Source organism: Thalassotalea litorea (assembly GCF_005843925.1).
Taxonomy (GTDB): Bacteria; Pseudomonadota; Gammaproteobacteria; order Enterobacterales; family Alteromonadaceae; genus Thalassotalea_A; species Thalassotalea_A litorea_A.
On record NZ_VCBC01000014.1, the window covers coordinates 57672 to 112570 of the forward strand.

Genomic DNA, 54899 nt, shown 5'->3' on the forward strand with positions numbered 1-54899 from the left:
CAACAAACACACTCTGAGGCCTTATAAAATAAAGGGTATAGACGAAACCCGCTTAACTTTTCTCAGCCCAAGACAAACGGCATACTCACAACACATGATCGCTGCAGCCTCGTCTAAAACCAGATTGATGCCTACACAGATTCACTACCCTGGAGAAATGGGCATGAAAACATAACATTTTGACATTAAAGGCTTAATACCGTTGAAACGGCGGTTACTCGGGAGGTAAAACGCGAATAGGCTCAACCTTATTCAATGCCGGACATAGTAAAACCCGTTGAGTTTTCACTAGTTAAATTCCAGATATTAAAACAAGCTCGTGCGAGTTGGGTGTTTAACAACTGTGATTTCGTGTGTTGTGATCAAAAATGAGAACTGACCGTTTAATGGTATAGACCAGTTAGTTAATTGGAATGAATTAATGAGTATTGAATATGAAAAAGTTAAGCGGGACAAGCATATGTTCCAATTACCACCACTACCTTTACTGACCATTTATGATGATAATCTCTTTGTCCGAAACGATTACGATATCCTGTCATCGGGACAACGCCAGTACCTTATTCAATTTTTTAAAAAGCTGGGATTTCAACAAACAAGCGGTAGGTTACTGACGAAAGATGATGTGCGATTGCATTTTCCAAAACCTCAACACATACTCGCGCAGTCTGCGTTCGATCCACAATACTTAACCTTTGCAAAACGTGACTACTATTTTGTCACCCCCACAACATTTGCAGAAACCATTTTTCAACAAGGATTAAATGGTTTAAACGAAAACTTCCTTAGTGATATTCATGCGTTGATAGATACCTGCCCTTTCAACCTTGAATTACTTCGGGACATCAACATCAACAATGCACTCGGCCCTTTCATCAACCGTCATTACACGGAATTAGAACAATACCAAAGACAGGTCATCGTGGAAAAATTTAAAAACAAAAAGGCGCTTTAGTAATTGCTTTCGCGATAAACCTGATTCAAAGGAGTATTAAGAAATGAAATAACCGCATTAGATAGCGCATAATGTTTATCTTGCAATTGTTATTACAATTATCCTGTTCTCGATAGTTAGTGTGATTAAAGCTGCAAGCGAATAAAGAGCATTAACGCTCAACAGCCAAATAAAACTCACGTTGTTTTATTACACAAAAACTTTCAGAAAATTTGAATTTATAGCCGATAACTTCCGCGTCCAGTGCAAACGCGGCATTTAGTGCAATACCAACAATGTTTAAAGTTCGTGGTGCACGTGCAATTCAGGCATATGCATTTCAAAAACAATATTATTGTTCTTTACTTTAAACGGCCAACGCTCATGCATCGTCTTTTCACGACTATATCCATCGCAACCATAGTAAGTCGACCAAGTATAATCGACGGTCACTTCGCCATTATTGTGATCAAGCTTCACGTCCGAAATACTTAGGCTTTCCGTTTCTACTAAGGCTCTCAGGTCATATAATTGGCAGACACGGGACATAAATTCATGTAGTTGCTTTTTATGATGATGAAAATGCCCAAGAATGAGCTCTCTTATTGCATTGTTGCTTGTCAGATCGTGGCCATGGGCATCGATATTTAATAAAACCTTTTCAGTCACGGCGATTTTCTCCCAGTCGGTTTGCTACTCTAATTTTGTATCTGTACTAAAATCTGAAGGTTATAGAACACATTGAACATTATGTAAGTCTAACTGTAAACTTTCATTTTTAACACCATAAAGAGCAACTAAGCCAACGAATAATCGGCAAGAATAGTGAACGCACCTGTTGTTATTATCGCGTTGAGAGGGAATGCCTAGTGAAAACAACTTTAATCGTTAGCTCTATTCGATTTGTTCAAAGGGTTATTCTTGCCTTATTCAAGCCAATTCTTAGAAGCCCCCTTGCATAAGCACCTATAGTTACAGCCAATTCTTAGAAGCCCCTTGCACAAGCACCTTTAGTTACAGCCTAATGTGCTCCGAACTGTCCGCTATAACGTAATCGGGTAAGGGCATGAATCCTCTCACTTGTCGGGTAAATATGATGAATAAGCATGGTGCTGCCTAAAACCCATCAATTATGCATTACCAATCAAGATTTTTTGTTTTACATTGACATCATCATTGGTAAGGTAGACAAATCTCAGTTATTAGAAAAACAAATTATGAAACGATTCACACAACTGGTATTTTTTTCGTTAATCAGTCTATTCATTACGGGATGTAATTCATCTTCTGAACCGGAAAAACCCGTTGATAAAACACCGGTTGAGCAAACGCCTGTAGAAACGCAGGAAGTCATCTGCTCGCCATTGGCTCGTTTGCCGACGATTGCAGCAAGCGCAAGTGCAGAACTTGAATCGAATGCACCTAGTTTCGCGATTGATGGTCAATTTCTTGTAGAGTCACAATGGCGGGTAGCGACAGATAACCAAGAGATCGTGCTGACACTCGACAAGATGTCATTAGTCAAAGGTTTATCAATTCTCTGGGACAATCCAGATCAACGCAGTTATAGTTTTGAAGCCTATACCTCTCAAGACGAAGTGAACTGGGTTTCAGTTCTGGCGCCAAGCACCAGTGACCCGCAATCGAACCGAGCTCAATATACACAACTGAGCGAATCTACGGCAAAATACATCAAGTTGGTTGTTCTGGGTAACTCCATCGACACAGAGCACGGTTTAATTGAAATAGAGAGTTTTGGTTGCGTCAGTAGCAGCGCTTCACAAATTGAGCTAGCGGATTGGTATTTAAGCATTCCGGTAGATGAAAACCTTTATTCAAAGGCAAAAAGCATCAAAGAAGATGAGCTTAAAGATGGTTATTTTAACCATGAATTTTTCTTTGAAGATATTGAAGGTGGCCTAGTTTTTCGAGCACCCGTCAGTGGTGCTAAGACATCCTCGAATACCAAATATACGAGAACCGAGTTACGGGAAATGCTCCGTCGCGGTGACACATCGATTAGCACTCAAGGGGTAAACGAGAATAACTGGGTTTTCTCTTCTGCACCACAAGATGACCTTGACCAGGCCGGTGGTATTGACGGAGAGCTGTATGCAGAGCTGGAAGTCAATCATGTCACCACAACTGGCGAACAATGGCAGATCGGGCGAGTGATTATCGGCCAGATCCACGCCAATGATGATGAGCCAATTCGAGTGTATTATCGAAAACTACCCGACAACGAACGAGGTTCAATCTATCTTGCCCATGAAATTCTCGGTGGTGATGACATTTACTTCGAAGTGCTGGGTAATCGTTCGCAAAGTGCCGACAACCCAGTCAATGGCATTGGTTTAGAAGAACGTTTTGCTTATCGAATTAAGGTTATTGGTAATGAACTGACTTTCACTTTGATACGTGAAGGTCAAGATGACATCAGACAAATAATCGATATGACTGACAGTGGTTATGACCAAGGCGGACAATACATGTACTTTAAAGCCGGTGTATATAACCAAAATAATACTGGAGAAGCGCAAGATTATGTCGAGGCGACCTTCTATAAAATTGACAATAGCCACTAACCTAAAAACCCCTTACTCTCAGCAGCCGTCTGGCACTCAGACGCCTAAACAGTGCGCTTTATCACTCACGATTTAGCGCACACCATTCCTGAGTCCATATCCTCAAATACAATTCGTAAAATTAGCCTTGAGTAATTGGCCTTACCAAAAGCACCGAACAGGTTATAATTGATTGCTTATTGGCTTGACAGATTGGTGAGATGCTGAGACTATCAATATCAATCTTTTTTGGAAGATTAGCTTTCTACGTAACAAATAAAACCATTAATAAAAAAAAGTGGGAATAACCAAAATGAAAATAAAAGTGTTGATGGCGTCATCGGCCATGTTGGCGTTGACAGCCTGTAACGACAGTGTTGTATCGGATAGTAGTGGTAATTCACTCGGTACAGTAGCGTTATCTGGGGATGCATTAGTAGGCTCTGCATTATCTGCAACCGTTTCGGACGGTAATGGTGTTGATGAGGGTAGCATCAGCTATACCTGGATGGCTGGCGATATGGTAATTTCAGGCGCAGCATCTAGCTCTTATCTTTTAACCAGTGACGAAGCCGGTTCAAAAATTACCGTTTCTGTTGCTTATACCGATAACGACGGCTACGACGAAAGCTTCAAGTCAACGGCAAGTTCAACGGTTGAAGTTCCAGCGACAAATGTACCTGGGACTATCACAATTACAGGTACACTTGAGTCTGGTCAGGTTATTACCGCAAATTTGATGGACGACAACGGTGTTGATCCATCGAACGTTACTTATAGCTGGATGGCTGATGGTACAGAATCCATTGGTAGTGATTCCAGCACCTTCCAGTTAACGGATGATCAAGTGGGTAAAACCATTACTGTGACTGCCGATTACGTGGATAACGACGGCTTTGAAGAAATGATTACATCTGCGGCAACGGCTGCGATAGCACCCAAACCCGATGTGATCCCGCCACAACCAGGTACAATCGTACTGTCTGGTGATGCTCTTGTTGGTCAAACATTAAATGCTGATGTTTCCGATGTAAACGGCATCGACGGCGACATTACTTATGTATGGATGGCTGACGATATGGTTATTGCCGGCGCGGCAAGCGAAGACTATATGTTAACAGCTGCTGAGCTAGGTAAAGTTATCTCAGTAAAAGCCACGTATACCGATGGTGACGGTGCCGCTGAAGCGCTGATGACCGATACTGGCGATCGTGTTTATTCTGCAATCGTTAAGAACGAAGCTGAATTAATCGCCGCAGTGGAATCTGCAAGCGAAAATGACTGGATTGCCTTAGCAAGTGCTAGTGGCGGTGACTATGCTGATATGGCAGCATTAACCATCGATGTCGATGGTTTGGTACTGACTCGCACGATGAGCAGTACAGCTGAAATCAGCGGTAATACGTGTATCGAAGTTAAAGGTACGGGTACTACGCTTGATGGCCTAACGTTTAAAGATACCATTTCAATTCCAGAATCTACCTGTGATGGTTCAAGCACCAGTAACGCCATGATCAAACTTGATGGTGAAGCGGTTATCGTTCGTAACAACACATTTGATGGTTATGCCGGTACGGTTGGTTTTAACGTCATTGAAGTTAAAGGCGAAGATAATGTTATCGAGCGTAACTTATTTACGGGCTGGGACAGCAGTATTGATAAGAGTGGTGCTATCTCTGTTTACACCGACCAAAAAGAAGGTGAGAAGGTAAATACAACCATTCAGTATAACCTGTTCAAAGATATGCAAACCGATTCTGGCGATCGTAAAAGTGGCGCGTATGTCATTCAGGTAGGTCGTTCTACCGGTAACGATGCAACCTTAATGAACAATCACACCATTCAATATAACCGCTTTGACGGTGTTGAAATTGATGAGCGTCTAATCAAGGTTCAGTCAAGTGCAACGACCATTATGGGTAACACCATTGTTAATTCAACCGGTATGATTTCTGTTGAAAATGGTGGATTTAGCACCGTATCAAACAACGTGATTATCCCAACGGGTGATGATAGTGATGACGGTGGTATTGCATTTGTATCTATGGGTCATACCATCTCCAACAATTATGTATCCAATGTCAGAACAACCTCTGGTGGTCGTGGTGCTATCTTTATCCACACTGATAAAGCAGACGATACCTCGAACCAGACGATTATCGCGGATAATGCTGGTGACCCTAGCGTGTTGATTTCACAAGTAACCGGCAACACGGTATACAATGCTCGTGAAGGCGTTAACTTCGATGAAAAATCTTGTTCTGGTAACGAACGTCCAAGCTTAAACTTTACCGATAACCTTATTGCCAACATTACCGGAAACAGTAATGCTGAATCATCAAAAGGTACGCTTTCGGTGAAATTTGATAACTCGGGCTGTACTGTTGATGTCCTGACATTTGCCAACAATCATGTTTATGCAAAAGATGTGACCGATGGTGGTTCCATTGATATTTCGACAACGTCAGGTGCGCTTGATGACGCCGACCTTACTGCAGCGAATGCTGATGGTCTGGTAAGTGGCCAAGGCGTTGATGCGGGTATTGGTGCTGATACATCAAAACTCATGTTAATCGAAGAAAGTCAGGTTGGTCCTAACTCGACCTGGACTGCAGACGATTAATCAGTATTAAGTCAAAGTAGTCAGTGCTCCCCGTACACTGGCTACTTTCTTAACTTCTCTAAAAGCAACTACCCTTCCTGTACTAACCGTTAAAGAGGTCATTAGCCAATGTCTCGACCATTACATAAATTAAAACGAATCCAATTTTTTACTGCTTTGCTCAGTGCCATTGTATTTATTGGTAGCTCACACGCAGAACCAATGACCAATAGCCGTGGCGAAGTAATTACGTTAGATCCTAATAAAAAACCTTCACAAAATTTTGATTTAAGCGACTGGAGCATTAGTCTGCCAATCGATACTAACGAAGATGGTATTGCTGACAATGTGCCAGAAACCTATTTATCGAAAGGATTATCGGTAGAACCAATATTCTATACGGCTGCAGATGGCGGTATGGTATTTGCGGCGCCAGTAAAAGGCCCGAAAACATCGAAGAACACTAGTTACACCCGTGCCGAACTCAGAGAAATGCTACGCGCTGGTGACAACAGTATTGCCGTAAAAGGCATTACCAAAAATAACTGGGTATTTAGTTCGAACAAGCGACGAATTCGTAAAAAGGCGGGCGCCGTTGATGGCGTTCTCGAAGCGACGCTAGCGGTCAATCACGTGACCACTACCGGTGACGCTAAGCAAGTCGGCCGGGTTATTATCGGTCAGATTCACGCCAAAGATGACGAGCCGGTACGGTTATATTATCGCAAGCTTCCTAATAATACCCATGGTGCTATTTATATTGCGCATGAGCCATTAACCGGCGATGAACAATGGTATGACATGATCGGCTCACGCGCCAGCAACGCGAAAAATGATGAAGACGGCGTGTTACTCGATGAAGTATTCAGTTATCGCATTGATGCCAAAGGCGACTTATTGACCGTCACCATTATTCGTCCTGGAAAAGAGGATGTGGTTGAAGAAGTCGATATGAGCGATAGTGGTTACAATAAAAGTGACCAATACATGTATTTTAAAGCGGGTGTGTATAACCAAAATAACACCGGCGAAGACAATGACTTTGTACAGGCGACCTTCTACCAGTTAGATAACAGCCACGATTAGCTGGTTTTACCTGGCCATAACAATATTCCATTTATATAGAAAAGCACCTTAATACGGTGCTTTTTTTATATAAACGGAATAACAATAAAATAATCGACTTTTCTCAGTCTTCCTGAGATCAGGCCAATAAATTTTAATACCAAAATCGCTAACCTTGATGGCTCAACAACGGCAAAACACAGCGCGCCTGTGGTGAATATCCCCCTGGTTTCAGTTACTGGACTAATACTTACCGTTCGTAACAATTTCTCTAAAGTTACTAATCATCCAGAGTAATCGATATAAGGAATAAACCTCGATTGGTGATGCCCAAGTAGCAACTCAGCATTAACCTATATAACAACGACGCAGCAAGTTGTTGCCATTATATGGACGCTGCACGCCCTAACCTTCTGTCTTTATTATTTTTTTTATAAAGTTCGATGTTATTATCAATAGCAGAAAAATTTGCAACCGACTGTAACCTTTTTCCTACAGATATAGTCTATTAGGTTAAATCACAAAAATAATTTTGGGAGAATAAGTATTTCCGGTTTTAACCAGCTGATATCGCGAAGCGTGATCGAAAAAGCTCAGGCGAACGACCAACAGTCACGCGCGCAGATATATAAAACCTATGCTAATGCCTGTTATACATTGGCTTATCGCCTCTGTTACGAACAAATGTTAGCAGAGGACATTGTCTCGGAAGTATTTATAAAAGCCTTCTCGCAACTACATCAATTTCGTTTTCAAGGGCCATTTCCCGGTTGGCTGCGCCGCATTGTTGTGCACGAGAGTTTTAATAAGATCAAATCAGAGCGCAAATTCTACACAACCAATGATGAAGAAATATTAGAAATTGAAACGACAGATTTATTTTCCACTAATTGGTTATCGGCTTGTATTGATCTCGACTACTTGCTTAAACAGTTACCCCCAAAGCAACGAGCGGTTATGATTTTACATGAACTGGAAGGCTTCAAACATAAGGAGATCGCCGAGCTCTTTGGTAAATCAGAAAGCTTTTCAAAAACGACCCTCACCCGTGCCTATCAATCATTGAAAATGATGGTTACTGAACAGGAACAGCAACATGCACTTAAATGATCAACAATTATTATCAGCGAACCCATCCCATCAGGATCATTTAAACCAATGCCTTAAATGTCAACGAAAAGCGCAACAATTAAGAGGATTCAGGTCTAGACTTGCCGCATTGCCGGAACTAAACCTACCGCAGCAAAAACTGCATTTAGTCACTCCGCAACAGCAATGTCCGAAAAATAGGATTAAGCCAGGACAGCTGGAAAGTTCAAATACACTGTTTAGTCGTTGCAATGAAGTGTTTGGAACACTGGCGGTTGCTTCTGTGGTAATCGCGGTAATATTGTTCGCTCCAGTCTCAATAGCTCCTATCAATCAAAAAACAGATAATTTGACTCAATTGATCCAACAAAATTTTGAGTTACAAGAAGCACTCTTAGCACAACAACAAAATGAGCTCAGTCAGATCAACTATCAACTGTTGCTGCTGGATTCTGAAATACAGAATGCATACTTTCAATATCAACCAGTGGCTAACATTGAGAACTTGTGGATGCAGCGTAAAAAGCTAATAAAACAGCATTTAAACAAATCACATGAAGCAAATTTTGTTTTTAGAATATAACCAAGAGCATGTATGAGGACCTCCCTGTGAAATACAATAAAACTTCATTTAGCCTGATATTAACATTGATGATAATTAACATTTTCAGCAGTTTTCAAATATTGGCCTCTGACTCAGAGCTTTCACCAGAATCCACAAAACACATTGAAACGCTGCGATCCGAAATCATATCAACGTTGCTGGCAATTTCAGATATTGAAAACAAAGCAGGAAAGGACATGAGTGACTTTCACTATACCCTGAAAATACCTGCTCAGGAGCATATTAGCATTGGCCTTCTTGTTGACACTCAAGACCGCAAAGACGGATTTAACGTAATAGGAGTTATTCCTGGCAGCGTTGTTGAACAGGTGGGCATTAAAGCTAATGACAAAATAGTTTCGGTGAATAATATTCAAGTTTCTACTGTGGAAAACCTCGATCAAATGAAGAATCTTTGGCATTTTAAAGCAAATGAACAATTGACCCTGGGGGTTAGCTCTGAAGGTAATACAAGAGAAGTAACCTTTAAAGTGCCAGGCGTTTATTTGCCAGAGGTGAAACTTAGTATCGTTGCCCAGAGTCACGTGTCTGCAGCAATGTTAGCGCAAGCAAATGCGCAATTCCCCACCAGTAATTGTGGAATAATCTCGGTAACGAATACGTCGGATAAAAACGAAATCAGTACGGTAAAATTTTTAAAGATAGATACCACCAATATCGACGTTAGCCGCAGGTTCAGGCAAGTCGCTCCCGGTAAACACCAAATCCTTCTGGGCCTGGGTAACCGCTACAACGAAGCTCTTTATGACAGTGAATACCAAACCATAGAAATAGATGTACAGCCTGGTATCAAATATTCCCTTGGCGCTCTTGTGGAAAAAGATCCGAAACGTGCAAGAGGTGGACGACAATGGCAACCAATTATATGGAAAACAGAAGCGAAGGACTGTGTCGCTAGTCAATAGAATATAAGAATTGAGAAGGGGCGGTGATCAATCATGTTTCACTCGCATATACCGTACCGCCCTTTTCGCCTTGCCTTGATAACCTTCTTAGGAAAGCGTTAAGCCTCTTAACAATTAATAACCAGACATTGTTTCCAGATTCTTGTATAATCCGCCGTCTGAAAATCCTTCTATTTTTCTGGTTTTGAAAGGCACATAATGACCGTTGAACAATTTGACCCAAAGAATCCTACATCTACCGTTCAATCTGATATTAAGCAAACAACAACATTAGAAACTCCTGCAAAAGTTCTGGCAGAGCAAAATCAAACCGCCAAGCATATCGATAATGCTTCGCGTATCGGCTTTGTCAGTCTCGGTTGCCCTAAAAATCTGGTAGATTCTGAACGGATACTCACCCAGCTGCGCACCGAAGGTTATGACGTCGTGCCAAGCTACGATGATGCGGATTTGGTTATCGTAAATACCTGTGGCTTTATTGATTCCGCCGTTCAGGAATCCTTAGACACCATTGGTGAAGCGCTCAAAGAAAATGGTAAAGTTCTGGTTACCGGTTGTCTTGGCGCCAAAGAAGACGAAATTACTGAGATTCATCCCAATGTTTTAGGCGTTACCGGGCCTCATGCTTACGAAGAAGTATTGAATCAAGTCCATCAACACGTAGAAAAGCCCAAACATAATCCTTTTGTCGATTTGGTGCCAGAGCAAGGCGTTAAGCTGACCCCAAAACATTTCGCCTATTTAAAGATATCCGAAGGCTGTAACCATCGTTGTACCTTCTGCATTATTCCATCGATGCGCGGTGATTTAGATTCACGCCCTATCGGTGATGTCCTAAGTGAAGCGAAACGTCTGGCAAATGCTGGAGTAAAAGAATTACTGGTGATTTCCCAGGACACTTCAGCTTATGGTGTTGATGTCAAACATAAGACCGATTTCTGGGACGGCATGCCGGTAAAAACCAGTATGCTCAAGTTATGCGAAGAACTTGGTAAAATGGGCATTTGGGTGCGTTTACACTACGTCTACCCTTACCCGCATGTCGATGACGTCATTCCGTTAATGGCTGAAGGTAAAATTTTACCTTATCTGGATATTCCGTTTCAGCATGCCAGCAAGCGTATATTGAAACTAATGAAACGCCCGGGCAATGCCGACCGTACCTTAGAGCGCATTAAAAAATGGCGTGAAACGTGTCCAGAGTTGGTGATCCGTTCTACCTTTATTGTTGGTTTTCCAGGAGAAACTGAAGAAGAATTCAAAGAATTGTTGGAATTTTTACGAGAAGCTCAGCTGGATCGTGTCGGTGCCTTTGCCTATTCGCCGGTAGAGGGCGCTACGGCTAATGAGCTGCCAGATCAAATTGACGAAGAAACCAAGCAACAGCGATTACAACGTTTTATGGAAGTTCAGTCTGAAATAAGTGCGGCGAAACTGCAGCAACGCATTGGTAATGAGTATCAGGTACTAATTGATGAAGTTAACGCCGAAGGCGCTATCGGTCGAACCTATATGGATGCACCGGAAATCGATGGTCTGGTTTACTTGAGTGACGAATTTGACGTAAAACCGGGCGATAAAATATGGGCACAGGTGATCCACGCTGATGCACATGATGTCTGGGCGATTAAAGTCGAAGACTAAATAGCATCGCTATTTTTCGCCAACAATCCTTGTCAAAAGAGAGTCGCTACGTGAGAAAAGTCAGTATTGGATTAACAAACCCAAAAAGTCCGGCTAATGTTGGTGCGGTGCTTCGTGCCGCCGGTTGTTATCAAGCCGGGCAGATTTTCTATAGCGGCACACGTTACGACTATGCGGCGAAGTTTCATACCGATACCAAAAACGCCAGTCAGAACGTTCCTCTGCAACAATCCCCTTGCTTACTTCAGGCGAAGCCTGCGGGCGCTAAGCTAATTTGTGTCGATTTAGTCGAAGGTGCCGTTCCCTTGCCTGAATTTGAACACCCGGAACAAGCCTATTATGTGTTTGGTCCTGAAGATGGCACCATAGAACAAGGGATTATCGATGCGGCCGATGCCGTGGTTTACGTCCCGACCAAAGGCTGCATGAATTTAGCAGCCTCGGTCAATGTTCTGCTTTATGATCGGTTGGCGAAAGATCTCAATCGAAATCAGGGTGATGACCTTATTAAAGCCAGTCGTGATACCAACAATAAAGTCAAAGTTAGGTAAATACCGCGCTTTTTACGCTTCCGACAGCGCTAGACGGCCAAAACCATAGAATATTTTTACTCACCTAAACACATTGTTCAACACAACAAGATTTCAATTTAATCGCTTATTTTCAATGAGTTATTAATCGGATCACTATCAACACTTGAATTATATTGTTGCATACTTATGTTGTTACATCTGGAAGTAATCTGTTAACTCTTTTCATCCGTAAATTTCCTAGAATCGAAGATACCCCGAGTCGGGACAATGAGAGGAGATTCTCTGATGAAACGCACCAACCTTTTAGCACTAATCGCTACCTGTACCCTTCCAACAAGCGTGCTTGCCGCGGATATTGAATTTGTTGCCAAAGACAGTTCACTTGCAACGAAAACCTGCATAGCAGCAGCGAGTAACAATGTATCCGAGTTAAAAATGAACACTCGTAGGGGCTTCGACAACAATTACCGCTTGCTCAGTGAAACGCTATCCTGCAACGGACTGGACATCAACAGTTTTGCCCATGCATTTGGTGCCAGCAACACCAATGCATTATTGAATAACCGGGTAAGTCGCAAGTATCGCATCGACGACAATGTCGACATCATTGATATTTCTGGCAGCTACCCGCCGCTTACTGGCAAGGTGCAAGTTATTGTCAGCGGTAAGTAGGGCAAATGTAACGCTCGCAGCTGCGGATTCGTTATTGAGTTCCAAATAATCGGTCTCCGGCATCGCCTAAGCCGGGGACGATATAGCCATTCTGATCTAGGTGCTCGTCAATGGAAGCCGTAAACAGTTGGATATCCGGATGATGCTTTGCCAGGCGTTCCAGCCCTTCTGGAGATGCCACCAGCACTAACACGGCTATTTGCTTGGCGCCATGTTGTTTTAGCGTGTCTATCGTCGCAATTAACGTTCCCCCCGTCGCTAACATCGGATCAATCACATAGACCATCCGTTGCTCCAACGCTTTGACCAACTTCTCAAAGTAGATCACCGGCTCAAATGTCTTGTGATTACGATACATTCCAATCACTGAAATCCGCGCATTGGGCACTAAGGTTAATACACCATCCAGCATGCCCATACCTGCCCGAAGCACTGGTACTACGGTTGGCTTTTTACCGCAGATGGCTTCAATTTCTGTATCTCCACACCAGGTAGAGATGGACTGATATTCGGTCGGTAAATGGCGACTGGCTTCGTAGGTGAGCATAATTGACAGCTCTGTTACGAGCTGTCGGAATTTTTGAGTGGATATGTTTTTGTTGCGCAATAATCCAAGCTTATGGCGAACCAGAGGATGACTTAGTTGCGAGATCTGCATAACGATACTGAAAAAGCTTTAAACCTTAAGTATGGACAACAATTTCAATATTGCATGGGATGAAATTAACCCTGTAGAGAAATTCTGGCCTATAACTCTGGTGATTACTCTGGCAAAGCGCTCTGAGTAAAAGACTAGCGTACGCCCTCTCCTACAAAAGGATTTGTCGCACGCTCTTCGCCGAAGGTTCCCATTGGGCCATGGCCAGGAATAAATTGAACATCATCCCCTAACGGCCACAGTTTTGTTTTTATCGATGCAATCAATTGTTGCTGATCTCCCCTTGGAAAGTCGGTACGACCTATCGAACCTCTAAACAGCACGTCACCAACTTGGGCAAGTTTGCTTTGTCGATGGAAAAACACCACATGCCCTGGTGTATGCCCAGGGCAAAAATAGACTTCCAATGTCTCATTCCCTAACGTGACCGAGTCACCATCTTCTAACCAGCGGTTGGTCACAAAAGCATCGACCGGCTCAAAGCCAAACCTTTGCACTTGCTCAGGAAACAGATCAATCCAGAATTGGTCATCTTTATGAGGCCCTTCAATCTGCAGTTTTTCGCGTCTGGCAAGCTCTTCAGTGCCACCGGCATGATCAAGATGTGCATGGGTGAGAAAAATTTTGGTTAAATTAACCCCTTGCTTTTGCGCTGCATCGAGTAATCTGTCTACTTCACCGCCGGGATCGATAATCGCCCCTTCCATCGTGTCATCACACCAGATAAGCGTACAATTTTGTTGGAATGGTGTGACTGGAATAATTTGATACTGCAACATAGTTTTACATGCCCATAAATTAACAACGCATTAACGATACGTATAAATTAGCATAACCAATGAATTGCAATCCAGTTGGTTCTTTATGCTCTGCCATAAATTGGCAAGACAATAACGTTAGCCCAGTTAGCGTAAATTTGCTGATGAATCTCAGACTTTTCTCAATGGATTGCCATTAACACTTGCAATAGCCTTGGCAAAATCGTTAAGCTCACGGGTCTATAAAAATAATCTTTGAAGTTACTATGACCACCGTTCGCGATTCCTTTCATACCCGTATTGGATTTATTCTGGCAGCAGCCGGTTCTGCTATTGGCTTAGGCAATATCTGGGGCTTTCCCACACAAGCCGCCAACAATGGCGGTGGCGCATTTTTGTTTATTTATTTAATCGTAACCTTGTTGCTTGCCTTGCCAGCCCTTTATTCAGAAATGTATATCGGAAACCAGACCCAGAAAAATCCGGTCGGCGCATTGCAAGAAGCCTGTGCGTCTAAATCCGCCGGGCTTGGAAAATTTGCTGGATTATTTGGGTTAATGGGCGCGATTTTGATGCTCAGTTTCTACTCCATCGTTGCTGGCTGGATGTTATCTCACGCATTGGCACCAATTGCTGAATTCTTTGATTTTAGCAGCGCATCACAATGGCTGGAAACCAGCAGCCTTGGCCGCAATATTGTTTTCACGCCGATATTTATCGTGTTAACGGCATTGATTATTTTTCGGGGTATTCACAAAGGCATTGAACGTTGGTCATCCCGATTGATGCCCGCATTATTTGTCATGCTTATTGGTTTGATTATCTATATCTTGCAACAGCCGGGGGCCAGTGAAGGCCTGGAAATGTATCTGGTACCGGATTTTAGCCAAATCACCAATCCAAAATTAATTATCTCTGCCATGGGACAAGCCTTCTTTTCGTTATCCATCGGTGTTGGTGGCATGATGGTCTATGGTAGCTACCTGAAAAAAGGCGACAATTTAGGCAAGCTGGTGGTTTCAATCACCGCTCTGGATACATTGATTGCATTTTTGGCCGGTTTATTAATTATTCCAGCGCTATTTGTCGCCCAACATAATGGTTTGAAAGTATTCGACAATGGCGTACTTATTGGTGAAGGTCAGTTGATTTTTAATATCCTACCGAACCTGTTTGATGCCATGGGTGATGTCGGCATAATTGTCGGTTTAGTGTTTTTCTCTTTAATGTCGATGGCAGCATTAACTTCAACGCTATCCTCTACCGAAGTGCCAGTTTCCTATCTGGTTGAAGAAAAGAACATGTCGCGCAATAGCGCAACCTTAGGCGTATCGGTTGTGGTTCTTATTGCAAGCATGACACTCGTGGCCTTTTTTGACCCCCTATTTGGCATGATTATTACCTGGGTAAACACCTTTCAATTGCCAATTATGGGACTATTTTACTTTATTGTAGTTGGCTGGTTATGGAGCCGTGGTAATCGATTACAACAAGAAGCAAAACGCGGTGACAGTTTGTGGATCACAGTATGGGCCAACTATATCCGTTTTGTTTGCCCTATTTTGTTAAGCATCGTATTTATCAATGTTGCCTTTCGCTAATTTCCCTTTTAGTTGATTTATCAAAGGATTATAAAAATGAAAAAATCATATTGGATGAAGCCCGCGACAGTGTCACTGTTGTCAGTATTAAGTGCGAGCGCCTGCAGTGACGCACCTGCTGAACCAAGGGTTCAGGATATCGTCGCCTCGGAAAAAGCAAAACAGCTTGCCCAACAACATATCATCGTCGATACCCATATTGATGTGCCTTATCGCCTCGAATATCGCTATGAAGACGTAACAAAAGCCACTGAAAAAGGAGAATTTGATTTACCCCGCGCACAACAAGGTGGATTGAATGCGGCCTTTATGTCGATTTATACGCCGCCGGCCTTGGAAGATGAACCTGGCGAACATCGTTATGGCCCCAAAGCTATGGCAGATTTATTGATTGATCGCGTCGAAGCCATTGTTGGCCGTGCACCCAATGACTTTGGACTGGCTTATACCGTAAAAGATGTTCAGGATAACTTTGCCGCCGGTAAAGTGTCACTGCCTTTGGGTATGGAAAACGGTAGCCCGATTGAAGGTGATTTGGCGAACCTGGAACATTTTTACAAACGTGGTGTTCGCTACATTACGCTTGCTCATAGTGAAAGCAACCACATTAGTGATTCGTCCTATTCCGATGACAAGCACTGGGAAGGGTTAAGTCCATTTGGCAAAGATCTGGTCAAAGCGATGAACGAAATGGGCGTAATGATCGATATTTCACACGTCAGCGATCAGGCATTTTTTCAAGTGATGGAGCTTAGCACTGCGCCAGTTATTGCGTCTCATTCATCATTACGCCATTTTACGCCGGGTATGGAGCGTAATATGAGCGATGAAATGCTAAGTGCACTAAAAGACAATGGTGGCGTGATTCAAATTAACTTCGGCTCTTATTTTCTAACCAATGAAGCCTATCAATGGGATGAGATTAAAGCGAAAAAAGTTGATGCATTTATTAAAGAGCACAAACTTGCACAAGACGATAAAAAAGTGAAAGAATTCGAGGCGAATTATCTGGCGCAGAACCCTTATCCGTTTGCATCCATTAATGATGTGCTAGACCATATCGACCGAACGGTTGAAATCGCAGGGATTGACTATGTTGGTATTGGTTCTGATTATGATGGTGTTGGCGACAGCTTACCAACAGGTTTGAAAGATGTCAGCAGCTTTCCAAATCTGGTCGAAGGTCTGATACAACGTGGCTATAGCGATGAAGATATTGCCAAAATTTTGGGGCAAAATCTGATCCGCGTATGGCAACAGGTTGAAGACGTGGCGGCTAAATCAACGTTGGCCAGCTAGCAGAATCCAATCCAGGCAGTTGCTTCGCGCCGCTGCCTGTGTTTTCAGCCGACAAGGATGCGGATATGAAATTCAGGCGCTTATTTCGGCCAATATCAAGCAATATGAAAGATGAGCGTGAGGTTATTTTTTTAGAGTTCATCGTCACATTTATTTGTATAGGTTTCGCTTTTATCGCCAAAGATGCGCAACTGATGATGCTGTATTACCCGATGATAATATTGGCTGGAAGCTGTATTATTTCGGCTTGTTACCACATTATACTGCTGTATATGGATAACCGTCCTGAAGATTCTGACTAAAGTATTTACGGCATAGTCGTTTTTGGCTTCATGCCCTGCAACGTAATATTTAACAATTCTGGTACCCCGGATTCATCGATAGTGACCCAGAGAATATGGTCCATAGCCGTTCCAGCTGCGCCTTCAATGATAGCTCCGCCAGTGGTTCCCATCACGATATAGTCTCTCCCCTTTCGCTCGCTATGGCTATATGCATGCACGTGACCAGCAATTACCGTGTAATTGAGTTTCGCCAGAGAGCGTTCGATTTCATTAAAATGATGGGCGTTATCTGACTGCCAGGCAGGTTTATGCATCAGGAGAAATACCCATTTCGCATCCAGATTAGCATTTATCGCTTCGATAAAGTAATCTCTCTGGGCTTCGCTGATTGCTCCATATTTTTGCTCTGGGGCTTGTGCATATGCAGTATCTTTAAATTTTTGGGGAGACTGTTCATAAATGACAAAGGCTTTTTGACGAAGACGCTCTAGTTCCGAAAAACGTTGTTCGCTATAGTCTTCGCTATCAAGAATAAGAAACAACACGTCATTCTGGCGAATGTGATAATAACGAGGTCCTATCTCACGCTGATACCATTGTCGCTGAACGAGATTAGAAATGTCATGATTTCCTACCGTAGGATAAAATGGCCTGTCAATCACCGACAACCGGCGAATAAACGACTGCCACTCGCGATTTAGCTGTTCGATATCATTCGTACCGCCCGAGATTAAATCGCCAACAGACAAAACAAAATCCGGCTGCAGCTGATGTAAACGATGTGCCGCTTCACTAAATACTCCTGGCCTTTCCCCGCCAGTCAGATCACCAATTATCGCAAAACGCATTACATTTTTTGTCGACTTTACCGATTCAAACGTAATCAGGTTTTTATAGGCCGCTTGCGCGAATTTTGGTTGTGTAAATACAAATAGGAAACAACATGCAAACGCAAGGAAACTTGATAGAGTCGCTTTGGTCTTAACCACTACTCTTCCACTTACCGTGATTTATCTAAGGTGAGAGAAAGTTTAGTTGAAAAGGGTTTAAGTCGCGACAGAGGCTCTTAATCGATACGATTGATCGGATCTCAGCAGCGAGTAAAACCCTGTCGCACGCGCAATCGATTAGCCGCCGTTACAATTAACCACATATGTCGCCGCTACCCTGTCATGCAGACATTGTTTGGAACCACTGAAAATAAAAAGGATGTTAACGAAATTAATAAAACCGCCGATGATGGGAATAAGTGGTATACCAAGGTAAAATGCATAGCGCGCGACAAGTACACCAAAATCCGCTTGCTTATCATCTTCGGTCACAATTTTAATGCTCAATAGTTTTTTACCAACCGTCTGGCCTGTCGAAATTAGAAATTGACCGTTTATCACAACAAAAACCGCGACACCAATAAGTCCAAACAATAAATTGAACAAAATTCCAGGTTCAACACCATTCATAACATCGTCAAAAAAACCGGCAAAATACATTATTGGCACTAATATCAACATCATAACCATTGAGTCCACCATTGCAGCGAAAAACCGGCGCCAACGACTGGCCAGCTGATATTGTTGATTAGTCTCTGTTGTAAGCTCAGCTTGCGGCGCTTCAAAATGATTTTTTTCCAAAATACTTCCTTAAATTCTATTTCAAGTTCTACTTGTATAACGTCAGGGCAACCAGCGAGTTTTTATTGTTAACAGCAGGTTAAATTAAACAATACATTTTACCGTATGCCATAGCAATCCAAATATCAGTATACCTAATTGATGTTATTGAGTAATTTGTCGGAATCATTGCTAACGTCCAACAGGGCATCATTTTCCTGAGTAGGCTCCTTCGTCATCTCCACTTGATCAATTTTAGCAAAACGACGACTTATCTTATGCGCACTGGTATGGATTTGCTTAACATCACTCGCCGCCTGATCAATGTGTCGGGCCAAATTATCGAAGCGGCTGGTAAATCGATTGAAATCCTCGCCGAGCATTGCCAGATGCTCCTGAATAATATGCACCTGTTGCCGGGTTGCTTCGTCTTTTAACACCGAACGCGCCGTCGTCAATATCGCCATTAATGTCGTAGGCGATGCCAGCCATACCCGTGCCCGGTGCGCGATTTCCACCAACTCCGGGTAGTGACCATGAATTTCTGCAAAGATGGCTTCTGCCGGAATAAACATTACCGCACCATCGGCAGTCTCATTACTGATGAGATACTTTTCTGAGATATCTTTGATGTGTTTTTTAATGTCTTGGCGAAACTGAGTTTGGGCCGCCTTGCGCTCGGCATTGGTAAGCTGTAAATCCTGCATCCGTTGATAAGACTCCAACGGGAATTTAGAGTCGATCACGACATTGCCTGTTGGCTTTGGTAAAAACAACATACAATCCGCAATTTTTCCATTCGACAATGTGTGTTGAATAGAGAAATGCTTTTCAGGTAATACATTGCGGATCAATGCATTGAGTTGTACTTCACCAAACGCGCCCCGGGAACGTTTATCCGCAAGCACTTCCTGTAGGCTAACCACATTCGATGAAAGCTCGGTGATCTTCTTTTGTGCGTCGTCGATTAGCGCTAAACGTTTAAGAATGTCATTAAAGGTTTTGGTGGTTTTTTCAAACCCCTCGGATAAGCGATTTTCGACTTCTTTAGAAATATCTTTCAAACGATTATCGGTTGAATCTGTCAGCTCTTTCATGCTGCTGGCCAGCGCTTTCGAGCTTTGTTGTAGGCTTTCCTGCATTTCCTGGCGATGAGCCTGGGTTGATTGCTGTAAATGCTCAATGAGTTGCTTAAAGCCGCTTGTTTGGTTCTGGCTGAACTTTTCTTTGTGCTCATGCAGTGCTTGCATCAAGGCAAGGTGATTTTCGCTGCTCACTTTGATTTGTTGTTGCTGCATTTGAAATAAGAGCTTTTGGATTTGGCTTTGCTGGCCGTGTAGCATCTGTTGAAAACTCTGCTGTATCGATGTTGTTAACTGCGGGACCAGCGATTCGCCAAGCTGCTGTGCCAATGGCTGTTCAAGCTGTTGCTGCAATATTGCCAGAGTTTTTCGATGTAATTGCCATTGCCAGATAAATAAAATAAGCACGAGCGCCGTACTGATCAGGCAAAAAAGAGTGAGATGAGTAACCTGTAATTGTTCCATGGCTAGGGCCTAAACCACTGAGTATATTTACAGTCATTTAAACATTAAAACCCGTGCGATGCAAAAGTCATATGACGTTAATTGATTTATTAGACCTAAGTCTGCATGGGTGGAAGGTTGTAGTTTCTGAACAATTACTTTAAGTTAAAAACTTCAACACAAAATGAACCTCAACGGTATAAGTGGATGTTATTTAAGAAAGTCACCACCTCAGATGTAAAAACCATCGCCCTGGTCGCGCACGATAATATGAAACCGGCCTTAATGGACTGGGTGGTCGCGCATAAAGACAAATTGATGCCTCACAAACTCTATGCAACTGGCACAACCGGAAGTGTGTTAGAGCAGAAAACGGGAATGACCATCAATAAACTGATCAGCGGCCCGTTAGGCGGCGATCAACAAATCGGAGCCCTGATCACCGAACAGGTAATTGATGTCATGATTTTTTTCTGGGACCCACTCGAAGCCCAACCCCATGACCCCGATGTAAAAGCTCTACTGCGTCTGGCCGCCGTGTGGAATATTCCCGTTGCCTGTAATGTGGCTACCGCAGATCTATTAATTACGTCCAGCCTGTTTGATAAACCATTCGATAAAAACATTCCCGATTACGAGCGCTATCTTTGCGAGCGCACCCAATAGAATACCTGAAAACGTTCCTGCGTTTACCTGATGCCAGGAGCGTTAACCTCGCAGTTATCCAACGGCAGAAGATCCCCGTTTCCCCGTATTTGCGTCATAAACGCCATTCATCGTTTAAAACGTTTACCGCATGCTAAATTACCTCACCGTGCGCCAGCGATTCACACATACGTAAATTTCCACAAGTTTTATTTACCCCGCTTGCGGCTTCGGGAGTCATTTTGAATGCTATTTATCATCTTGCCAAACGCTTTATCTTTGGCGCGTTTTTGCGCCAACGTGGCACTATTAAAGGCTTGCTCGCGCATCAGTTTCTCAAAACTTTGAAAGCGACGTTGGTTCAGTTCACCGAGCTTTAAGGCCTTTTGAATCTCGCAACCGGGCTCGTTTGTATGGCTACAATCACCAAAACGGCAGCGCTCGGCCAGTTCAATAATCTCCTTAAACGTTTCCTTAACCCCTTGTTCGGCCGCGCCAAGTTGCAATTCACGCATTCCAGGGGTGTCTAAAATCAATCCCCCAGATGGTAACAACTGCAAAGAACGATAGGTTGTCGTGTGCCGTCCTTTGCTATCATCTTCGCGGATCCCAGCCGTTTCCAACACGGTTTCACCAATCAGTGTATTGGCCAGAGTTGATTTTCCCACCCCCGAAGATCCCAACAACACCAGGGTATCACCAGCGCGGTAATACTCCGACAATGGTTGGACTTGCTCATTGGATAACGCATTCAAGGTCACCACACTGACTCTGTTATCGAGTTGTTGAACCTGCTCAGCCAATGCTTGCGGATCATCACACAAGTCGGCTTTGGTTAAAACCACCAAAGGTTCAACCCCCGCTTCACGAACCAATACAAGGTAACGCTCTATACGACTCAGATTAAAATCCTGATTTAGGGAAGAAACCAATATCGCCACATCAATATTGGCGGCAATACGCTGGGTGTCGACTTTTGTGCCAGGGGCTTTGCGCGCAAACAAAGATTGTCGTTCCAACACACGATGTAGGCGGAGCTCTTGGTCAAATAGCACCCAGTCACCAACACAAATATCTTCAATTTGATGGGTTAATTCAATCGTAACTGCCCCACCCTCTATCGCTAATTTAACCTGACTACGATGATGCTCAACCACTCGCCCAATGTCATAGTCCTCGTATTCCTCTAACGACAGTTGTTGCTGAAAAAAAGGACGCCAACCCAGTTGTGCTAACGTTAATCGAGACTTGTTCATGTAAAATACTTATTGGTTGAAATCAAACCATGCGCCGGTATTTTGGCGACAGTTCAATATTGGCCTTTAATTCAAAAGCGACAGATGGAATGTAATTAATTATAGGTTGTCAAAAAATCATTGAGCAATGGTTTTTGCAATTGCTTGACCTGCAAGCATTGTGCAGTATCGCTTAGCTGTTTTTGTAAACTGCTTTGAAAAATGCTGCGCTTGTCATTGAAAAAATCATAAAGCGCCTGGGCATTATCCCATTGGCACGATGGTGTAAAGACTTCCGGTAAGACACTTTGATACAGCAGGGGTAAATTGGCGACCCATTTACCAAAGTCATCCTCGAGCCATTGGTAGAGAATTTTCTGTTCCTTATTTTGCCAAAACAAACGTTGTAAAATGTAGACACGCTCGCCGGAAGTTAAGTTCGCTTTCGGGGTATGTTCGAAAATATAATGTATGGATGTTGGATCTTGAAAATACATTGCCTGGACTACGCTTTTGCGCAGCTCCTGATTTTCGGTAGATGCCGTCACCTGAAAATAGCGATGTACCAACTCCTGTTGATTACGACTGGCAAATATTGCGCTAATGCGCAGCGCCTCAGTTCCAAGCTCCGGGCTGATATCGGAATCTCCCGTTAAATATTCAGGAGCCAGGCTTTGCAAGTAGGTGACTATCTGTTTATTGCGGCCAAACTGGGCCAACGCGCGAAGCATACGAGCACGTAAATAAACCATGTCATAGGGTTGACCTTCCACTTCTTTTAACCCCACTTCATCAAGCCAGGGTTTCAGTAGCGCATTAACAAAATACGCGTACGAGTAAAGATTACGCTTATCGAGGTACACATAGCCAATACTGATAATTTCGTCGATCACAACGAGTGCAGCGGCCGAGTGTTTCGTTGCGGCAAGGGTTTCAAGAACTTTTAAATGATCATTGATGGTTTTATCACCATTATCAAGAGCCTTGCGACTGTCCACGATGATATGAATTTGACGCTCAGCACTTTGCGCCAGCAGATCATTATGAGCCGGCAGTGCTTGTGCTGTATATGATGTAAATAACGACCAACAAAAACCAACGGCCATCAAGATTGGCAAAACATTGCCGTAATGGCACACCGTATGAAGTCGGTTAAAGTGATGAGTGAATTTTGACCCGAGCAAACCAAATTTCCATTTAAGTCCGTCTGATCCAGTGTAGTTTGTTCTTAAATTTTTGCTTAGCGAATGTTATTCACTTTTCCCCCAGTCGCGCTGCATTTCCAAAAACAGAAATGATGCCGTCCAGGTGATTAATACCAACCCAGTTAAAGACACGATACCAGTTAAAAAACGAATATCGCCCGTTGGCGTAATATCTCCAAAACCCAAGGTTGAATAAGTGGTAAATGAAAAATACACGCAATCGAGCAAGGCGCCGGAAAAATCGCCCTTAAATTCACCGAAGCCAAAATCATGGTGCATCCAGTAAAACACCAGTCCAAATATCCAGATTTCTACTGTGTGTGCCATCAAGGCACCGACGACTCCGATTAACGTTCGGTATTTCGGTGCAATATGAATTCTTGGCAACAATTTGGACAAATACCACAGTGATTCGTAGTGGATCAGCACCACTAAGGCTACCACTAAGGTATTAATCAGGGTTATTTTAATCATCGACACTCGTCCCCATCGATAAAATCATCGCTCTATAATCCTTATATTTACAGATTGTTAGAATTTTTTACAATCTCAGTTGCAAAATATACCAGCCTTGACTTAACTCAATTTAACCCGGTTACTTTATGAGTATTACAAATGTCCGGGAAGTGGCAAAGCTAATATTAACAACTAAACTTCTTTAATAACCTGTTAATCCCAATAAGCTATGCAGTATCTATGGAGTTTGAATAGAGATTAACTTAACGGGTGGAGTATATTGTATGTTCCATCAAAATATGACGATTAAACTGTGGCTGGCTATCTGGTTAACGTTTATCGGATTATATTTCGTTTTACCTCAATCAGAACTTCTCGAGCAGGAAAATTTCGTCTTGCCAATCATGGAAAATCCCCCTGAAGAAGAGCAAAGTCGCCAAAATTATAGTGGCGAAACGCAACTGCGCCCGGGTTTAAATCAATCAAGCCAATCGGTTGCACCGTCCATTGAACCGAACAACGTCGAGTCTCTCGCCAGCTCTGGCATGAATACAAGCACAGGTGCTAATAATCGCGTCAACGGTGTGGACGCTGAAGAGGGGTTTCCCCACGATACGACCGTCAGCAATGATAGCTACATTGCAAATGCGAACCTGCCCTACATACCAGAATTGGAAGTCGGCGTGACCGAAAGAGCTCAGGTTCTCAATACCCTTGGTCAACCCGCAAGACAGCTCCAGCACGGTAAGGTCCTAGAATATTATTTTGGACAGCATAGTGAGTCTTTGCAGGTGCTTACGGAAGAGGAATCGAACTTACTATTGCAAAGTGAAGTCGACTCGCACATCCCTATGTATCACTTGATGATTGAATTTGATACCAACAATGTCATTATGGCGATGAATATGCAGCCGCTACAACAATTATAACGTCCCACCTACTCTTTCATCATCGCTTCAAAGCCTTTTATCGAAAATCCATTTAAATATCGATCACCAATTTTCAGCACCGGCACTGCGCGAAAACCCGTTCGGTTGAATTCTTTTTGCCCTGCAGGGGTGGATACATTGCACAACCGGTACGGAATGTTTTTTTGATTCAGGTAAGTTTTTGCGGTTTCACAATGGGGGCAACGATTGCGGGTATACAACACGATTTTTTTCATTGAATTTTAGTCTCTGTATCCTAAGCCAGGCTCAGTAATAAACAAAAAATACGACGGATGCGCGGTTACTGCCAGCCCATTAACCACCGTTCCTGATCTTTGAGTTCTCGCCAATCAATAGAAAAAGGCTTGCCATTTAAAATGGCTTGAATTTGGCAGTTTTCCACGCGATTTTCTTCATCATAGTCAACAGCCACAACAATAAAGTGTTTCTGTCGATTTTCAATCTGGCACTTGGTCCATTTGCTATTCAGCAATTTTTTAGGGTTTATTTGATTCGCCATGGGTTATTGTTCAGCCAAAAATTTGATGCTATGAATATGCAGAGAAAACTGACCTTGCTGTTGCTCAGAAATTAGAAATCCAACTTGTTCAATATCTTCGAGTGCCAGCTTGGGAACTTTCTCAAGCACCATACCGCGATACGTCGCGATAAAGTCTTTCGGCTCAAAAAATAAGGTAAGCCATTCATTTTCAATGGTATTAAAACTGACCTGATACGCATAGCTATCAAACTCACGGTTGGTACGAACACGAAATTGATAGCGGCCGCCGTCACCTTTGACGCGAATGGAAATTCGCTGGGCCTGACTTTGGACCGGAGTCGAGAGTAAACGCCGGATGGATGCAAAGCCACCGTTGTTTTTCAATGAAAGCATCCCAAAAAAGATGCCATTATTGTCTTCTAGCAAAAATTGCCCTTCGGAGATCCCACCCATGACGGTGTCGTTAACCACCAACCATTTTTGCAATTCTTCCCTATCGGAAAAGTCGACAATTTTCATTTCACTTGAACGCACGCTTTGCCACGGTATCAGTCCCCACACCAACGTCAAACATGCCAGCTTCAACAAAGTCTTCATAGTTTATCCAGAGCATGACAACATTCGAGTATTCAATAGATGACTATACATTACGAATTTGTCTGGAATTTCGATCAAGCCGGTATCAGGGGAGTCTCCTCGCAAGGGATCATGCACTAAAGGCTTCGATACCTCAGATAAATAATCTCCTTCCTTGAAGGCCATACCAGCAATTATGACACTACATTAGAATAGAATACGGTCGAGCTTCTTGCGAACTAAGAAAGCTCCATTTCCACACCTTCGACAACTTTACCCGGGTGGGTCAGATATAAATTGTGATTGAGTAGCACAATACGTTCATCATGAGCGACGAGAAGTGCAGGAAAAGCGGTGGTCTCAATGACCTCTTGAAGCTCAGCGACATCCGCCAATTGATGCTCCGCATCTTTTGACAATTTGTCTTTGAACACCTTTCCAGGAATGGATAAACGAAAACGCTCCGCCATACTGTCAAAGTCCTCAGGCCCTACCATGAGTAAACCTTCCTGAAAATGAAGACGTTGAATTTCTTCGAGTACTTCAAGAGCAATGTCAGGTTGCTTCGCACTCAACCAAGCCATCAAATTGACGACCGTTGTCGCATCCTGAGGCTGTTCACACCCGCGGGTATAATCTAGGGAAAAGCTTACAGTACTTTGATTGGCCACAGTTTCTGCCAGCGTTTTTTTCACACCATCGGTGCCATCAAAATAAGCGACATGCAGCAAGTGCAGTTGCATCTCTGGGTGTGCATCCACTAATGCTCGCACTAACGCGGTGGTTGCGTAACTCCAGGGACAGTGGGAGTCATAAATAAAAAACAATTCGCGATTCATATTAAGCTGTTCTAAAAGAAAAAAACGAAGTGTAATTAGTTTAGCAGTTTAATACCAGCGCCTACTGAACTTTAACCCCATCATCTTTACGAAAATACTTACCACTAGCACAATTGCCGATATAAGGAATGAAAATCGGTTAATTTTAATGGACACATTTTCTTTTTAATTTTTGAATATTACAAAAAATGATTTCAATAACCGAAGTCATCCACGTTACCGTGCCTAATCTTTCAACTGAACTGCTCGGATCGGATCGTCGGGCGACGGTTGCCGGCGCTGGTCTTGGTAATCTTGCAATTGTTCGAGCGCCACTTTCACCGCTTTTTGTAATTGCGCGTCCTTGCCTTTGGTACTCAGTAATAGATTTTCGTGAACTTCAATATCTGGCGCCACCCCTTCGTTTTCAACGGCCCAACGCCCCTGAAGATCATAAAACCCACTTCGCGGTGTTGTCATAAAACCACCGTCGACAAATGAAGGTACCCCCCAAATACCGACGAGCCCGCCCCAAGTGCGAGTGCCCACAATACTGCCAAGTTTATGGAAGCGAAACAAATATGGGAACATATCGCCACCAGAACCTGCCATTTCATTGATCAATAAGACTTTCGGCCCTGCGATAATTGCGCCGGGGCTTGTTAGCGGCCGCTCAGGGCGCAATACATTATTGAAATAGCCACTTAATTTACGATTCAGGACGTCGATCATATAGTCTGCGATAAAACCGCCGCCGTTGTAGCGCTCGTCGATAATAACGCCTTTGCGATCCGCCTGGGCAAAAAAGTAACGGTTGAAAAATGCATATCCCTTAGACCCAGTATCCGGCACCCAGACATAGGCCAACTGATTGTCTGACGCCATGGCGACATATCGGCGATTGTCTTCAACCCAGCTCATCTGCCGCAAACTTGATTCATTTTCGATGGGTTTCACCCAGTAATCCTTAGTGGTACTGGTTTTTGATGATTTTATCGTAACCTTGGTTTGTTTATTTAACGTTCCATTAAAGTATTGAAAGAAGTTGTTGTTTACCGATAGTCGCTGATCATTTACCGCGACAATCACATCGCCGGCTACAACCTGATTTGCATAGGGTGAAAACGGTGCATATTGGTTGATCGCGCTATTCCATTGCTCGCCGGTGAAAACTCGCTTAATCACAAAATTGCTGTCTTCAATGGCGATGTCTGCGCCCAATAACCCAACCTGACTTTGGGGGAGGCTGGGAAACTCACCGCCACCATTAAAAGAGTGCCCTACCGACGTTTCCGCGCCCAAATTGTCAAGCAGGTAATTTAAATCTTCCAGGTGGTTTACACCTGTAAGCAAAGGTGAATAATCCTGCCATATCTTCGGCCAGTTCGCACCGTGTAGGTTTTCCACATAAAAATAATCCCTTTGATAGCGCCATGCTTCACGGAATTTTTGTTGCCACTCCCGCTTAGGGTCAAGATATAAGTCCAGTGACAAATTGAGTCCCGGCGCATCTTTAATACTCTCAACATCATCGGCAAGCTTCCACAAACTTCCCTGTTGAGCCAATAACGCTTCACCATTTGCCGCCAAGGAGTATTGTTTAATTCCCTTGAGCAATACTTTTGATTTCTGTTCGTCAAAATCAAACAGATAAAGAGTTTTTTCTTCATCATTGAGCGTTTTTACCATCAGCAGGCCGGATTCGGCACTGCTCAGCTCACTAAAATGTCCCTTGCCAACAGGAATGGCCACCTGACGATTTTGTATGCCGGCAAAGTCTATCTTGACCTTATTATCATCTGTGCTCGTTTTGCCGGCGGTTTTACCCTCCTGGGTTTTGGATTCATCCGTATCGTTTTTGCGGCTTTGCTTTCCCTCTTCACTTTCCGGTTCAATGGGTTCTTGATCCCGTTTAAATGTTAACGGGCTTTGCCCATTTTTTTGCAAAGTAATCGCATAGACCTGATAATTCTCCATCGCTTTACCCGTTGTACTTAGGTCTAGCCAGGGGGCTTTACTGGCAAAGTCCACACTTGCAGTAATAAATAGGTATTTGCCATTCCGATCCCAGGAAAAACTTCGGTTATCGGCCATGGAATCGGTTACTGGATAGGATTTTTTCGCTGAAAAGTCATGGATGTATATATCCATTAGAAAATTTTTACCCGACTTACTGTAGGCCAGATAATTGCTGTCAGGTGACCAACTTGGTGATGTCATACCATAGGGAATAACCTGAGTATCCTGATCAATACGTTGCATGGTCCCTTGATCTTTGGTTAGTACCCAGATCCTTTGTCTTTGATCGGTAAAAGAAAGTTTTTCACCATTGGGCGACCAACGCAGATTTTTATAAAATCCTTCATCTTTTAAATCATAGTGTTGCGCATTGTGTCCAAATTGGTCGGTGACAATTAATTGATATTCCTCGGATTTATCCGAAAACCATGCGATTTGTTTGCCATCCGGCGACCACTGTGCGTCCACTTCCCGCTGCCAGGTTCGGCTCAGATTTCGCTCTTCACCTTGATCAACCGGCACGCTAAAGACTTCTCCACGGGCAACAAACAACGCCCTTTTCCCCGTTGCTGAAACAGATGCAGATTCGATATGCTTATTGGTTTGTACCCATTGTTGACGGGTCCAGGGAAAATCACCAAAAAGTTGTATTGTCACGATTTGGGGTTCGTTGTTTTTCCGGTCAGTGATAGGTGACGGCTGACCTTTCAACAGGTTGTTCTGATACAAGCGTCCATGCTGCTCCCAAACTAAGGTATCTTTCCATAGCGAGAATGATTTTACGTCATAATCCTGATGAAATGTGAGTTGCTCGACTTGATGACTGTCCCTGGCACTGCTGCGCATCCGATAAACATTCATCACCCCATCTCTGTCCGCTAAAAAGTAGATGAAATTATCAATCCAGACCGGTTGTGCCTGTTTTTCTTTCGCCCACGGTAGAAATCTTTCTTCAAGGGTATCAAGGTCAACAATGCGCAATGGCTGATTCTGGCCTCCACGGTATTTACGCCAGCCATCATCCCAGGGGGTAATTTTTTGATAAACGAATTTATTCCCCTTTGGATTGTAACTGCCGTGCTGTGCTCTTGGCATGGGCAATGATTCGGGTGTACCGCCATAGGCGTGAATGGTAAAAAATTTAGGTAGAGGAATGGGCGCCGTTTCTCGACTACTGGCAAATACAATCCGAGACGAGTCTGGACTCCATCCACGTACCATATCATCCCCTGGATGCCAGGTAAGTTGGCGGATATCACCACCACCTACTGGCATTATATAAACGTCAAAATTACCATTTAACTGGGCGCTAAATGCTATCCATTTGCCATCTGGGGATAGTTTCGGGCTTTGCGCCTGATCCTGAAATGAAGTTAATCGAAATGCTTTTTGGCTTGCTAAACTTGCTTGCCAAATGTCCTGGCCGTAGGTAAAAACGAGAGTATCCTGATGAATATCCACCTGACGCAATAACAGGTTTTGCGAATTCTCTTTTGTGGCAATGGTATTGCTTCGTGAACTGGTATCAGCAATGTCGCTCGCATAAGCAAACAGTGTTGAAAATAAGAAACCAAATAGTAAAACTAGCAAAAAAGTAAAACGCAATCGAATCATGGTATCCCATCCATTATTTTTATAAATCAGGTAGATATAGGTTCAATATTAGTTTAATGCTGAGCTTTTGCGGTAAAATTCCTTTAATACAAAAAGTAAAACTTAAACATTTTACGTGTTTAGTCGCACTTTTAATCGTAAGTTAAATTTTCAATCATTTCTGTAAATATGGTTAACGTTAATGTAACAAAAGTCTTGGAATTGTTTTTTCTTCTAACCACCTGTAATAAAAAGAATTGTTAGATAAGTGTACAAACTGTCACATTTTATATGTTAGCAGTATGTAAAATGAGCGATTCTGCCGTTGATCTGATCTCCTAGGATACTTACATTGCCTATCAAACAAGCACTTGCACGACCAGAGAAAGAACAATAAGAATAACTCGTTAATTCAAGTCATTTTACTCTCAGGCATTGTTTATATGCCCTCAGAGTTATCTGCATATGACCGCTTGAATGACCACGCCAGAGTTATCCAACATTGGCCTTAATTGGCGCCCTATCTCTCGTTATTTGCAAACAAAATAATATTTTCAATGCTTGCCTGGCTTTTAGGCACTCGAGGTTAATTTTCATGGGTTTTAAGCGACATAAGAACAACAGAGTACTTACACCATTGGCGCCAATTGCTGGCAGTATATTGGCAATCGGCTTATCGATGCCTGCCTTCGCAAATGCAGAATCAGACGATCAACAAATCATCATAACTCCAAAAGCCGGAGTGGCTATGGAGTTATTGCAAGAGCAACTAAACCGTATTGACAGCGAATTCGATACCAAAAGGGAAAAGAAGTACCAACGAGTTATGGAACGCTTTAACACCCGACTCGTGAAAGTGAAAAAAGACAAGTTGCACAAAAAGCTCTTGGCGTTAAGAAGCCACCCGTTAATTGAAACGGCCGAAGTGAATGAGCTCGTCGATTTAGCCGCAACCCCTAACGACCCGAAATTTTCCAGTGCCTGGCATTTATCAAAAATGAATGTTGATCAGGTTTGGGAGTCCGTAACGGGTAAAGGTGTTGTGGTTGCCGTGCTTGATACCGGCGTTGATGAAACACATCCCGATTTACAAGCTAACCTGTTGCCTGGCTATAACGTGGTAAGCAATAACAATGACCTAACCGATATACATGGTCATGGAACCAAGGTTTCTGGGGTGATTTCGGCAACCTCGAACAACAACCTGGGTGTTACGTCCATTGCCTGGGATAGTAAAGTCTTACCCATTAAAGTGTCAGAACGCAGCGATGGCGTTGCGTCATTTCTCGATATTGCCGACGCGCTGGTTTATGCCGCAGATAATGGCGCCGATATCGCCAATATCAGCTATCGGGTAACGCAAAGCAGTACCATTACCAATGCCGCCAAATACTTTCACGAAAAAGGTGGACTCGTTGTCGCCGCAGCCGGTAACAGTGGTGCTGATCAAAACTGTTCAGACAATCAATACATCATTACTGTTTCGGCAACAACCTCGAGTGATGCGCTTGCCAGTTGGTCAAACTTTGGCAGTTGCATGGATGTGTCCGCACCGGGCAGCGGCATTCAAACAACAACAAAAGGTGGAAACTACGGTAAAGTGAGTGGTACTTCATTTGCATCTCCTGCTACCGCCGCAGTATTGGCGCTTTTAAAAGAAAAAAACCCAACGCTAAGCAATATTGAACTGGAAAGTTTGCTAGAAGCCAATGCGGATACCAGTATGTTTAGTGGTGAATTTAGTGATAAATTTGGACATGGTCGAGTCGATGCTTATGCCTCAGTTTATCAAGGCGTTTATGTGCCAGAGCCGGAGCAAGATACCGTTGCCCCACAAGTGACGATAACCTCCCCGGTCCATAATCAAAATGTTGGCGAAACCATCAGCGTTAGTGTGGATGCCCAGGACAATGTCGGTATTACTAAAGTAAAACTGTATTTTCGTGGCAATTTATTTGCAACGGATACAAATGCTCCTTATGAATTTAGTATTGATGCCAGCAATTTAGCCGATGGCAACAAGACTCTTTATGCCCGGGCATTCGATGCAGCCGGAAATGTGACAGACTCAGAAGAGATCACCGTGAATCTAATTACGGCAGTTGAGCCAACGCCGGAGCCAGAGCCAGAGCCAATCGAAGATACTAAGGCGCCAACCGTTTACTTTGTCTCACCCGCTGAATACCAGGAAGTTTCTGGTGAAGTGGATATCGCACTGGAAGCCTTCGATGATGTAGCGATGGATTACGTTGAGGTCTATTTTAGAAATTCATTGGTGAAAACGTTACAAGTCGCACCATTTGAACTCACCATAAATGTTGGCGGGTTGCGCGATGGTGATAAAACCTTAAAGGCTGTCGCCTATGATAAGGCCGGCAATAAAACCAAAACCAGTTATTACTATATTACCGTCAACAATAGCCTCGAGCCGATTACTCCTGAGCCGGAGCCTGAGCCTGAGCCTGAGCCTGAGCCAACGGATCCTGTCATCGATACTGTGGCACCACAAGTCCGCTTTATTTCACCAAGCGTAAACGCAAATGTGAGCGACGTGCTTGATATTGAAATTGATGCCTCTGACGATCAGGCGCTGGATTACGTGCAGCTTTATTTTCGCGGCCGAGAATCCAAATTAATGATTGAGCCGCCGTTTACCCATCAAATTAACGTAAGCAATTTGCGAAGTGGTGAGAAAACCTTGGAAGCCGTGGCTTTTGATAAGGCGGGAAATTCGACAACGACGAAAATCAACGTCAATATCCAATAACTGAAAAGCCCTGAGCATGTGCTCAGGGCTTTTTGCAATTTCCGAACGAATTATTTTCAGCTTACAACATCAAAAGCCGCTTTAAATAGCTGCATATGCACATCCGCTAAAGCATCCATATCACGCTGGTAACCTCCACCAATGACTGCAGCCACCGGTAGGCCGCGTTGCACACATTGCGCAAATACCAATCGGTCTCTTTGATATACGCCTTTGGTTGTTATGTTCAGATGACCCAGATCATCATCTTGATGTATATCAACACCCGCATCATAAATTACCGCATCAATCTCATAGCAAGTTAGCGCCAACTGCAACGCCTGTTCAACGGTCTGTAGATATTCATCATCGTCTAGGTGCTTATCCAGAGGAAAGTCCATATCGGAATGTTGTTTGCGATAAGGGAAGTTCTTTTCACAGTGCAACGACACGGTAATGATGTCATCCCTACCCTGTGCCAGCGCTGCGGTACCATCACCTTGGTGGACATCACAATCAAAAATTAAAACACGATGTATATCTTCATGTTTCAGCATTTGGTCCGCCGCCAGATACAAATCATTGATCATACAAAACCCAGAGCCAAAATCAGCGAAGGCATGGTGATAGCCACCGGTCAGATTAATGGCGATACCATGGCAAAGCGCTAATTCAGCGGTTAACAATGTGCCGCCTACAGCCGTAAAGGTGCGCTCAATTAGTTGCTCCGACCAGGGAAAACCAATACGGCGCATGGCTTTGTGATCAAGCTTGTTCGAAACCAATGCTGTGACATACGATTCATCAATTAATGGTGAGGCCTGGCGATATTCCAACATAGTAGGTTGATGAAATATTTCATCTCTCACTCCGTTGTTTCGCAAGTGTTGATAAATAGATCGATATTTATCAATGGGAAAGCGGTGCCGCTCTGGCAGCTCGAGTTGGCTATAGATGGGGTGGAACACCAGAGGTATATTGAATGACTGCATGACATCCCGCAATGGATAATAAATAAGGTTTCATTGTATCTCACAACAGAGAAAACAAAAAAGCCTGGATATTGCTACCTAGGCTTTTGACGCATTACGAATTGATTGCGAGATCTGGTTTAATTCAGCGCTGAATTTTCATTCTTAGCTCTTGGCTCTTGGCTCTTGACTCTTGACCATACAAGATGGCTCCTAACAACTGGTTGTAAAAGCGTAATTAATCTCTTGCGTCTTATTAAAAACGCAGCGACAGACAACTTAAACCGCCATCCAGTTTCTGAAATTCCGACATCGCCACCTCTCGGGTTTTATAACCTAACTGTTGAATTTTCTTTAACGCTTTCGGGAAGCCTTTGGGTACTAACACCGTGCCATTGATCCAAACAGAATTCGCCGCATAGTCTTCATCCGCGTCGATCTCGATTCGATTAAATCCAACAAAATCCGGATGCGTATGCATTTCACCGAACGTTAAAAGGTTATTATTCTCTAAATAACTCAGCCCCGTTTTTAAATGCAGTAATTCTGACATCTTCACCATGGAGCCCGTCATGCCGTACGTTTCTAAATGGCCGATCAACTGACTGGCGCCTTGAGTATCGGTGCGATCCGAAAGGCCAATGTAAAAGTGCTTAGCAACCATCATAATATCACCAGCTTCGACGTGCCCTGCGCTGCTGATGCGTTCTAAATTCGGGTAAAACTCCTGAACCGCGCTTTCAATGAATTGCGTTTCGCCCCGGCGACTATCCGCACCGGGGTTAGTTAAAATCGCGCAATTGGGCGTCAATAAGGCCACATCTTCGACAAAACAGGAATCGGGGTAATCTTCCAGCGCAGGCAGTTCAGTAACCTGTAAACCACATTCTTTAAGTGCGCAGATGTAATCTTGATGTTGTTCGCAGGCTAAGCTGTAATCGGGCAAGCCCAGTTCGGCTTCGGTGAGTCCATTAACCATTGACTGGCTAGGTTTACGGACAATTGCTCTGGTAAACATGTTTGCTCCTAAATTTATTGATAAACAACCCAGGTGCCCATCAGCGCCAATATCGAAAATAATGCGCCAAGAAAAGCAATGATGAGTTGTAACATACTGATTTTTTGATTTTGTTTATAATCTTGCCATTGTAACTTTATGCTCGCCAGTGCTGTGGCGAGATAAACAATGAACACGGTAAATGTGGCAATTACCAGCAAATATTCATAGCTTTTGATCAGTGATTGAGAGTAATTAAACGACAATAGTATCACTCCTATTGCACTGGAAAATAGCAATGCCCGTACCGGTGTGCCTTTAGCATTATGTTTGCTGAAATACGTTGGGAACATGCCATCTCTCGCCCCAGCGTTCATAATTGTGCCGGTGATCATAATACACACGTTTAACGTACCGCTTATCGCAAACAACGCCCCAATCGTAATAATTGCCGCGCCAGACCTACCGGTAAGGATCTGCGCCGCATCGGTAAATGGCGAAGCGGAATGTTGCAGCTCAGATAAAGGAATAATCGACATCAATCCAAACATCGCGACCATATAAACGACAGCGGCGGTGAGCGTACCAAGAATCGAGGCTCGAGGAATGGTCTTTTTCGGTTCAATCGTATCTTCCGATGGTAAAGTCGCCGATTCCACCCCAATAAAGGCAAACATCACCAGTAAACATAATCCCGAGACCATACTAAATAATGAGTCATTCTCCGGATTCAGCGCAGGAATGTTATTTACCTCGCCAAACATAGCGCCGGCAATGCCTAAACCAACCAGAGGTAAAATTTTAATCACCGTGGTAACCAGTTGTACAGCACTCGCCTCTCGTACGCCGCGAACATTAATCGCCGTAAATACAAGAATAATCGCAATCGCGAATGCGCCGCTGTACCAGGAATTGTTGTCGATAAATGGCAGATAAGCTTTGCTATAGCCAGTAAATGACAACGCCAGAGCTGCTACCGAGGCAACTAAAGACAGCCAGTAGCCCCAGGCCACAAGACCTGCGAATTTGCGCCCAAACGCTTCTTGCACATAAAAATAAGGGCCACCTAAACCCGGCTTGCGAGCAGAGAGAAAACTATAACTTAACGCTAAGCATATCGCGCCAAAGCCAGTTACCGCCCAGGCAATAAAGCTATAACTGCCATACGGCGCTAGCAGGGCTGGCATGGTTAAAATGCCCGAGCCTATCATCATCCCCGCAACGAGCGCCCAGGAACGCCATATTCCAATGGTCTTGGGAGCATGGGTTTGCCCAGTGGGGCTTGTATCAAGACTTGTATCAATGCTTGTATCAATGCTTGTATCAATGCTTGTATCAATACTTGGCTCAAGACTCATAGCGCTTTGACTTGCGGTGTTCTGGCCTTTGGTGTTCTGGACTTCTGTGTTTTGACCTTCTGTGTTCTGAACGACTGTATTCATTATTATTTTTCTGATTTATTTTTATAGGCATGATTACCGCAAGGAACAACGGCGAAAGCAACGGGAGAAGATATCTGTGTACAAACAGAAGAAGCTAATCAAGAGCCATACTTGTTCATTGAATTTACAGTACTTTTTATGCCTTGCCTAGTCATTGCCGCAGATAGCTGTGCATATCATCGGACGGTATATCCAACGTCAGCGATGCTTGCTAACTTAATTCATACATTGAGTGAGTTCAGGACATAATCTCTTCAATACATTTGCTATTATTCATAAAAAAACCAGCCCGAATTCGGGCTGGCTTTTTAACAAACGAATAATTGACAACTTATCAGAAGTTGTAAGTGACGCTAACCCCCCAAGTGCGAGGGTTACCCCAGTTCGCCTGCAGCGATGCGACATTAGGCGCTGCGCCCGGATTAAATACCGCAACTCGGTTTAGCACCGCTTCATCTTCAATATTTAACACAAAGGCCTGCGCTTCCAAAGTACCACTGGCTGATTGCCAAATAACACGAAAATCTGATTTGGTATAACCGTCTTGTTTTACGCCATCAAGATTAAAATCAGAGGCATAGTAATCACTGACATAGGAAGTCTGGAAGTATGGGCGGATCACACCAAAATCGGCTAGATCGAAGTCATAACTGGCTTGAAATCCTAACGTCAGATCCGAGGCCAAAGCCGGACGCCAACCACTTAGATTAATCAGCGGACTATCACTTGGCTCAGATTGCCTGTCATTGATATCACCAAGGCCCGTTACTTTGGAAACTTTATAATCACCAAATTCTGCATCCATTAATGCCAGTTGCGCCGACACGTTCAGGCCATTACCTGGCTGATAGGCCAGTTCTAATTCAAGCCCCATTGCATCCAATTCACCGCCATTTTCGGTATATTCACTGGCATTACCATTGATCAGCACAAACGATTGCGCCTGCATATCTTCGTATTGATTATAATAAGCCGAGGCATTGAATGTCAGACTGTTATCCAACCAGGTACTCTTGTAACCAAGTTCCCATGCGGTTACGGTTTCCGGATCATAAGATGGTGGTACGCCGTTACCGCCTGCACCATTAAGACCACCAGCACGATAGCCCGTGGACACCTGCGCGTATGCCATAACATCATCATTTAGATCATGCTCATAGCCAAGTTTCCACAATACCTTGTCCCAAGTGCTTTTCTCACCCTGTCCATACAGAACTGGAATAACTGGTGGCCATACGCTCCAGTCAGCATTGTCCCAGTCCAGAGGATCACGCTGTTGTTTGCTGTCTTCTGCATAACGCAGACCGCCGACAACACGGTTATCTTCATCAAGGTCATAAGTAACATGCGCAAATGCACCAAATGAATCACTGACGTAATCGCCATCGCGATCCCAGTGCGGAACCTCAAGCTCATCATTATTTAACTGCAACCAGTTCCAGTTGGCCGTCTGCTCGAAGTAATACAAACCAAGTAACCACTCCAGAGCGTTATCCGTATTGGAAATTAACTGCAGTTCGTGTGAGGTGGTATCCTGCGTTGATGTCCAGCCGACAAAACCACTGTTGACTGGGTCAGCACCATCGGTGTAATCCGGATCGTACCATTGTTCCCCGTCAAACTCAGTTAAGTTTGCGGTGTACTGCAAAGTCGCAAAGTCAAAATCATATTCCACATTCAGAGTATAAAAATCCGTTTGAATATCCACACCTGACTGCATATTACGAGCCACTTTCCATGGGCCTTGGTCAAATACCGAAGGATCGGAAGCGCCTTCGTAAGCATCGGCATATAGGTGGCCAGGAGAATACATCCCATCGATGTAACCACCGATTTGTTGATAACCCCAAATCGCATTACCATTGCCTTTAGAGGTTGACGTACCTAATCGCAATGTAACGTCCAACTCCTCTACCGGAGACCAGCGGAATGCGCCACGAAAATAATCGATATCTTTATCGCTTAGATCGTCACTGGTACCATCCACATAGGTATTTTCGATGTAACCGTCATGGCTATCTCCCATCACCGCAAAGCGCGCGGCAAAAGTATCACCAATTGGAACATTGATCGCGCCTTCATAACGCAGACGATCATAGGAACCGACGACGGCATTAAGATATCCTTCAACTTCATCAAAGTTTGGCTTTCGAGTGTGAATATTGATGGTTCCACCAAAGGTATTACGACCGTATAGCGTGCCTTGCGGCCCACGTAACACTTCGATTCGATCAACATCAACGTAGGCGCCAAGCGCCTGAGTGGTGGTAGCGACATAAACACCATCTTCAAAAATACCGACAACCTGTTCAGCTTCGGTACCAACGTTATTGGTTCGGGTTCCCCGAAGCGCAAGACGCACTTCATTACCGGACTGACCAAACTTCATGCCAGGTACAACATGTTCTAAACGGGTAATATCTTCAATACCCGCTCTTTTAATAGCCTCGGCGTCAAGGGCAGTTACGGCAACAGAAACATCTTGCACAGCGGCATTACGTTTTGTCGCTGTAACAACAATTTGTTCAATCTCGTCATCAACTTCAGCAATTTGCTCTTCAGCAAACGCGTTCATACTCAAGGCTGAAATGATACCGACCGACAGCGCATGTAACTTAAATCGTGAACGCTCCATGTATTCTCCTTTGTTATTGTTATTAATTTAACGACTTGGTTTAATTTTGTACTTCGAATTCATTTTTTAGTCAACAGCAAATCATAAAGTCTTACGCAAAATAATTTAACCTATAGACAACCCCTTTATAAATGGAGCATCATTGATAAAAGAAAACAAGACGAATGAGTGACTACGAAGTCACAAAAAGATTCAAAACTATGAATTTGAAAGCAATTTTGGCGGCTATACATCGAGGTGAATTACAGCAAAGTAAAAAGTCTCTACAACAGTATTTAAAAACATCACCAGATAGCGTTGACGGGTTAAATCTATTAGGGCTGTGCTATCAAAAAGAGGCGATGACTGAGCGAGCGACACTCTGCTTTAGCAAAGCGGTTGACGTTAATCCCAAGCACCTGAAGTCTCGAGTCAATCTGGCTATCTGTGAGGCGCAAGTTCACCAATATGATTCGGCGATTGCATCATTTAAAATATGTGAAAGGCTTTCTGCAGATAATATCGATGTATTAAATTCGCTTGGCAATTTGTATCGGATAGTCGGTAAATTCGATTTAGCCATGCAATATCTGCAAAAAGCTCAGCGTCTAGCACCTAATCATCCGGGCATTGCAGAAAACATCGCCTTATTAAACCTTAAAATTGGTCATTTTGAGGTTGCGAAGCAAGGTTTTAAACAGCTGCTTCTTGCATTTCCGAATCGAGTGGAACTGCATCTGGGGATCTCTGAGTGCTGGTATAAATTAGGAGAACCTGAGCGGGCGAAATCGCAGTTACGGCCTTTATTGCAACAATCTAAATTACTGGATAAGGTTTATAATCTACTCGCGGTAATCGCAAAGAAATCAGAAAATATTGCCGAAGCCACGGATTATTATTTGTCTGCGCTTAAGCAAAATAACAATAATGCCGAGATACATTTTAATCTTGCGCTTTTATATAAAGAACTCGGCCAGACAACACTAAGCCAAAATCACTTTCTTAGTGCCATTCATATCCAGAAAAATTGGTTTGAAGCCTATTTTCATTTGGCTTATTCCCCTAAGTTTATATTTAGTGACCAGCAAGCCAAGAGTATGCTGGAACTCGCGCGCAAACATGACGGGCATCCTGATCTCTATTGGTTACAATTTGCCTGTGCAAAATATTACGAGGGCGAAAAACAGTACCAAAAATCTTTCGAGTCTCTTAAAAAGGCGAGACAGTGCTTTGCACTGCATCGCAATACGTCCAACGTAAAGCCCCGCCCTTTTGCCAAGTTAAAACAAATGCCGATAACGAAACAGGTGTTCGACCCCCACCGAAAACTAGAAACGCCAGACTTTGTATTCATCACCGGATTACCTCGCTCGGGAACAACATTGACGGAGCAGATTTTGGCAGGTCATCACAATACCTTTGCCATTGGTGAATCTGGGCTGGTCAGTCAACTCGCAACACATGTAGAACGCTTAACAGGTAAACCCTACTATCTGGGCGTTTACGACCTATCTAGAGAAAGAAAACAAGAATTGATCAAACACCAATGCCGCATGCGACGTCTTGCCACTGATAAGTGTATCGTCGATGCCAGTCCCAACAATTTGTTTTACATCGGTTTTATTAATGAGATGTTCCCCTGCAGCAAGGTGGTTATTTGCAGGCGTTCTCCTCTTGATAACTGCCTGTCAATTTATCAGCACCCTTTAGAACGACAGGCCTATTCAGATACGTTAAACGCATTAGCAGAGCATTATCAGCAATGTCACCAGCTAACTGTGCATTGGTTAACTCAATTGCCTGAAACCTGTAAAGAGCTGGTTTATGAAAATTTAGCCTGTCAGCCGAAAAAGTACATTACAATGCTATTAACTCAGATAGGTCTTGATATCGATGACGCATGTTTTCATCCGCAAAATAATGCACGGCTAGTACGAACGCCAAGCAGTGAGCAAGTCAGGCAACCTATTTCAACAAATTCCATTGGCAAGTGGCAAACATTTGCTCCTTATATTGAAAAACTGACCACCCCGTTAGCGCCACTTGAAATAAGTCATCAACAACGAATTTCTATGGTTTTAGAGAAAAACAAAAGTCAGAAACCTTACCAATAGGGTCATAATTTCTTACCTTTCCAGCTAAAAAGACTAGTGAGATTTATGGAGCTTTAATAATAAATACCGACAAGGAAGCCGCGTGTACTGTCATCATGACAAAAAGTGCAAGATTCACAAAATTACGACACTTTTTCGGTTAATGTATAGCAATCGTTATACGATTAAGGAAAACCATGTATAAACTCTTGGCATTATTTATATTTTTACCGTTTGTATCATTCGCAGAAAATATTGAATTGGTAGAAAAATTTATTCAATTGACGGATGCGACCAAAGTAAAAGGCGCATCTCAAAAAGATATTGATAAGGTTGCCGCATTGCTTGCAGATGACATGCGTTATCAACACCCTAATTTCAATGCCGACTTAACCAAGGTGCAATTTATCGAGGGTTTATCCCGATATTTGAGGGTTGTAGATGCGATGGATACCGTCATTACCACAAAATTATGGGTTCTGACGCGATAACCATGGCCTTTATTACGACAACGGTCAACAATGGTAAAACAGGCATCGACGAGCGGCCATTAATGCGCTTGTTCGAGTTTAAACAAGGTAAAATCACACTCGTTAGAGAGTATTGGTAACCCTGGCACTGCAAAAGCATTGTTCAGGTTATAGTTGTGGTTTCAGTTATAGTGAATAAAAGTGAGACTATTTGGGTGTACCTAGATCACAGAGCGGTTATCGTTACCAACCTTTCAACAAACCAATAACCGGCTATGCACCCTGTAAACATCAGAATACCGTTGCGAACGCGTTGGTAATGCTTACCTAAATTGATTACTTTTTGGAATACTGTAAAGACCATAACAAATAGGATCTGACCAACCTCTACCCCCAAATTGAAAAAAATGAGTGTGGGCCACTTCTGAGTTTCTGCAGCACTGAGCTCTGCAAGTGCACTGGCAAAGCCCAACCCATGAAGCAGACCAAAGGCTCCAATGATGAATATAATTCGCCAATTCCAGTAAAGGTCTTGTTTGCCTTTTGCCATTAGCGACTGCCTGGCCATTAAGATTATTGAAAAGGCAATCAGGCTTTCCACTGGCGCAACCGCTACTGACAGGACATTGAAATAGCTCAGCCCAAGAGTCAGAGAGTGTCCGAGCGTAAATGCAGTGATTATTGCTATCAACTGGCGACCACGCATAAGAAAACAAAGACAGAGAATAAAAAGGAGATGATCCCATCCAAACCAGATGTGTTCTATGCCTTCATACAAATAAGTGATCGCGAGTGTTGACAGTGTTTGTAGGCTAGCGCTTTGATTTGACAGAGGAATATCAATCCCTGCGGGACCCGGTATTAGATTGTGTATATGCTTTGGCTGAGAGGAAACGTCGTTGACAAATCGAGCACCGTCCAAACGCCAGGGCGTTCGAATCGTTCCCTGTAGTGGTTCTGAGCAATAAAAATTATAAAAAATGCGAATACTTTGTGAGCGGTCAGCGCGCTTTGTTTCCTTTAGTTCGCATCCCTGTGGAAGAGTAATGCCAGCGCCCGAAAAACTCGATACCGGAATGGTCGCACTCAAGACGTAAAACCCATCTCCAGGGGCGCTCGACAATCGCAGGTGGCCGAGTTGAAAAACATCGGCCTGTACAATGCCAGTCCAAAGCAGACATGTCAGTATGTAGGCGGCGCTACCCCTGAGTATCGTTGCGAACATGATATTTCTTACGCAAATTCAGCATGAATTTTTCGATCGACTCTCTCTCCAAAGCCGTTGTTACATCGATTCTAACCTGGTCTCGTATATCGGGATACGGTATCAGGCTCGGAGCATGCCACTCCCGAACTCTGGTAACAAACCAACCTTTGTCTCCGACAGACATAGCAAACCACTTGCCCTGTTCAGCCCTCTCTAACTGCGCCAGCTGAGCCTTATCATAAAGCGCACGCAGTACACTCTTTCCGTAGCGGTCAAAGCTACGCCGCTGAACCTTGCCGATGTGTTTCAACTCGGGCTCTTTCGCCAAAAGAGACAATATTTGCGTGGTGCTCTTCGGTGCTTCGGGGAAATGAAACTGGTCAAAACTGATCTCAGATTCCGTTTTGTATATATCGAGATTACTGGAATAGTAATCCAGCAATTCGCCTTCGTCAGGAAGGTTAATATTGCTGACCATGTCGAGACGCATTCGCTCGACTAATACATCCCGAACCCTAGGGTCGTACCGATGAACCCCTTGTTCAAGGGCTTCCAGAAACAGGATTTCCCTATCAATAAACGCTTGAATGGTCCTTGCTTCCTCTTGTTCTTGCAAGGGCCTGCCAAGAAGCATAACTCGCTCTTCAAGTAATTGATTTTTGGTATAGTCGGAAACATCAACAGAATAGGTTGCGGTAGGTTTGTAATAGCTATGGACGCTAAAGATGATGGCACCACATAAGATAAACAGCCAGAGCGGATCCTTGATTAACCGGTCAATGAAAAGCATACCTATTCCCTAAAATCAAAAATCAGCGTTCGTTTGGCTCATTATTATTTTTCTTCTCTTCTGGCTTTTTTCCTGTGCCATAGAGAGGATCTGTTTTTTCCGTTTTTTCCGCTGCAACTGCTTTCATTCCGGCCTCAGGTTGCTGGTGTTCTGTGGTCAGTTCGGAAAAGTAGTTTTCTTCAACAATGCCCTTTTTGTGCATCGCAATGCCCGTCAAACAAGCGTTAACAATATAGTTAGCATTCATGGCAGAACGATAGGTTGGGTCCAGATTTGGCGCTAGCTCAACCAGTTCAAATCCAATAATATCGTTTTGTGCGCAAAGGTTTCTGACGATTGGCATCGCTTCACGCATTGTCAGTCCGCCTGGGACTGGTGTACCTGTGCCTGGAATAAAAGCCGGGTCCAGAACATCCACGTCAAATGAAATAAAGAGTTTCTCAGTATTCTCCCGTGCTTCGCGAAGTGCATCAGTCATAACTGCATCCCAGCCACGTTTTTCAACCTCTGCCATGGTATGGTATCGCATGCCATTAGTACGCATCCATTCAAAACCTTCCTTGCCAGGCCACCCGCCACGCAGCCCTACCTGTATGAAATTTTTACCGGGAATGTGACCTTCCTTTATGAGGCGGTATACCGGTTGACCATGGGTAATAAAATGAGCGGCACCTTTGCCGGCATCATAATGTGAGTCAAAGTGAATCACACTAAAACTACCTTTCCCATGAACGTCTGCAAGGCCTGCAACATCGGGGTACTCAAGGCTATGGTCACCGCCGATGATAAAAGGTATAGCACCAGTTTTGGCAATTTCAGCGACGCGTTCACGCACATGATGTACCGTAACCTCAGTGCTCCAGTTATCGACGGCGATATCCCCGTAATCGACAACCATCAACTCTTTACTGGGGTTGATCATGGTGGTCATATCGATTTCGCCGATCCCTTGCTCATTGCGCATTGCCATTGGCCCAAACTTCTGACCTCGGTGATAACTCCCCATATCCAGAGGTGCGCCAACAATCGCAACCTCAACCTTACCTGCAATCAGATCTTCTGGGTATAAGGCGATAGGAAACCCACCAAAAGTTGCGATACCGCTCGTTGGTTCAGCGTACCGACTTACGTGAAAAGGCCCTGGTTCACGTTTTGGCTCAACGTCCCTTGGACGCGCGACTTTCCACCAATTAAACCATGAGGAATCTGTATTTAATGGAATAGCTGACAAGTCAGAATCTTTGTTGTACGCATATTGGGAAAGGGTCGATTGGACTGCGTCGATGTACGCTTCGATTTCTTCTGTCGATTTTTTTTCGAGAACAACAATAAGTTTTTCTCGTGAACCCGCAAAAATTTCAGCATCCTCTTTTTGCAGAAACATGCGCTTCTCTTCAGGTAACGAAGCAACGCGCTCAGCCAACCAGTCGGGAAGCTGAATAAGTTTTTCTTTCTCCCCTTCCTGAGCCAGTGAAACTATTGAGACAGGTGCGAGTACCATTGTAAATGCTAATGCCTTTAAGCCTCGTCCAATATGCTTGCTTAACCATGGAGTTAATTTTGTACGCATCTTGACCTCACCTTCCCTTAGTTCAATCGTTAGTAACTCTATAATCGACTCGAAAGCAAATAAATTCAAGTTTTACTGCAAGTTGCAGTACTTTACATAATGAATTGGCTTAGTTTTACACAAATGAACTTGGACGAAATTTCGATAATTATTAATCACCTTTTGGACAATCAGCCACGAACCAAATACAGTGAAACTGGCACACGATAATAGAGAGTTTTTACTGAACAATGCTAGAAGCGGACTTCCCCTAGAGCTCAATTCGAACTGCTCCGACTCGGACCATTCTGGCAAAACTAAAAAACCGTGGCCAATTTAACTTGATCACTACACCCTAAATTCCCGACGTAGTTAAAATTAAATAACATGTCACTACTTAGGCAATTTCTTTTCAGACTTTTTCTTGCCTTGATCATGAGGCACAGTGCACTCACTCATGATTTGCTTTTCATTGTCAGCTATATCTGTCGCAATGGCGGTAATGTTATAGACTCGATCGTTTCCCTTCCCGAGTCGAGATACCCTTAAATAAACCTCACCTCCGCTAATTAATGTTGCATCATCATTAGCCACGTTTTCGTTGTGACTGGCAACTAAATTGATATCCTTCAGACCGGATAATGTATCTGATGCATTGACCATTGCTACTTTTTCGAATTTATTATTTGGAGGCCAAAGTAAACAATCCGGGCTCGGCATCCCTTCTATGATTGGTAAGGTTTTATCTAAATTAATGATTTCACCAATCGACCCGATGTTTCCAGCAAGATCAGTTGCAAAGCCATTAACCTCGATACCTTCACCCTCTTCAGTAATTAAAATGGGTTCTGACAATTCCAAAATGCCGGATAATTCATCGATAGCAAAGAAAGTTACTGTCACATCTTCGTTGTTCCAATTATCAGCATTAGCTTCAGGAAAAGCATTGACCGACATTGTTGGAGGTGTTTTATCGAGTTTTACGATCAGCTCTTGTTCATCCTCCACATTCCCTTTTTCGTCATAAGCCCAATAAGTCAACGTCGAGGTCCCCTCAAGATTGACGTGAATCTGTACCTGATCACCTTTTTCATGGCCAATATCACTTTGAGCCCCGACTAGCGAATATTTGATGCCAGCAACGCCGGAACCATTCACATTGTCATGAGCATTAATACTGACGACGATATCTGCGTTATTCCACCCGTTACTATTAGGCGCTATCGATATGTTAGCCGCACTTATCGGAGGAGTTGTGTCTTCAGAGGGTAATCCGCCTCTTTCGGTAATAATAATATTTGTAACAGTAATAAGATCTTCAGAAACCATATCAAGGTGCGGACGTTCTGGTTCATCACAGTTGAAGCAGTCTCCATGAAACCACAAGCCTGGCTCTTCAGCGGCCATTGATATTAAAAAGTCTTTGGCATTTTCGCAATCGTTTGTCGGACACTTCCAATTAGGCGCATGAACGGCCTTTAAGAAGGGAGGCAAATTGGGTAACCCACGGAATCCGACTATTTCGCCATGTCCGTCTAAGTTATTACAATGGATTCTGGTTTGATTCGTAAAGTGATAATCACGCGGGTCAAATTGCAAAACATTAGAGCACGTTTTATCAATAAAACCTTCTCCATCCCCATTTTTTTTTACAGGAAATTGATAATTCGGGTCACCTAAGGCCGAACCTGGCGATGTGTGAAACCCCAGAGGTATATTATTGGTATAGTCAAATGGAAACACAGCTTCTTTTTGCCAGCGATGATAAAGCCGTCGTATGTTGCCACTGAAACCAACCTTTCTACTGACATAATAAGGCAAATTATTGTTAGGACATTTAAGGGGACTCAAATTTTTAATCAAAGGTGGCTTCGATAATATTGCCCCTTGGGGACCACATTTATATTGTGTTTTAAATAATCTAGGGTCGTAATCAATACATAGGCCCAATGAGTTTCGATTGCACCCCCACTGCCTGAAACCTAACAAGTCGTTAGCTACTCGCCACCTCGTCCAGTTAAAGGTTTCTGCGCCGTCGGCTGCACCTAATGGTGCAAGTACTCCACGGGGTAAGCTACGATTACCAACTGGATCTAGCGGAGCAAGTAAATCAATAGTGTTATAAGTTGAGGCGCCTAATCTAACGACGGAGTTACCTCCCATGCTGTGGCCAGCAACTATGATAATTGCGTCTGGGTTGTTAATTTTGATGGTTCGTATAAAGGTGTCTGCATCGCTTTGAAATTCATAATCTTCATCAGGTTTAGCTTTGTCGAGAAATAAGTTTAAAGCTGGAACAAAACCGCCTGCTGAGGTTAATAAATTGCCTGGATTCGATTCGTTATTACGGAGCGGGCCAGCCATGTATGGTTTGAGCAGATTATTCCACCAAGAGTAATGTACATACCCATTATTTTGAGCAATAAAGTGTGCAAAATCGAATAAAAACAGTTCATCTAGCTCCGGGTTGCGTTCGTATCCGCTCACAAATATTGCATAGATACTGCAATTGTCAGGGACTTCTATCGGCGCTCTGTTGAGTGGGATTGAAATTGTACTGCCGTCGCCACACATTTGTTGTCCGTCAGGACTTGGCGCTGCCAATGAGATCGAAACCCCATTAAATACCAAGCCAATTAAAAAAATGAACGTTCCAATTAATTTCTTTCGAAAAATTGGTGAATGCCTATGTGCAGCTGCAAAACAGGCGAGGATGTGCATAATAGCTCCGAGAATACATCGTTGCGAAGTTGATTAGCCGTTGTCCCGCTTTGAACTACCCCAAGGACAGCCACTAATCAAGTTGGAGCTTCCTTTGCAATATGCATGCCGTGGAGACCTGAGGCACAGTGATTAGGGATACGCAAAATTTAGAACGTTTAATATTATGAATTTTGTAAAGAATGCGGACACATATTCATTGTTGAGTTGTCTTAGCCTGTCCACTTCCCCTAATCTGAAACAGACTTAACTGGAGTTTTCAGCAATGATTAATGCAGGAGACGACTATGATTATTCAACGTCGTCTCTCGCACCCGTTTCGTACAAAATTCTGGGTGACGGTTCGCCGACAAAATTACCTTCCAATCCGAAAGTTTTTGCAGGCCTTAACATATAAAGCACTTCTCTTGATATCGCGACACAGTGGTCTTCCATTATGTGCATCGTCAATTCTTCAGGGCTATTGCAATAGTGAACTCCTTTGTCGCATTCTTCGCAATAACGCAAATCAGGATCTTCTGTTTCAGTGAGGTGCTTCCATTTCTGACTGCACTTTTTACCGATAGAACAATTACGGATTTTGGGCTTTGGCATAACTTGAAACTGCTTGAATCAAATAACGATGCCTAAAAACTAGTTGATTTGAATGATATGGCAACTTGAGCGGTAGCGAGGAAACAATTTATTAAGATGAGAATATAACGCATATTTCTTCCCCTGAAACGAAAAAGCTCAGTTATTAACTGGGGCTTTTTGCTGAATAATGACGGTTATCGACATGGACGTTGTGTATGCCGACATCACATGGATGTAAAAAATGGCGGTTATAAACAAGGATGTTTTGTATGCAATCATTCCAGGGATGGAAGAAATGATTGTTATAAACAAGGATGTTTTGTATGCAATCATTCTAGGGATGGAAGAAATGATTGTTATAAACAAGGATGTTTTGTATGCAATCATTCTAGGGATGGAAGATATGATTGTTATAAACAAGGATGTTTTGTATGCAATTATTCCAGGGATGGAAGAAATGATTGCGACGGAGAGAGATATCAAATACGCCCTGTATTTGACCCTGCGGGCGCAAGCGCGTGAAAATTTGTTCCCGACAAATTTTTCGAACTCAGAATTCTCATCTCTCCTACGCCAGAAATGAAAAAGCCCCGGTAATACCGGGGCTTTTTGCTGAATAATGGCGGTTATCGACATGGACGTCGTGTATGCCGACATCACATGGATGTAAAAAATGGCGGTGACGGAGAGATTCGAACTCTCGATACGTGCTTTTTTTATCCTTTTAAAACAATAAGTTGAGCAACCAACCATTGCTTACGTACGAATTACGGATGAGTTTAATTCACCTAAAAAACATATTAAAGCATGATTTTTTCTAATGAATAGACAAGAAAATAAGGCTAAATTAGAGCCGATAAGTATTACTTTTGAAGGTTAAATTTACTTCCGAAACTGAGTAAAGTTTACGTAGGGTTTCGCCAATGCGTCTTGACTGGTTTTAGGTTATTACAAGGCTTGATTTATCAATTTTTAGAAAGGACTGAGTGTCTCTAATGTGCCAAACTCAGCCCGTTAGCAGTTGCTAATATACGATGATTTTGGAGTGTTAACACCATAGTCTCTTGTTAGGGGTAACTCGTCTAATTTTTAAAGAAAACCTTGTACCAACTGACCAACATTAACAATGCAACGATAGTAAAAAAAACAATTAAAACTGGATCGGATTTCGCTTTTGCAAGCCAGCCTAACCCAAACAAATAGTCAGTAATACAAGTTGTGAGCAATGCAGAAATTACCGCAATAGCTCCTCCCGGGGATACACTGCTATTAATTATGCCCTTTAACTGAGCCAAGCCTAAAAATAATAGAAGTGACCATGAAAAATTAAGAACATATCCGAGAGGCTGAAATACAACTAAATCAGGATTGAAAAACCTCAATAGCACCAAGGTTGTTAATGTCAGAATGCTACTACACAGCATTAACTTTGCGACCATATCTGCCTTAACCCCTAACGCCCTTGTTTAACAGCTTGTTATGTGCAATTACCAAAATTTCCACCACGGTTTTGTCTTTGAATTTTGAATTTGTTCCTTAAGAGCAGACTGATACCAAACATCTGTGTTAGCAACAATACTTTTGATGTATTGATCAAAGTATGGAAGTAAATTACCTACATCCTTATTTTCAATACCCATACGGAATTCAAACATTTTCAAATTTGGTTTTTCTCCCAAAAATGCAATTTTATAGTTAATTGGCATTCCAAGTTTTTCGGGATGATCATATACACCTTGATGTGCAAAAATTTGCTCGTCAAACTGATTAATTGCATCCATAAAAAAAACACCATCAAGCATCCCTATAACAGAGACTGTGTGCGAAGGAAGGTTTCCATTACCTTGTCTTCCTACTGTTCCATCTCGACAGAGCATAAGAGACAACGCACTTTCACCACCTGCTATATCTATTTTAATTTTTTGGATATCAGACTTGACCAATGAATCATCCTTGCACATAACGCCAAGCTAAACTGCAAATAATGATGGCATGTGTTTTTGTGTTGTTTGCTAAAACCGTGACAGCATTATTTGTCATTTTGAGCGCCTTGTTATACAACTATTTTACTGAGTCTGCTTTTAAGGCTAAAAGTAAAGTTTCGCTATTAATTTTTGACTTTAATTTGCCTGTTGAATCTAACCCGTCAGAGGATGCTATATAACCTCTAAATATCAATTTACTATTAATTGATATTTCACCTTCGGCAAAAGGAGCAAAGCTTGTAACCCAAATATGCTTTAACCCTGCGATGTTAAGATTTAACTTATAAAGTTTCTTGCCTTTGTGACCCTCAATTATTTCAACAATATCGCCTGATAAAGCGATAAGCTCACCTTCGTATTTAGGATTTAACTCCCCATTAAGAAAAGGGTTCGCATTTGCTTCTTTTGCGTATTGACCTGAAAAAGCGCTAAACGAAAGTGATAAAAAAAATAGGGCTAAAATTTTACGCATAACCTTCCTTAGTTGTATAAAAGTTTATTATCTAGACGGTTCAGTAATATCCGTCACAAGGAATTTTGAGTGACTGCAGTTCGCTCATTGCAGCCCAAACTAACACTCTGGTGGGCTATAAGTTTCTTAAATAAGTTACGACAACTATTACCAAAATCGCAATATATAGTCCTCGAATCAAATAACCCCATATTTTCCACCGAGCATTAAATGCGCATTGCCACATTCCAACCATAACCCAAATGCCATATGAAACGACAATAGATAATAATACGATGGTTGATATAGTAGATAATTGAGGTGCTAATGCGTCAACAAGTAGCTGAAGTAACCCTCCCAACAATATATTTTGAACCCAAAAAACTTGCCAAAGTGGTGTTTTCCCTGTGAAGTTATTTTTAATCAATTCCATTTTCACTTCTCTTTATTGACTACTTTACAATAATCTCAATGACTGCTGTTCGCTCACTACAGCCCCTGGCCACTCATAAATTTATTTCATTATTAAAAGCTACTTGAACTGACTAACCGCTCGCATGGCTTTTACATTTTTGGCATTCAATTTTTCATAAAAAGGATGTTTTGAAAACAAAGGTCCAATCCAGCTATCCTCATGGGTGAAGGACATCGACCACGCCATGTTTTTAGGAAATACATGAAAATCCTCAAGATAAGAATTACCAGTAGGCTTTTTATTTGTGATATAGATTTCGCTACGATCATGGCCGAAGCAGTCTTCCATAATCACATATTCATGGGATATTTGATTTTCATATTCAATAAGAGCGGCATCCTTTTGAAATTCACAAGTCATTTCGTCCCAAACGTAGGTTTTGAAGCGGTAAATTCCTTTGAATGAAGTTCTCTTAGGGCAGAATACAGATAACCACTGATGAGCAATCTTAATGGCATCTTCGCCACTAACAACTCGAAAATCATCGCGATTTAAATTTTCAATATAGCTCAAACGTTTCATTATTTTTAGGTATTAATCAATTATCTTTTTTATTCAGTTGAACGGCTGGAGTTCGCTCATCGCGGCCGTCCAATCGTTATTCAAATTACCGAATTACGCCCACCGACGCAATCCAGAAAACTCATGGTTTTATATCTTTATTGATTTGGATCGTAGGTTCTAATTTTGTAATTAACCAAAATAAAACCGCTGTAACTCCAGCTACAAATCCCGCACTGATAAACATAGTAAATATCATCGAGCCACCAAATGAATACCAGAATAATGCGAACGGAGTGCCACTAACGAAGCCCACTAAAAAATATTGCCACCAGTGAAACCACTTTTGTCGCTCCATTAATTTCACTAGAAGTATCCCAGGAAATAAAGCCCAGATATAGCAAATACCTGCAATTATTAATGCGCCTCCTAAATCAGGAGAGCCTCCAGATGTCGCAACAAAATTGAACAACGAATAAATAAGCGGAGCAGCGCTTGGTGCGAAAATAAATGCGATTATTGAATTTTTCATTAGCTCTTATTAGTCATTTTGAAATGCTCAGAGATGGCAAATTGTAAGTTCTTGAACGGCTGCTGTTCGCTCACAACAGCCGCTCACGACTACAAAACTTTCAATAACTTACGTTATTTAATGCGACGTCGCAAATGTGCCAATAGCTGCCTATTACCAATTGCTAACATACGCTGGTTCCGAGGTTTAACGCCCTAATAAGGGGCTGATAATGATTGGCTATACTGTGAAACAGAGTCGAACCGAGCCGAATTTTAGCAGACCCGCGCTGAATTGGCTTGTTAGGTATTTACTGCACCTTATAAAATTCCAACTCTCCATTCGAAAGCTTGGTATACATCAGATTATTCTCATCGAAATATACGTTATATTTTTCAAAAAAATCGTCATATTCAACCTCGATCGTATACATTTTTTCACTTTTAAATAGTATTCGATATTTTGCTTTCGCTACTTCAACTAGTTTCGAATTGGAATCAGGCAATAAATTATATACATATTTCCCATCATATTTTATTGTATAAAGACCACACAACTTTTCTTCATAACAAATCTTTAAAAACTTTGCTGAATCTTTTTGTAGATCAAGTTTTTGAAGGGTTCTCGTTTCATCTGGAGTCCAAATTCCTATTAATTTGTTTTCTTCACCTTTAACAATCGGTACAAAAATACCGAGTAAAGAAGCCAAAATAAACGCACCGATTATTCCTGCAACACTCAAACAAATCCACTGCCACAGTTTTATATCTCCATTCCACGCACGAGTTAAATACCCCTGTTGACTTCCGCTTTGCAAAGTTTCTCTCTCTTAAACCTATCAATTATTTGTTGATTACTTTTATGAATTTTGAATGACCGTAGCTCTTTGCAGAATGTTAGTTACTTGCGTATTTCGCAAACATCTTCATTCTGGTGACCTAGAAACGAGTTTATAGTCTTTAAATCATCTTTCATTTGATAAACAGCTATAGCCTTTTTATTAGGTGGATTGATTATAAAACTTTCAAGTTCTTCCTTAGCTCTGCAAATGCTATTTAGCGCATGCTTATTTAGCATGTTTAAATCTTTGGCACTTGCCAAATATGCAGCCGATGCCCCTTGCGAAGAAACCATTCCTTCATAGAAACCCCGTTCTAAATAGCCGTCATGTTGATATTTATTAAATAAAATGCCTGAAATAAAAGCCGCAGAGATAAATATAAGGGGCAAAATCCAATTCTTCATTTAAATGATTACTTCCGTTTATCGCTCTTAACTGCCGTTAGGCGTCCACTATTGATTTGTCAGGTGTACTTACTTGTAAATATACTGCTGAATAACAAACACTTTTACTGCACCACACTCTTTTTCGTTTCGTGGTTTATAGTTTTTACAAAGATCTTCTTCGTAGCCTAAAATATATTTAGCAGACGTAAGCTTTGGGCAAAGCTCATTGGCTGTGCCATCCGCAAAATATGACTTACCTTCGCCGTGAGGTTTTAAACTAAAAACGACACCAAGTTCGTCTCTAGCCAATGGGCCACAGTCATCTACTTCGACTTTTATTTGATTAGGATTAGCTACAGCATTAAAACTAAATAGAGCTAAATAAACTAGAAGCTTTCTCATGTAATATAAGTTTTATATTGTTGTTTCAACGTCCGTTGCTCGCTCTAACCAGCCTGTTATTTAGGTATGATTTTATTAACAAGCAGAGTAAACATACTTGATAGGAAAACAACTAATCCCCAAAACACAGGTGCTGGTCTCATATATTGCGGTACAAAGTTTTCACGAGGGTTATGGCATGTAAAACCAAAGTCTGACCAAGCTCCTCCTGCATCCATACACGCATCGATACTAAAAAATGAAATTAAGAAGACAAAAGCGAAAGCATATGCCGTTATTAAAATCACTTTTTTCATTACTTGACTTCCTATTCCTACTTCCGCTTATCGCTCTATTGAGTCACCTGGTTATTGGAAATCGAGCATGGTGATTTATCACCGTACGAGATCGTCCAATCTATATCTTGGAAAACCCCTTGCTCGTCAAATTTAAAACCTAACCAGCCAATCCAAGTGCAACCGTCCTTATCGAAAGCTGGAGTTTCTGAATATTTTTCAGCAATACGGACAACGTCGCTTTTTGATTTTCCTGAAGCTACTTCTTTAAACGTTTTTAGGAGTTGTTCCTGAGTATTTTTATACTCGTATAACTCTTGGCTTTGGTAGCTAGCCGTCACTCCAGAATCTAACGATGCAAACAACCAATATCCATTACTAAAAATCAACAAAATTGTTAAGAAGCTTACAACGGCTTTCATCATTTAGTCCATGTTTCGTAGAAGTTGATAGGCTAGTGATTCAATGACTCTTATTCGCTGTGAGTTCAACCGATGGACGCAACACACTCATTAAATCGTTCAGCAGGTGTTTCATATTCTAGCGTCT

The 54899-nt window shown here is 42.7% G+C and carries 53 protein-coding genes; 19 read left to right on the forward strand and 34 right to left on the reverse strand.

Annotation, left to right across the window (positions count from 1 at the left end):
• Nucleotides 1-421: 421 nt before the first annotated feature.
• Complete coding sequence (locus FE810_RS13565) at nt 422-955, forward strand: hypothetical protein (RefSeq protein WP_138320607.1); 534 nt, start codon at nt 422-424, stop codon at nt 953-955.
• Nucleotides 956-1234: 279 nt separating this feature from the next.
• Here FE810_RS13565 and FE810_RS13570 read toward each other — a convergent pair whose 3' ends face one another.
• Nucleotides 1235-1603, reverse strand: coding sequence for a hypothetical protein (locus FE810_RS13570; RefSeq protein ID WP_138320608.1), 369 nt, complete (start codon nt 1601-1603; stop codon nt 1235-1237).
• A 437-nt stretch (nt 1604-2040) separates the two neighbouring features.
• Here FE810_RS13570 and FE810_RS17235 point away from each other — a divergent pair, with 437 nt between their 5' ends.
• From FE810_RS17235 to FE810_RS13615, 9 genes are all read left to right on the forward strand, one after another.
• Nucleotides 2041-3519 carry a polysaccharide lyase family 7 protein gene (locus FE810_RS17235; protein ID WP_138320609.1) on the forward strand — a complete coding sequence of 493 codons (1479 nt, stop codon included), beginning with the start codon at nt 2041-2043 and terminating at the stop codon, nt 3517-3519.
• 292 nt (nt 3520-3811) lie between these two features.
• Nucleotides 3812-6121, forward strand: coding sequence for a chondroitinase-B domain-containing protein (locus FE810_RS13580; protein WP_138320610.1), 2310 nt, complete (start codon nt 3812-3814; stop codon nt 6119-6121).
• Nucleotides 6122-6229: 108 nt separating this feature from the next.
• Nucleotides 6230-7186 (forward strand): polysaccharide lyase family 7 protein, encoded by a 957-nt coding sequence (locus FE810_RS13585; protein WP_138320611.1) that lies wholly within the window; start codon nt 6230-6232, stop codon nt 7184-7186.
• A gap of 558 nt (nt 7187-7744) precedes the next feature.
• On the forward strand, nt 7745-8275 hold the full coding sequence (locus tag FE810_RS13590) for an RNA polymerase sigma factor (RefSeq protein WP_171022367.1): 531 nt from the start codon (nt 7745-7747) through the stop codon (nt 8273-8275).
• Entirely contained in the window at nt 8262-8837 is a 576-nt protein-coding gene (locus FE810_RS13595; RefSeq protein WP_138320613.1) for a hypothetical protein, read from the forward strand. Before FE810_RS13590 ends, FE810_RS13595 begins: the two co-directional genes overlap by 14 nt.
• 26 nt (nt 8838-8863) lie before the next feature.
• Nucleotides 8864-9784, forward strand: coding sequence for a PDZ domain-containing protein (locus FE810_RS13600; RefSeq protein ID WP_171022368.1), 921 nt, complete (start codon nt 8864-8866; stop codon nt 9782-9784).
• Nucleotides 9785-9982: 198 nt separating this feature from the next.
• On the forward strand, nt 9983-11428 hold the full coding sequence (rimO, locus tag FE810_RS13605) for a 30S ribosomal protein S12 methylthiotransferase RimO (RefSeq protein WP_138320615.1): 1446 nt from the start codon (nt 9983-9985) through the stop codon (nt 11426-11428).
• 50 nt (nt 11429-11478) lie between these two features.
• Nucleotides 11479-11979 carry an RNA methyltransferase gene (locus FE810_RS13610; RefSeq protein WP_246037060.1) on the forward strand — a complete coding sequence of 167 codons (501 nt, stop codon included), beginning with the start codon at nt 11479-11481 and terminating at the stop codon, nt 11977-11979.
• 267 nt (nt 11980-12246) lie between these two features.
• Complete coding sequence (locus FE810_RS13615) at nt 12247-12633, forward strand: DUF3718 domain-containing protein (RefSeq protein WP_171022369.1); 387 nt, start codon at nt 12247-12249, stop codon at nt 12631-12633.
• A 31-nt stretch (nt 12634-12664) separates the two neighbouring features.
• Here the strand turns inward: FE810_RS13615 and upp are convergent, their stop codons facing one another.
• Together upp and FE810_RS13625 are read right to left on the reverse strand one after the other, a co-directional pair.
• Nucleotides 12665-13291: a uracil phosphoribosyltransferase gene (gene upp, locus FE810_RS13620; RefSeq protein ID WP_138320618.1), complete on the reverse strand. Its 627-nt coding sequence runs from the start codon at nt 13289-13291 to the stop codon at nt 12665-12667.
• A gap of 134 nt (nt 13292-13425) precedes the next feature.
• On the reverse strand, nt 13426-14067 hold the full coding sequence (locus tag FE810_RS13625; protein WP_171022374.1) for an MBL fold metallo-hydrolase: 642 nt from the start codon (nt 14065-14067) through the stop codon (nt 13426-13428).
• A gap of 248 nt (nt 14068-14315) precedes the next feature.
• Between FE810_RS13625 and FE810_RS13630 the strand changes: the two genes are divergently transcribed.
• The 3 genes from FE810_RS13630 to FE810_RS13640 all read left to right on the forward strand — a co-directional run bounded on the left by FE810_RS13630 (nt 14316) and on the right by FE810_RS13640 (nt 17251).
• A complete protein-coding gene (locus FE810_RS13630; protein ID WP_138320620.1) occupies nt 14316-15650 on the forward strand; it encodes a sodium-dependent transporter in 1335 nt (444 codons plus the stop codon).
• Between the two features lie 36 nt (nt 15651-15686).
• A complete protein-coding gene (locus FE810_RS13635; RefSeq protein ID WP_246037061.1) occupies nt 15687-16949 on the forward strand; it encodes a dipeptidase in 1263 nt (420 codons plus the stop codon).
• Nucleotides 16950-17014: 65 nt separating this feature from the next.
• Nucleotides 17015-17251 (forward strand): hypothetical protein, encoded by a 237-nt coding sequence (locus FE810_RS13640; RefSeq protein ID WP_138320621.1) that lies wholly within the window; start codon nt 17015-17017, stop codon nt 17249-17251.
• A 5-nt stretch (nt 17252-17256) separates the two neighbouring features.
• Here the strand turns inward: FE810_RS13640 and FE810_RS13645 are convergent, their stop codons facing one another.
• The 3 genes from FE810_RS13645 to FE810_RS13655 all read right to left on the reverse strand — a co-directional run bounded on the left by FE810_RS13645 (nt 17257) and on the right by FE810_RS13655 (nt 20390).
• On the reverse strand, nt 17257-18222 hold the full coding sequence (locus FE810_RS13645; protein ID WP_138320622.1) for a metallophosphoesterase family protein: 966 nt from the start codon (nt 18220-18222) through the stop codon (nt 17257-17259).
• 138 nt (nt 18223-18360) lie between these two features.
• On the reverse strand, nt 18361-18864 hold the full coding sequence (locus tag FE810_RS13650) for an RDD family protein (protein WP_138320623.1): 504 nt from the start codon (nt 18862-18864) through the stop codon (nt 18361-18363).
• Nucleotides 18865-18998: 134 nt separating this feature from the next.
• A complete protein-coding gene (locus tag FE810_RS13655) occupies nt 18999-20390 on the reverse strand; it encodes a DNA recombination protein RmuC (protein WP_138320624.1) in 1392 nt (463 codons plus the stop codon).
• Nucleotides 20391-20576: 186 nt separating this feature from the next.
• Here FE810_RS13655 and FE810_RS13660 point away from each other — a divergent pair, with 186 nt between their 5' ends.
• Nucleotides 20577-21035: a methylglyoxal synthase gene (locus tag FE810_RS13660; RefSeq protein WP_138320625.1), complete on the forward strand. Its 459-nt coding sequence runs from the start codon at nt 20577-20579 to the stop codon at nt 21033-21035.
• A 188-nt stretch (nt 21036-21223) separates the two neighbouring features.
• On the opposite strand, the gene rsgA is transcribed toward FE810_RS13660, so the two are convergent.
• From rsgA to FE810_RS13675, 3 genes are all read right to left on the reverse strand, one after another.
• Entirely contained in the window at nt 21224-22270 is a 1047-nt protein-coding gene (gene rsgA / locus FE810_RS13665) for a ribosome small subunit-dependent GTPase A (RefSeq protein ID WP_138320626.1), read from the reverse strand.
• Between the two features lie 95 nt (nt 22271-22365).
• Nucleotides 22366-23367: an ERAP1-like C-terminal domain-containing protein gene (locus FE810_RS13670; RefSeq protein WP_138320627.1), complete on the reverse strand. Its 1002-nt coding sequence runs from the start codon at nt 23365-23367 to the stop codon at nt 22366-22368.
• A gap of 132 nt (nt 23368-23499) precedes the next feature.
• Entirely contained in the window at nt 23500-23928 is a 429-nt protein-coding gene (locus FE810_RS13675) for a potassium channel family protein (RefSeq protein ID WP_138320628.1), read from the reverse strand.
• A gap of 266 nt (nt 23929-24194) precedes the next feature.
• Between FE810_RS13675 and FE810_RS13680 the strand changes: the two genes are divergently transcribed.
• Complete coding sequence (locus FE810_RS13680; RefSeq protein ID WP_138320629.1) at nt 24195-24839, forward strand: hypothetical protein; 645 nt, start codon at nt 24195-24197, stop codon at nt 24837-24839.
• Nucleotides 24840-24847: 8 nt separating this feature from the next.
• Here the strand turns inward: FE810_RS13680 and FE810_RS13685 are convergent, their stop codons facing one another.
• From FE810_RS13685 to FE810_RS13705, 5 genes are all read right to left on the reverse strand, one after another.
• Entirely contained in the window at nt 24848-25075 is a 228-nt protein-coding gene (locus tag FE810_RS13685) for a glutaredoxin family protein (RefSeq protein ID WP_138320630.1), read from the reverse strand.
• Nucleotides 25076-25140: 65 nt separating this feature from the next.
• Nucleotides 25141-25359 carry a TIGR02450 family Trp-rich protein gene (locus FE810_RS13690; protein WP_138320631.1) on the reverse strand — a complete coding sequence of 73 codons (219 nt, stop codon included), beginning with the start codon at nt 25357-25359 and terminating at the stop codon, nt 25141-25143.
• Between the two features lie 3 nt (nt 25360-25362).
• Nucleotides 25363-25938 carry a CIA30 family protein gene (locus FE810_RS13695; RefSeq protein WP_138320632.1) on the reverse strand — a complete coding sequence of 192 codons (576 nt, stop codon included), beginning with the start codon at nt 25936-25938 and terminating at the stop codon, nt 25363-25365.
• Nucleotides 25939-26156: 218 nt separating this feature from the next.
• A complete protein-coding gene (locus tag FE810_RS13700) occupies nt 26157-26756 on the reverse strand; it encodes a protein-disulfide isomerase (protein WP_138320633.1) in 600 nt (199 codons plus the stop codon).
• Between the two features lie 225 nt (nt 26757-26981).
• Entirely contained in the window at nt 26982-30368 is a 3387-nt protein-coding gene (locus FE810_RS13705) for a S41 family peptidase (protein WP_138320634.1), read from the reverse strand.
• 574 nt (nt 30369-30942) lie between these two features.
• Here FE810_RS13705 and FE810_RS13710 point away from each other — a divergent pair.
• Nucleotides 30943-33114 carry a S8 family serine peptidase gene (locus FE810_RS13710; protein ID WP_138320635.1) on the forward strand — a complete coding sequence of 724 codons (2172 nt, stop codon included), beginning with the start codon at nt 30943-30945 and terminating at the stop codon, nt 33112-33114.
• 56 nt (nt 33115-33170) lie between these two features.
• Here the strand turns inward: FE810_RS13710 and FE810_RS13715 are convergent, their stop codons facing one another.
• From FE810_RS13715 to FE810_RS13730, 4 genes are all read right to left on the reverse strand, one after another.
• Entirely contained in the window at nt 33171-34085 is a 915-nt protein-coding gene (locus tag FE810_RS13715) for a histone deacetylase family protein (protein ID WP_138320636.1), read from the reverse strand.
• Between the two features lie 235 nt (nt 34086-34320).
• Nucleotides 34321-35082, reverse strand: coding sequence for a dimethylarginine dimethylaminohydrolase family protein (locus tag FE810_RS13720; RefSeq protein WP_138320637.1), 762 nt, complete (start codon nt 35080-35082; stop codon nt 34321-34323).
• 14 nt (nt 35083-35096) lie between these two features.
• Nucleotides 35097-36503, reverse strand: coding sequence for an APC family permease (locus tag FE810_RS13725; protein WP_246037062.1), 1407 nt, complete (start codon nt 36501-36503; stop codon nt 35097-35099).
• Between the two features lie 334 nt (nt 36504-36837).
• Entirely contained in the window at nt 36838-39138 is a 2301-nt protein-coding gene (locus FE810_RS13730; RefSeq protein WP_138320639.1) for a TonB-dependent receptor, read from the reverse strand.
• Between the two features lie 200 nt (nt 39139-39338).
• Here FE810_RS13730 and FE810_RS13735 point away from each other — a divergent pair, with 200 nt between their 5' ends.
• Both FE810_RS13735 and FE810_RS13740 read left to right on the forward strand, forming a co-directional pair.
• A complete protein-coding gene (locus FE810_RS13735; RefSeq protein WP_171022370.1) occupies nt 39339-41231 on the forward strand; it encodes a tetratricopeptide repeat-containing sulfotransferase family protein in 1893 nt (630 codons plus the stop codon).
• A 176-nt stretch (nt 41232-41407) separates the two neighbouring features.
• Nucleotides 41408-41701 carry a hypothetical protein gene (locus tag FE810_RS13740; RefSeq protein WP_138320643.1) on the forward strand — a complete coding sequence of 98 codons (294 nt, stop codon included), beginning with the start codon at nt 41408-41410 and terminating at the stop codon, nt 41699-41701.
• Nucleotides 41702-41906: 205 nt separating this feature from the next.
• Here the strand turns inward: FE810_RS13740 and FE810_RS13745 are convergent, their stop codons facing one another.
• The 5 genes from FE810_RS13745 to FE810_RS13765 all read right to left on the reverse strand — a co-directional run bounded on the left by FE810_RS13745 (nt 41907) and on the right by FE810_RS13765 (nt 48541).
• Nucleotides 41907-42905, reverse strand: a complete 999-nt coding sequence (locus tag FE810_RS13745; protein ID WP_138320645.1) for a HupE/UreJ family protein — start codon at nt 42903-42905, stop codon at nt 41907-41909.
• On the reverse strand, nt 42880-43677 hold the full coding sequence (locus FE810_RS13750; protein ID WP_138320647.1) for a peptidylprolyl isomerase: 798 nt from the start codon (nt 43675-43677) through the stop codon (nt 42880-42882). Before FE810_RS13750 ends, FE810_RS13745 begins: the two co-directional genes overlap by 26 nt.
• Nucleotides 43678-43699: 22 nt before the next feature.
• Nucleotides 43700-45247: an agmatinase family protein gene (locus tag FE810_RS13755; RefSeq protein ID WP_246037063.1), complete on the reverse strand. Its 1548-nt coding sequence runs from the start codon at nt 45245-45247 to the stop codon at nt 43700-43702.
• 372 nt (nt 45248-45619) lie between these two features.
• Nucleotides 45620-47947, reverse strand: coding sequence for an alpha/beta fold hydrolase domain-containing protein (locus FE810_RS13760; protein ID WP_138320649.1), 2328 nt, complete (start codon nt 47945-47947; stop codon nt 45620-45622).
• Nucleotides 47948-48238: 291 nt separating this feature from the next.
• On the reverse strand, nt 48239-48541 hold the full coding sequence (locus FE810_RS13765; RefSeq protein WP_138320651.1) for a hypothetical protein: 303 nt from the start codon (nt 48539-48541) through the stop codon (nt 48239-48241).
• Nucleotides 48542-48764: 223 nt separating this feature from the next.
• Here FE810_RS13765 and FE810_RS13770 point away from each other — a divergent pair, with 223 nt between their 5' ends.
• Nucleotides 48765-49106 carry a hypothetical protein gene (locus tag FE810_RS13770; protein WP_138320653.1) on the forward strand — a complete coding sequence of 114 codons (342 nt, stop codon included), beginning with the start codon at nt 48765-48767 and terminating at the stop codon, nt 49104-49106.
• 499 nt (nt 49107-49605) lie between these two features.
• On the opposite strand, the gene FE810_RS13775 is transcribed toward FE810_RS13770, so the two are convergent.
• The 11 genes from FE810_RS13775 to FE810_RS13825 all read right to left on the reverse strand — a co-directional run bounded on the left by FE810_RS13775 (nt 49606) and on the right by FE810_RS13825 (nt 54775).
• Entirely contained in the window at nt 49606-49962 is a 357-nt protein-coding gene (locus tag FE810_RS13775) for a hypothetical protein (RefSeq protein ID WP_138320655.1), read from the reverse strand.
• Between the two features lie 48 nt (nt 49963-50010).
• Nucleotides 50011-50466 carry a hypothetical protein gene (locus FE810_RS13780; RefSeq protein WP_138320657.1) on the reverse strand — a complete coding sequence of 152 codons (456 nt, stop codon included), beginning with the start codon at nt 50464-50466 and terminating at the stop codon, nt 50011-50013.
• Nucleotides 50467-50584: 118 nt separating this feature from the next.
• Nucleotides 50585-50980: a hypothetical protein gene (locus tag FE810_RS13785; RefSeq protein ID WP_138320659.1), complete on the reverse strand. Its 396-nt coding sequence runs from the start codon at nt 50978-50980 to the stop codon at nt 50585-50587.
• A gap of 115 nt (nt 50981-51095) precedes the next feature.
• Entirely contained in the window at nt 51096-51392 is a 297-nt protein-coding gene (locus FE810_RS13790) for a hypothetical protein (RefSeq protein ID WP_138320661.1), read from the reverse strand.
• 99 nt (nt 51393-51491) lie between these two features.
• Complete coding sequence (locus FE810_RS13795; protein ID WP_171022371.1) at nt 51492-51947, reverse strand: hypothetical protein; 456 nt, start codon at nt 51945-51947, stop codon at nt 51492-51494.
• A gap of 130 nt (nt 51948-52077) precedes the next feature.
• Nucleotides 52078-52467 carry a hypothetical protein gene (locus tag FE810_RS13800; protein WP_138320665.1) on the reverse strand — a complete coding sequence of 130 codons (390 nt, stop codon included), beginning with the start codon at nt 52465-52467 and terminating at the stop codon, nt 52078-52080.
• Between the two features lie 289 nt (nt 52468-52756).
• Nucleotides 52757-53263: a hypothetical protein gene (locus FE810_RS13805; RefSeq protein WP_138320667.1), complete on the reverse strand. Its 507-nt coding sequence runs from the start codon at nt 53261-53263 to the stop codon at nt 52757-52759.
• A gap of 83 nt (nt 53264-53346) precedes the next feature.
• Complete coding sequence (locus tag FE810_RS13810; protein WP_138320669.1) at nt 53347-53691, reverse strand: hypothetical protein; 345 nt, start codon at nt 53689-53691, stop codon at nt 53347-53349.
• Between the two features lie 69 nt (nt 53692-53760).
• A complete protein-coding gene (locus FE810_RS13815) occupies nt 53761-54075 on the reverse strand; it encodes a hypothetical protein (protein WP_138320671.1) in 315 nt (104 codons plus the stop codon).
• 56 nt (nt 54076-54131) lie between these two features.
• Entirely contained in the window at nt 54132-54371 is a 240-nt protein-coding gene (locus FE810_RS13820) for a hypothetical protein (RefSeq protein WP_138320673.1), read from the reverse strand.
• A gap of 35 nt (nt 54372-54406) precedes the next feature.
• Nucleotides 54407-54775 (reverse strand): hypothetical protein, encoded by a 369-nt coding sequence (locus FE810_RS13825; RefSeq protein WP_171022372.1) that lies wholly within the window; start codon nt 54773-54775, stop codon nt 54407-54409.
• Nucleotides 54776-54899 lie beyond the last annotated feature (124 nt).

What these genes read in the sequence shown, in the direction of transcription:
- FE810_RS13565 (WP_138320607.1), top strand. Translation starts at nt 422, where the DNA reads ATGAGTATTGAATATGAAAAAGTTAAGCGGGACAAGCATATGTTCCAA.
- FE810_RS17235 (WP_138320609.1), top strand. Translation starts at nt 2,041, where the DNA reads ATGGTGCTGCCTAAAACCCATCAATTATGCATTACCAATCAAGATTTT.
- FE810_RS13580 (WP_138320610.1), top strand. Translation starts at nt 3,812, where the DNA reads ATGAAAATAAAAGTGTTGATGGCGTCATCGGCCATGTTGGCGTTGACA.
- FE810_RS13585 (WP_138320611.1), top strand. Translation starts at nt 6,230, where the DNA reads ATGTCTCGACCATTACATAAATTAAAACGAATCCAATTTTTTACTGCT.
- FE810_RS13595 (WP_138320613.1), top strand. Translation starts at nt 8,262, where the DNA reads ATGCACTTAAATGATCAACAATTATTATCAGCGAACCCATCCCATCAG.
- rimO (WP_138320615.1), top strand. Translation starts at nt 9,983, where the DNA reads ATGACCGTTGAACAATTTGACCCAAAGAATCCTACATCTACCGTTCAA.
- FE810_RS13615 (WP_171022369.1), top strand. Translation starts at nt 12,247, where the DNA reads ATGAAACGCACCAACCTTTTAGCACTAATCGCTACCTGTACCCTTCCA.
- upp (WP_138320618.1), bottom strand. Translation starts at nt 13,291, where the DNA reads ATGCAGATCTCGCAACTAAGTCATCCTCTGGTTCGCCATAAGCTTGGA.
- FE810_RS13630 (WP_138320620.1), top strand. Translation starts at nt 14,316, where the DNA reads ATGACCACCGTTCGCGATTCCTTTCATACCCGTATTGGATTTATTCTG.
- FE810_RS13635 (WP_246037061.1), top strand. Translation starts at nt 15,687, where the DNA reads ATGAAAAAATCATATTGGATGAAGCCCGCGACAGTGTCACTGTTGTCA.
- FE810_RS13640 (WP_138320621.1), top strand. Translation starts at nt 17,015, where the DNA reads ATGAAATTCAGGCGCTTATTTCGGCCAATATCAAGCAATATGAAAGAT.
- FE810_RS13655 (WP_138320624.1), bottom strand. Translation starts at nt 20,390, where the DNA reads ATGGAACAATTACAGGTTACTCATCTCACTCTTTTTTGCCTGATCAGT.
- FE810_RS13660 (WP_138320625.1), top strand. Translation starts at nt 20,577, where the DNA reads ATGTTATTTAAGAAAGTCACCACCTCAGATGTAAAAACCATCGCCCTG.
- rsgA (WP_138320626.1), bottom strand. Translation starts at nt 22,270, where the DNA reads ATGAACAAGTCTCGATTAACGTTAGCACAACTGGGTTGGCGTCCTTTT.
- FE810_RS13675 (WP_138320628.1), bottom strand. Translation starts at nt 23,928, where the DNA reads ATGATTAAAATAACCCTGATTAATACCTTAGTGGTAGCCTTAGTGGTG.
- FE810_RS13680 (WP_138320629.1), top strand. Translation starts at nt 24,195, where the DNA reads ATGTTCCATCAAAATATGACGATTAAACTGTGGCTGGCTATCTGGTTA.
- FE810_RS13685 (WP_138320630.1), bottom strand. Translation starts at nt 25,075, where the DNA reads ATGAAAAAAATCGTGTTGTATACCCGCAATCGTTGCCCCCATTGTGAA.
- FE810_RS13690 (WP_138320631.1), bottom strand. Translation starts at nt 25,359, where the DNA reads ATGGCGAATCAAATAAACCCTAAAAAATTGCTGAATAGCAAATGGACC.
- FE810_RS13695 (WP_138320632.1), bottom strand. Translation starts at nt 25,938, where the DNA reads ATGAAGACTTTGTTGAAGCTGGCATGTTTGACGTTGGTGTGGGGACTG.
- FE810_RS13700 (WP_138320633.1), bottom strand. Translation starts at nt 26,756, where the DNA reads ATGAATCGCGAATTGTTTTTTATTTATGACTCCCACTGTCCCTGGAGT.
- FE810_RS13705 (WP_138320634.1), bottom strand. Translation starts at nt 30,368, where the DNA reads ATGATTCGATTGCGTTTTACTTTTTTGCTAGTTTTACTATTTGGTTTC.
- FE810_RS13710 (WP_138320635.1), top strand. Translation starts at nt 30,943, where the DNA reads ATGGGTTTTAAGCGACATAAGAACAACAGAGTACTTACACCATTGGCG.
- FE810_RS13715 (WP_138320636.1), bottom strand. Translation starts at nt 34,085, where the DNA reads ATGCAGTCATTCAATATACCTCTGGTGTTCCACCCCATCTATAGCCAA.
- FE810_RS13720 (WP_138320637.1), bottom strand. Translation starts at nt 35,082, where the DNA reads ATGTTTACCAGAGCAATTGTCCGTAAACCTAGCCAGTCAATGGTTAAT.
- FE810_RS13725 (WP_246037062.1), bottom strand. Translation starts at nt 36,503, where the DNA reads ATGAATACAGTCGTTCAGAACACAGAAGGTCAAAACACAGAAGTCCAG.
- FE810_RS13730 (WP_138320639.1), bottom strand. Translation starts at nt 39,138, where the DNA reads ATGGAGCGTTCACGATTTAAGTTACATGCGCTGTCGGTCGGTATCATT.
- FE810_RS13735 (WP_171022370.1), top strand. Translation starts at nt 39,339, where the DNA reads ATGAATTTGAAAGCAATTTTGGCGGCTATACATCGAGGTGAATTACAG.
- FE810_RS13740 (WP_138320643.1), top strand. Translation starts at nt 41,408, where the DNA reads ATGTATAAACTCTTGGCATTATTTATATTTTTACCGTTTGTATCATTC.
- FE810_RS13745 (WP_138320645.1), bottom strand. Translation starts at nt 42,905, where the DNA reads ATGTTCGCAACGATACTCAGGGGTAGCGCCGCCTACATACTGACATGT.
- FE810_RS13750 (WP_138320647.1), bottom strand. Translation starts at nt 43,677, where the DNA reads ATGCTTTTCATTGACCGGTTAATCAAGGATCCGCTCTGGCTGTTTATC.
- FE810_RS13755 (WP_246037063.1), bottom strand. Translation starts at nt 45,247, where the DNA reads ATGCGTACAAAATTAACTCCATGGTTAAGCAAGCATATTGGACGAGGC.
- FE810_RS13760 (WP_138320649.1), bottom strand. Translation starts at nt 47,947, where the DNA reads ATGCACATCCTCGCCTGTTTTGCAGCTGCACATAGGCATTCACCAATT.
- FE810_RS13765 (WP_138320651.1), bottom strand. Translation starts at nt 48,541, where the DNA reads ATGCCAAAGCCCAAAATCCGTAATTGTTCTATCGGTAAAAAGTGCAGT.
- FE810_RS13770 (WP_138320653.1), top strand. Translation starts at nt 48,765, where the DNA reads ATGGCGGTTATAAACAAGGATGTTTTGTATGCAATCATTCCAGGGATG.
- FE810_RS13775 (WP_138320655.1), bottom strand. Translation starts at nt 49,962, where the DNA reads ATGGTCGCAAAGTTAATGCTGTGTAGTAGCATTCTGACATTAACAACC.
- FE810_RS13785 (WP_138320659.1), bottom strand. Translation starts at nt 50,980, where the DNA reads ATGCGTAAAATTTTAGCCCTATTTTTTTTATCACTTTCGTTTAGCGCT.
- FE810_RS13790 (WP_138320661.1), bottom strand. Translation starts at nt 51,392, where the DNA reads ATGGAATTGATTAAAAATAACTTCACAGGGAAAACACCACTTTGGCAA.
- FE810_RS13800 (WP_138320665.1), bottom strand. Translation starts at nt 52,467, where the DNA reads ATGAAAAATTCAATAATCGCATTTATTTTCGCACCAAGCGCTGCTCCG.
- FE810_RS13810 (WP_138320669.1), bottom strand. Translation starts at nt 53,691, where the DNA reads ATGAAGAATTGGATTTTGCCCCTTATATTTATCTCTGCGGCTTTTATT.
- FE810_RS13815 (WP_138320671.1), bottom strand. Translation starts at nt 54,075, where the DNA reads ATGAGAAAGCTTCTAGTTTATTTAGCTCTATTTAGTTTTAATGCTGTA.
- FE810_RS13820 (WP_138320673.1), bottom strand. Translation starts at nt 54,371, where the DNA reads ATGAAAAAAGTGATTTTAATAACGGCATATGCTTTCGCTTTTGTCTTC.
- FE810_RS13825 (WP_171022372.1), bottom strand. Translation starts at nt 54,775, where the DNA reads ATGATGAAAGCCGTTGTAAGCTTCTTAACAATTTTGTTGATTTTTAGT.